We start from the raw sequence: 56,262 nt of genomic DNA on the forward strand, positions 1-56,262 counted from the left end.
TCATCGGACAGTTCATGGCGACGTATCACCCGACCATGATCCACCACACAAGATCAATTGAAGACACGGCCTAGGTCGCCGCGGGGGCCCGGGAGGCCGGCGGGACGGTTCAGCCGGTGGCCCAAGCGTCCTCGATCGGCACGGCACGGCCGAGGACGTCGGAGGCGGCGCGGTGGCCGGAGCGGAGCGCCGCGTTGACCGTCGCCGGGTCGTCCGTCCACGTCGCCTCGCCCGCGAGGTGGAGGACGCCGCCCACGGGGGTGGCGAGGAGGTCGTGGTCCTCGGGCGCCGACCCGACGGTCATGTACGCGTACGACCCGCGCGCGTACGGGTCGTCCTGCCACCTGGTCACGTGGATCCCGGCGGGTTCCTCGACGCGGTCGCCGTAGAGCCGGCGCAGTTCGCGGAGGACCGAGTCGACGATCTTTTCCTCTTCCCAGCCTCGCGTCTCACGGGCGGCGGGTCCGGCGGCGAACGTCAGCAGCGTCGGCACGCCGTGGGCGGAGGTGAGGTCGTACCAGGAGTGCCACCAGAGTCCGTGCGGGCCCTGCTGGCGGATGCCGTACACCCCCTCGTCCCAGAACTTCGAACGGAAGCGGAGGAAGACCTTCTCGAACGCGTTCATCTCGAGGCGGGACAGCGCACCGGCCACCGGTTCGGGCAGCGGGGGCTCGATGCTGAACGCGGCCGACTTCAGCACTCCGACCGGGACGGTCACCACGGCGCGGCGTGCGGTGAACTCGCCCTGGACGGTGGTGACTTCGACACCCTCGCCGGACCAGCGCACCGAGCTGACGACGTGCTCCAGCCGTACGTCGAGTCCCGCCGCGAGGTGGGTCGCGAGAGCGTCGTAGCCGTCGGGGAAGACGACTTCGTCTCCGTCGATGAAGTCGTCGTCGAGGCCGTGCGCGTCGAGATCGTCGATCCAGACGCCGTACTGCTCCTCGCTGCGATGCCGCAGGTACTCGCGAACCCGCTCGGTGCGTTCCGCGTCCCAGCCCTGGGCGGTAAGCGCCGATTCGACGGCCTCCCCGTACGAGCTGCCCGGCGCGCCGGCGGCCACGACGCGGGCGAGCTCGGCGTCCACCGTGTCGACGTCGGCGACGAAGCGGCGCACCTCGTCGTCGGTGAGGCGGACGCCCGCCGGTCCGTAGTACGCCATGGGCCGGCTGTACGGCTGGTATCCGCCGACCGTGAACTCCTCGGTCCTGAGCCCGAAGGCGTCGGCAGCGGCGGCGACGGGGCTGCCGGTGATCCCGTGGATCCAGGACGCGCCGAGGTCGGTGGTGACCCCGCCCTCCCGGACGCTCCACACGCGTCCGCCGACGCGGTCGCGGGCTTCGAGCACGACGACCCGCCGGCCGTTCCGGGAGAGCAGACGTGCCGCGGTCAGGCCCGCGACGCCCGCACCTACGACGATCGTGTCGACACGGTCCATCGGGTCCACCCCCTTCTCGCGCGCTGCGCGCGGCGTATCCGGTCAGCCTAGTGAGCTGCGCGGTCTCCCGGTGAGCAGTGAACCAACCGGCCGGGGCTGCCCGGGCCGGTGCACCGGCCCGGGCAAGCGAAGGGGCCCCACCCCTGAGGGTGGAGCCCCTGGCCGTCAGGCGTACTCGGTCACCTACTCATCGGCGGTGGTGCGGCGGCGCATCCACCACACGAGGGTGCCGCCCACCGCCGCGAGGGCGGCGGCGATACCCGCGATGAGGCCCACGGGCATGCCGGCCCCGGTGTCGGCGAGGTCGCCGTCCGGGTCCTTCGCGGCGGGCGGTGCCGGCTTGCCGTCACCGCTGCCCGGAGCCGACGGGTCCGGAGACGGGGTCGACGGCGGGTCGGACGGCTTGTCCGGGTCCGACGGGGTGGGCGTCGGGGTGGGGTCCTCGCCGCCCGGGTCGTCACCGCCGGGATCACTGCCGCCCTTCGCGGGGCCCGCCCCCAGGTACAGGGTGTCGGTGTCCCGGTACGACGCGTCGTCGGACTTGCGGGAGTTGGCGGTCGTGTTGTCCAGGTCCCGGTTCTGGGTGGCGAACTGGGTGCGGCTGATGTTCCGCTTCGGCTGCTTCGAGAAGTCGACGCCGCCGACCCCCTGGTTGAAGGTCTTGCCGTCGTACTTCAGCTCGAACCACTCGACGCCCTCGCGGGCGGACTTCATGTAGCGGTCGTAGGTGCCCTGCTTGGTCCACTTCTCGTTGGGCGCGCGCAGCGGCCACGCCTTCACGTCGTCACTGTTGATGATCTTGTGGAAGTCGGTGGGCTTCTTCGCGTCCTGCTGCCGGATGTACTCGGCGGCGACCCGGGAGGTGTAGACGCGCCGCAGGTCGGCGTACCTGGGGTGGTTGTTGACGCGTTTGACGACCTCGGGCATCACGTTCTGCCGCAGATTGGTCTCGCTGAAACGCTTCTCGGCCTCGGTCCAGGTGCACTGGTGCGCGCCGGGAGCGGACCAGTCCATGTCCATCCACTCCGTCGACACCTTCAGCGGGGTGTCGAGGATGTAGATGCCGCCCTTCTCCTCACGGACCTTCGCGACCTCCGGCTCGATCCACAGGCGCACGTCCGGGAAGCACGGGATGCCGTCCTCACGGGGCTGGGAGTCCCAGAACCGCTTGGCGCCGGGGAACTTCTCCGGGTTGATCGCCGCGGCGAAGTCGTGCTTCATGTCCAGGTCGGCGTCGAGCAGGATCCTGCCCGCGTCGGTCGACGCGAACTTGCTGTCCATGATCTTGTCGGGCTGGTCCGGGTTCAGGTTCACCCAGAACTTCTCCGGCGTCAGGGCGAGCCACGTGAACAGCGCGTCCGAAGCCAGCTGCATCTTCGCGGCGCCGCCGAAGCCCGGGTCGTCGTCCGGATCGGGCATCTGGTCGGCACGCATCGAGTACGTCATGCCCTTGCCCTTTTCCAGGCCGCCGACGTAGCGGAGCTCCAGGGTGGTGAAGTCGACGCCGCCCGGGCCGCCCCTGGGGAGGGTGCCGCGGGTGTCGAGGCGCCGCGCGTCCGCCTGGTATCGCTTGGCCTCCTCCGGGGTCCGGCCGGAGGACAGCGCGCGCTGGTTGGCCGGGCCCCTCGTGCCGCACGTGCCGGCACCGGCGGCCATCAGCCTCGTGCCGCCCGTCTGGCATCCGGGGGCGAACCAGCGCTGGTGGTCGGAGTATCCGCGGATCGGGGTGGTCCTGGGTACCGGGTTGTACATCCGCTGGTTGCCGCGGACCTGGCCGGCCTTGCCGTTGCGCATGGCCCGTACGTCGCGTTCGAGGCTGTCGATGTGGTTGACCTGGCCCTTGGTGAACTTCTTGGCGCCAGAGAAGCGGAACGTGTGGTCCGGCATCGACTTCGCGACGATCCGGTCCTTCGCGAGCTGCTTCGCCGTCAGCTTCGAGTTCGACTTGAACTCGTTGAACTCTTTGGTCCGCTTGTTGTAGGCGTCGTACCGGCGCTCGCCCACCTTCTCACCGTTGGCGTCGAACAGCTCGACGGTGACCTCGCACAGCCAGTCAGGGCCGATCAGCTTGTAGTCGCGGACGAGTTGGCGCTCGAAGCCCGAACCCTTGTGGTTGTTGACCTGGTTGCGGATGTACCGCTTGTCGAACCAGTGCTTGAAGCCCAGGCCCTCCTTGTTCGCCAGGTAACGGGCGTAGATCTCCATGGCGCGGTCCGCCGGCTTGCCGGAGGCGTCGGCGGCCTTCTTCCAGGCGGCCACGTTCTTCTCCGGGTCGCCGGGGACCTTGGAGAGCGCCTTCGACTTCTCGGCGGCCGTCGGGGCCTTGAGGCCGTCGTACGCCTGCCCCGGGAGGTCGAACTCGAAGTTCTTCGGAAGCGCCCTGTCCTTGTGGATGGTCCCCGTCGGATTGTCGGGGAACCCGGAGTTCGGCGGTGTCCTGGAGGCGGCCGGGAGACCGTTGCGGGTGTCGCATCGCTTTCCCGACTTGGGCTTGAACTTCGCGGTCACCGGCGGGCCCGCCGCGTGCGCGGTCTCGACGGCCGGAAGCCCGGTCACGGTGACAGCGGCGGCAAGGCCGAAGGCAGCCGTGAAACGGGCTGCGAACCGCAACCGGGACGGTATGCGGAATCTTAAATTCAAGAGCTTGTCTTTCCCTCGCATGGGGCCTTGAGGGACGTTGGCGACGCGTAGGCCCCCCGTGACTGTGCGCGCCGCCCATAACTCTAGACGCCGTCAGCCCTGCGGCGACACCGGAATTCCCTACCTTGACGTACGGTCAATCACAGGCCACAGATAACGAGTTCAGACGAAATAGAGCTGCTCCATGTTCCGTACGGCGCTCTCGGAATGCCGCACGCGGAACGCCGTCGTCTGCATCTGCTCCCAGCCCCACGGATCCGAACGCCCCAGCGCCAGACCCGCCAGCCGCGCCCATTCGACTTCGTTCGCCTCCTCGTCCAGGTCGACGCCGGCGTTGTCGAGCATCCAGCTCTTGAGGCCCAGGGAGGCGATCACCGCCCCCGGGTCGCCGGTGACGACGAAGGGGTCTTCCCCGTACCAGCCCGAGGCGTGGAACATCGCACCGTCCGGCAGCCACACGACGTCCTCGGTGTGCTCCATGCCGCCGTGGTAGGCGACCCGGCCCACGATCCGGGCGTCGGGGAACCGCTCGCGCAGCTCACCCGCCGCCGACCTCAGCGGCTCGTCGTTCCCGTCGGTCGCGAACGCCGGGTCCGCGATCGACAGCATGTTCCCCCAGGCCGCGGCGTGTGCCACGTCCAGGTCGGCACGCACGTCCGAGGGCAGCGGCGTCTGCACAGAGCGCGGGCCGAGATCCTCCAGCACTTCCTCGATTCCCTCCAGCGACTCGGCGAAGGCGCGCGCACGCGCCGCGTCCTGCGGGGGGAGGTCGCGGGCGTCGACGGTGAACGGCGGTTCGAACACCGTCAGATGGCACAGTCCCATCGAGCCGCGCAGCATGCGGTCCGGTGCCGAAGTCCAGTACTTGTCGTCGCTCATGCGGGCCACCGTAGCGGCAGCCGGTGACAGGAGAACAAGAGAGAAAACCGGCCGGGGGCCCGTCCGGTGACGTGGCGACAGGGAATCGCACCGCGCTTCCGGAACGCGGGCGACTTCGGTGCGCGCGAGGAAAGAAAACGGGGGCACGCATTCCGGTCGACGGACCGCTGCGTTCCCTGCCGTGTCCCGGTGGTTCCGTTTCCGCTTTCCCGTCAGCCGCCGTACGAAGAAGGAGAAGAGAGCGGAATTCCACTTCGGCGCGGCCCGCCATGCGATGTCCGCGCCGAGGCTGCATTCCCGCCGCGGCTGTGCCGGGCGACCGCGCGACGGTGGGCGCGGCCGGCGGACGCGTACCAGCCGGCGCCGAGGACGACTGCGAGTGCGACCTCGACGAAGTCGCCGCCGTAGTACATCAGTTGCGCCGCTGAGCGCAGATCCTCGGTGGAGACCGTGACGCCCGGCGGTGGCGCCGCGTAAAGCGACTTGGCGAGGCTGGCGTGCGCCCAGCCGGCGGCCAGCAGAGCGATGCCCCTCCATACGGGGCTCCAACGGCGGCGTACCGGATCGAGCTGGCAGACGGCGAAGCTGAACAGCAGCCCCACGGCGAGGACGTGGAGGTGCACGAGCGCGTCGAGCACCGGCTGATGGTGGGCGGCTGCCAGGAGGGGCGTCCGGTACAGCAGCCACATGCCACCGATGTCCAGGCCGGCGGCCACGGGCGGCACGAGCAGCCAGGCAGCAGGCCGGGAGTGGGCCGCGGCGAGCACCCCGCGGCGGACCGGCCCGGCGGGCAGGACCCGCAGGGCGAGAGTCAGGGGGCGGCCGACCGCGAGCAGGAGAGGGGCGGCCATGGCGACGAGGAGGTGCTGGGCCATGTGGACGGTGAAGGGTCCGCCGGGCAGCACGCCGGCGGCCGCGTAGACCAGGGCGGCGCATCCGCCGGAGAAGGAGGCGTCCCGATGGCGGGGCCAGGCGTCCCCGCGCACGCGCATCCGGGCGGCGGCCGGCAGGTAGACGGCAGCGGCCGTCAGCGCCGCCGCGACCGCCGAGGAACCGAGGTATCCGGGGCCGCCGTCGGGTGCGGCAACCTGAGGGATCACGCGGCCGCCTCCCGGCCCCGGTGGCGCCTGCCGGCGCGCACGGTGAGAAGGGCGCCGGTGAGGAACAGGACGAGCCCGGCGATGTTCCACGCCCAGTCGTAGGGAGCGAGGTCGACTCCGTAGCGCACCTGGTGCAGCCGCAGCACCTTGTGGTCGACGATCCCGTCGAACAGCTGGAATCCGCCCATGCCCAGGAGGAGCCCGGCCCGGGCGTGCACGGCCGACAGGGCGCGGCGCCGGCGCAGGTCCGCGAAGAGGAAGAACCCGGCGACCAGGGCGAGGAGTTCGGCCGTGTGCAGCAGCCCGTCGGACAGCAGCCCCACGCCGGGGGTGGAGCGGTCGTAGAAGTGGTGCCAGTGCAGCAGCTGGTGGAAGACGATCTCGTCGACCGCGGCCATGGCCGCCGCCCCGATCACCGCGCAGACGGCAAGCGACCGCCGCGTCTCCTGGCGGTCGTCGCGGGAGGGGGACGGCCGGGCGGCTTCGCTGCTCATGCGGCTGGTCTCCTGACGGGGCAGAGGGGCTGCGGCTGACTCCGTGTACCCGTCCGCGCCGCCGCAAGCCCCGCTCGGGGGGCGGGCGGCGCCCAGCAGTGTGAGTCCGCCCGGGCGGAGCGGTGTGCCCCCCGAGCGGGGGTACCCATGCGGCATGATCAAGCGCGCGCTGTGGCAGGGACTCGTGGCGGGAACGACTGGAGTCGTGGTGATGACGCTCGCCGAGAAGATCGAGCAGCGCGTCACCGGACGGCCCGCTTCCCACGTTCCGGCCCGCACCCTGGAACGTCTGACCGGTATGGCGGAGCGCAGCGGGCGTCAGCCCGTCACGGTGAACTGGGCCATGCACTACGGACAGGGCGCCCTGCTGGGAGTGCTGCGGTCGGTGATGGCGCACTCCGGCCTGCGAGGGCCTTGGGCGTCGGCGAAGTTCGCCGTGGTGCGGGTGACGAACGACCAGATCCTGGAGAACGCCACCGGCGTCGGCGCACCACCGCAGACCTGGCCGCGTGCGGAGCTGGCTCTGGACCTGCTGCACAAGACGGTCTACGCGTTCGCCACCGGACTCCTCGCCGACGCCCTCGCCGCGCGCTCCGGACCGGGTCCGGGCCGGCTGCACGCGGCCGAGCGGCCCGGCCGGCGCCCTGACGTGGGGCCGCCGCCGCGGCGCCTGTCCTACGGACGGTGACGGGGAGCGCGGACTTGCACCTCGGGGGCGGCCCCGGGATGCGAGGTGCCTCGTCCGTCAGCCGCCGCCCAGGGTGCGGTCGAGGAGCGCGAGGAGGCGGTCCCAGTGGCGCTGGAAGGCCGCGAGGTCGAAGGCGTCGGTGTCGGACATGGTGAAGCCGTGGACGGCGCCGGAGTAGACCTCGGTGCTGTAGCGGACGCCCGCGGCGTCCAGCGCCTTGTCGAGTCGGCCGTGCGCCTCGGGCGTCAAGTCGCCCTCGGCGAGGCCGATGTGGACCTCGGCGGTCAAGTCGGGGATGCGGCGGTGGGGGCTGTCGGGCGCGTCGGTGACGAGGAACCCGGGGTGGAAGCCGGCGACGGCCGCCACCCGGCCGGGGTGGGCCGTGGCGGTGCGCATGGCCAGGGCGGCGCCGACGCAGTAGCCGGTCACCGCGACGGGGCCGGCGTCGACCTCGGGCTGTGCGGTGAGGAAGCCGAGGTAGGCGCCCGCGTCGCGCAGCACGCGTTCGGTGGTGAGTTCCTGGACGAGGGGCATGAGCTCGCCGATGATCCCGGGCCGTACCTCTTCCCCGATGTGCGGGGGGAGTTCGACCACGGGCGCCGGGCCGCGCCGGTAGTAGAGGTTGGGGACGAGCACGTAGTAGCCGTGCTCGGCGAGCTCGCGGGCCATGTCCTCCAGCACGGGCCGCACGCCGAACGCGTCCGTGTACAGCAGCACCCCGGGATGGCGTCCGCTCCCCGCGGGGAGAGCGGCGATCGCGTCGGCCTGACCGTCGGGGGTGGGAATCCGCAGCGTCCTGGTGGGCATGGCTGATCATCTTTGTCCGGCTCGGAGCCGCCGTACAAGGGCCAGGAACGATCCTGTCTCAAACGGGCACATGCGGAGCAACCGGGGCCGCTTCGCGGCGGACCGGGCCTGGTTCGATCGAGGAGCAAGACCACCGGGCATCGAGCGCGGCAGGCTTCGCGGCGGCCGCACGCGGCTCGGGTCAGTCGCGGTCCTGCTCGCCCGTCCGCTCTTCGGAGGCCGTGGTGTGGCGCCGGTGCATCCAGAGGCTCGCGAGGATCACCACGCCGATGGCGGCGATCTTGGCCGCCTGGTAGTAGCCGGACGCCGGCTCGTCCGGGACGAGCGGCAGCCAGGTCCTGTCCGTGGCATGGCCGAAGAACGACCACAGGGCCGCGAGGATGCCGAAAACGATCAGTCCCGCGGCGCCCCGCGCGCCCATACCGGCCCACCAGGGCTTCGGCGCGTGACCCGCTGTGTCTGTCTGTTCGGCGTCCTTGCCGTTCATGGCTGCTCCCGCGCGGATGACGATGGTCGGGGGGAGGGACGCGAGGGGGCGTGGTCACGGTTGCGCATGCCCCGGGCCCCTCCCGGACGGACGCACGGCACCGGCGTGTACGGCCCGACTCCGTTGCGGGGAAGGGGAGTTCAGCGCAGGGAGGCGTCCAGGGCGGTCATGAGCTGCCCGACGCGGCTGGGGGAGGCCGGGGCGAGGGGGTACCGGCGCAGGACGCCGACCAGTCCGGGTGTCGCGCGCAGCCGTGCCCGCTCGATCGCCGCGTCCCCGGCCGTGGGGTCGCCGCCCGCGTGGATCTCCGCGATGCGTGCGGCACTCGCGGCGGCCCGCAGGATGTGGCCGACCTGGTGGGACTTCGCGATCGGGTGCAGGTACGGGGCGGACGCGGCGTCGCCCGCGGCTCGCGCGGCGAGACGCGGGGCTTCGCCGGAGGCTTCCTTGGCGGCGCGGTGCGCGTCCAGCGACGTGACGCGCTGCAGCCTGGTCCTTCTCGCGCCGGCGGTGAACTCCCGTGCCGCGTCGAGCGCGGCACGGGGGCGCCGGTCGTCGGGGTGGGCGCTCTCGAAGACGGGGAGGACGTCCTCGGCCGCCCACGCCACGTAACGCGTCACGGCTCGCAACTCGTCCATGGTCAGCTCGAAGTCACCGGATACGGACGCCGTCATGGGACGGAGCATGCCATGCGGGCCGCGCGCCCGGCGCGGCCTCAGCCGGCGGGAGGCGCCTTGCGGTCGGCTTCGTCCTTGACGAGCCACGACAGCAGCGAGGCGACCGTCAGGCCCGACTCGGACGGGTGCCGCAGCACCTTGCCCGGTTCGATCTTGTACGTGTTGGAGCGTCCCTCCCGGGTGTGGGAGAGGTAACCGTCCTGCTCGAGGTCGTAGATGATCTTCTGGACGGCGCGTTCCGTGAGCCTGCAGCGGGCGGCGATGTCGCGGATCCGGGCGCTGTTGTCGTCGGCGATGACCGCCAGCACGCGTGCGTGGTTGGTCAGGAACGTCCATCCGGAGTGGGGCTCGGGCGCGGCTGTCATGGGCGGACTCTAGCGACCAGCCGTTCACGAACTCAATTGCACGTATTAGAATTCGTGTAACTAGGGGCGTGTTAGCCCGTCAGGGGCGGGTCCGGGCCGGGGCGGCAGCCCCCCGGGGAGGGAGAGAGAGTCATGGAGGAGTCCGCGACCTGCGAACCGCCTCCCGGGGAGAACGTTGCCCGGGCAGTCGTTCCGCCGTGCCGGAACGGCTCGTCCTCGTGCGAGGACGCCGCGCTGGATCCGTACGACGGCGCCGCGCTGGATCCGCACGAGGACGCCGCGCTGGATCCGCACGAGGGCGCCGCGCTGGATCCGCACCGTGAACTGGCCCAGCTGCGGCGGGCGATGCGGACCCGGCCCACCATCGACCAGGCGTGCGGCGTGCTGATGGCCACGTTCGGTCTGAACCCCCGCTCGGCCTGGCAGGTGCTCGTCGCGACGTCCCAGAACACCAACACCAAGCTGCACAGCCTGGCCGGCGAGCTGATCGGCACCGCCGGGGGAGGGCCGCTGAGCGCGGACGTACGGCGCCAGTTGGTCGCTGCGGTCGCCAGGGCGAAGGCCGGAACGGCTGTTCCGGAGGCCGCCGCTCCGTAGAGGTGCGGCACGGGCGGGTGCGGTGGCGCTGCGGGGGCTACGCGGGCGGTGCGGCGCCGGGGCGCGCTCGCTGCCGGACGCGCACAGCGGGCGTTCCTGCTCAGGGTTGTTGCCTTTGTGCCAAGTGTGGGGCAGATCGCGTTCCTTCCCGGCGAAAGGACGGCACAATGGGGCCGCTCGCATAGCAGGCTTACGGTGCGCGGCAGACGTTGCGGTCGGCCGTGACGGAGTCTTGCCCAGTTGGTCACGCACATCGTCGACGTGCCGCGCACGTTCTGCTGTGTGCGCGGAGAGGAGGGGCGGATGCGGTTCGCCATGACGTCCGGCCGGGCGGTCGGCACGGTACTGATCGTTATCGCGCTCGTAGCGACGCTCGCCGGTCTCGTACTGCCTTCGGACATGCTGGCGGGGAACCGCGCGAGTGCGATCGCACGAGCCGCATGGCAGGACGACGGCAAGGGGACCTGGAAGACCGAGTACGGTCCGCTGACCGCCATGGACCGGGACTTCCTGCGCAAGGTGCGGGCCGCGGGCCTGTGGGAACTGCCAGCCGGCCGTTCGGCGCAGGAGCGGGGCACGCGGAAGTCGGTGCGCATCGCCGGCAACCATCTCGTCGACGGGCACACGGAGTTGGACAAGCGGGCCGTCACCGCCGGCCGCGCGATGAACGTCTCGCTCCCGACGCAGCCCACGGGCTCCCAGCAGGAGTACCTGGACGACATGGAGAAGGCGCAGGGCGAGGAGTTCGACCAGGTCCTCGTCGACCACCTCCGCAAGCAGCACGGCGTGGTCTTCGGCCTCGTGGGGTTGGTACGCGACCAGACCAAGAACTCGATGATCCGGTCGCTCGCGACGAGGGCGAACGCCATCGTCCTCGACCACATCACCGTCCTGGAGGACACGGGGCTGGTGAACTTCGAGGAGCTCAACGACGTGAAGTGACCGCCGCGGTCACGAACGACGGTTCGCCGTGAGGGGCGTCCGGATCTCCGGGCGCCCCTCACGGCTTCTCGTGCTCACGGCGGCTTCCACTGCTCACGGCAGCGTCTTCGGTCACCGCGTATCCGGCACCCGGAGAGTGCGGTGCCGGAGCGCCGTCAGCCCTCGCGGCCGGCGGGCCACGTCGTGACGGACTCCCAGGCGCCGCAGTCGGAGGTGCCGTCCTCGCCCTCGCAGACGGCGACCCGCCCCGTGGTGGTGGGCATGTACGTCTGCAGCGACGTGGCGACGGACTCGGAGCCCGAGCCGCACTGGCTGCCGACCTTCTGCGGCGGGCCCGTCACGAGGTCGAAGGTCCACTGCACCCAGAGCGAGCTGCAGCCGGTGCCTGTCTTCTCCAGCGTCCCCTCGATCTTCAGGGACGGGAACGGTGTGCCGCTCTCCGTCCACCTGGTGCCGGAAGCCGTGGCGTCCCCGTGGGCGGCGGACCACGCCACCGGTGCGGCCGCCTGCGCCGACGGGCGGGCGGTGGCGAACGCCGGCTGGGCGAAAGCGGACATCGCGGTGGCGGAGGCCGCGACCGCGCAGAGCGCGAGCGAACGTGAACGCCTCATGTACTGCTCCCCGTTTCGTAGTCGTGTGCCGCTCGTGGTCTCGTGGTCATGCGTCCGACGGCTCGGCAGTAGTGCGTGGCCTGCGGCAGGAGTTTGGGACGAACTCTCCGATCCCGCAGGCCCGTTGGGACGCGCCGCCCGGCAGGTTCCGCGCCCGTCCGCAGACGGCCCGCGGCTCCGGCGGCGCTGTGCCGCCCGGCCGTCAGTCCGACTTGGGCTTCCGGACAGCGGCGACGATCGCGGTGCCCACTCCGCCGAGGATCAGGACCAGCCCGCCGATGTTGTCCCACTGGGGGCCGGACTTCGCTTCCCTGATCTTGTCGTAACTCTCGATGGATATCGGGCAGTTCTTCTCCTTGTCGATGAAGCCGGAAGTCCTCGACGGGTCCTTCGCGCACTCGGCCTCCGGCTCCGCGGGCTCCCAGACGAACAGGCCCGCACCGAGCACGATCAACAGGGCGGCGAGCGCGAACAGCTTCAGCTTCATGTTGGGGGTTCCTCTTGCCTATGCGTGATGTGACAGTCGCCCAGCGGAGCGAGGGCACGTCAAAGTACACCGATCCGTGCCGTCAGGCGGCACCGGTGGGAATTCGTGCGGACACCGAGACCTTCCCGCCCGCGCCCCCGCCGCCGCCGGACGCGCGGACGGCGCGTGAACCCCGTCGCGGAGGGCGAGCAGGCCGCAAAGGACCGGTGAGACGGAGCAGCTCCGGCCGGTTTCCCGCGGTCTTGGCGGGCACCCGGCCAGGGTGAGGAGCGGCCGGGCGCCGGCGGGGAGCGTCCGGCCGGAGGAGGCCGCCCGCAGGGCCCGGGCCCGCGGGCCGTCCCGGGAAGGAGCCGGCGCCGTGTTCTTCGTGGACGTCCTGGAAGTGAAGGGACTGGGCAACAGGAGCTACCTGGCCGGCGGTCACGGCTGCGCGGTTGCCGTGGACCCGCCGAGGGACGTCGACCGCGTCGTCGCCGCCGCGGCGAGGCGCGGGGTGCGCATCGCGTACGTCGCCGAGACCCACCTGCACAATGACTACGTGACGGGCGGGCTGGAACTCGCCCGCCTGACCGGCGCCCGGTACCTCGTGCCCGAGCGGGCCTCCGTCTCCTTCGCCCGCACCCCCGTACGGGACGGCGACACGTTCGCCGTCTGCCCCGGACTCGCGCTGCGCGCCGTCGCCACGCCCGGTCACACCCCGCACCACACGGCGTACGTCCTGGAGGAGGACGGACGCGGGGCTGCGGTCTTCACGGGCGGTTCGCTGCTGATGGGCACCGTGGGCAGGCCCGACCTGGTGGAGCCGCGGCTGACGGAGCAGCTCGCCCGGGAGCAGCACGCTTCGGCGCGGCGGCTGGCCGGGGCCCTGCACGACGAGGTCGAGGTGCTCCCCACGCACGGCTTCGGGAGCTTCTGCTCCTCCGTCCCCGCGGACGGCGAGTCCTCCACCATCGGCGACGAGCGGCAGCGGAACGACGCGCTCGTCAAGGACGTGGAGACCTTCGTCGCGGAGACGCTCGCCGGCCTCGACGACGTGCCCGCGTACTACGCGCACATGGGACCGGTGAACGCCGCCGGGCCCGCGCCGGTCGACCTCACACCGCCGCGGGAGGCCGGTGCCGACGAGATCCGCCGGCGTCTCGCGGACGGCGAGTGGATCGTGGACCTGCGGAACCGGGCCGCGTTCGCCGAGGGGCACGTCCCGGGCACGTACAACTTCGAGTGCGACGGGAAGATCGCGACCTATCTGGCGTGGCTGATCCCGTGGGGCAAGCCGGTGACGCTGCTGGGCGAGAGCGCCGGGCAGGTCGCGGAGGCGCAGCGCGAACTCGTCCGCGTGGGCGTCGACCGCCCCGCGGCCGCCGCCGGGGGCGGGCCGTACGACTGGTTGCGGGAGGGCGAGAAGCCCGGGTCGTACGAGCGGGGCAGCTTCGCGGACCTCGCCGCCGTACGGGCCGAGGCCGGCGCCGGAGCCGGTGCCGACGCCGGCGCCGCGTCCGGCACGGGAGCGGGGCCGGGCGATCGGGCCGTGGTGCTGGACGTGCGCCGCGGAAAGGAACGCGCGAAGGGCTTCGTCGAGGGTTCGGTGCACATCCCGATCCACGAGCTGCACGGCCGGACCGGCGAGGTGCCGCCCGGCGTCGTGTGGGTGCACTGCGCGACGGGGATGCGCGCGGCGATCGGCGCCTCGCTGCTCGCGGCCGCCGGACGCACCGTCGTCCTGGTGGACGACCGCCTCGACGCCGCCGCCGACGCGGGCCTGGCCATGACCCGGCCCGGCAGCGGCGGAGGCTGAGCGGCCACCGCGCCTGCTGGTCCCCGAACCCGCACACCGAGCCGGAGCCGCACGCCCGCGCCCGGGCCCGTACGCTCGCGCCAGCTCAGCCGGTCCCGTCGGCGGACGGCTGTCCCTGCGCGAAGTAGGACGTCAACTCCGCGGGGAGCGCCGGGACTTGTACCGGCGCTCCGCCGTCGCGCAGCGAGCGCGTAGCGGCGTGGCCCGCGGCGACGGCCTCCCGGGCCGCGACCGGTGAGGTCTCCGTCGGGCCGCCGTTCGCGGCGAACTCGAGGAACTCCTCGACGAGCCGGCGGTCCGCGCCGCCGTGCGCGTCGGCGTGCCCGTCCCGCGGCCGGGGTATCGCCACGGTCTCGTCCGCGTCCTCGCGGTAGCCGGAGCGGCGGGAGTTCCAGACCTTGACGACGGCGCCGTCGAGGTCGCCGAAGTTCTCGAGCCGGCCGTGGTCGCCGATGACGGTGTAGTTGCGCCAGTAGTCCGGCGTGAAGTGGCACTGCTGGTAGCTGACGAGGACGCCGTTGTCCGTACGGCCGTTGAGCATGCTGATGTCCTCGACGTCCACGACGGGATTGAGCCCGGTGAGCGCCGTGGGCGGCCAGTTCGCCTCCGGATCGTGCCATTCGCTCATGCGCTCGCCGCCGCGGTCGCGCCGGTCGGTGATGTCCCCGTAGACGGCGAGGTCGCCCAGTGCGCTCACCTCGCGGGTGCTGCCGCCCGCCAGCCAGTGGATGACGTCGAGGTCGTGGGCGCCCTTCTGGAGGAGCAGGCTCGTGGTGTGGCGCCGTTCGGCGTGCCAGTCCTTGAAGTAGAAGTCGCCGCCGTGGCCGACGAAGTGCCTGCACCACACCGCCCGCACGCGGCCGACGGCTCCTTCGAGGACGAGCCGCCGCATCTCCCGCACGACAGGCGCGTGCCGCAGGTTGTGCCCCACGTAGAGCCGCGTCCCGGTGGCCTGGGCGGTGCGCAGGACGAGGTCGCAGTCCTCCGTGGTGACGGCGAGGGGCTTCTCGACGAAGACGGCGACGCCGGCGTGCAGCGCGTCGAGTACCGCTTTCGCGTGCAGGTGGTCGGGGGTGAGGACCATGACCGCGTCGAGGCCGGCCTCCAGCAGCGGCCGGTGGTCGCCGTGCACCGCGACGCCGGGCCCGAACAGCTCCCGCGCCGCCTGTACTCCGCGGGGGTGCGGGTCGGCGCACGCCACCACCCGCGATCCGGCGCCGGGGCGGTGGGCGTGCAGGGCCAGGCTCGCCCGCTCGCCCACGCCCACGACACCGATGCGCAGATCCTCACTCGCCATCGTCTGTCCCCCGTCCGCAGCCGGATATCGAAGAGTCCTTCATAAGTTCCGGAATGAAGCCTTCACGCCTGGCTTGATTTATGCAACAGTCCTCAATCAGAAAATCCGACCGGCAGGAGGTGTTCGGCGTGCGAGGCCACGATCTGGCTGCTCTGCGGCGGCTGAACACCATCGCCGTGCTGCGCTTCCTGCGCTCGCAGGGACCGCGACGACCGCAGAGTCTCAGTCAACTGGCCGCCGCCACGGGCCTTTCCCGGCCCACCGTCGACCAGGTCGTCGAGGAGCTCACCGCGCAGGGCTGGCTGGCCGAGGCACCCGACGCCTCGGGGCGCTCGGGCCGTCCGGCACGGCGCTTCCGCTTCCGCGGGGAGTCGGGCCGCGTCGTCGGCGTCGACATCGGCCTGCACAAGGTCGTGCTGCTGCTGTCGGACCTGGCCGGCGAGGTGCAGGCGTCCGAACGCGAGGACGTGGACCCGCGGATGTCGGGCGCGGAGCGGCTGGCGTATCTGCGCGGCCGCATCGAGCGGTTCCTCGGCGACCACAAGGTGCGGGCCGACGAACTGTGGGCGCTGTCGGTGGGCGTCCCCGGGATCGTGGACGCGTCCGGACGCCTCACCTCGGTGATCGTCCCGGAGTGGTCCGACTTCGAGCTGGCGCGGAGGCTCGCGGACGCCTTCCCCTGCCCGATACTCGTCGAGAACGACGTCAACCTGGCGACGATGGCCGAGCACTGGCGCGGTGCCGCGCAGCTCGTGGACGACGTCGCGTGCCTGCTCATCGGCCACCGCACCTCCTGCGGCATCCTGCTCGGCGGCCGCCTGCACCGCGGACACCGGGGCGTGGCGGGGGAGTTGGGCCTCCACCGGGGGCTGAGCCTGTCGCGCGCCCACGAGGCGCTCGTCTGGCGCGGAGAACGCGCCGACGGGGAGTCGGAGGTGGCCGCGCTCGCGCGGGCGTCCGCAGCCGGAGACCCGGCGGCCTTAGAAGTCCTCGACCGCTACGCGACCTTCCTCGCCCCCGGGATCGGCGCGCTGCTGCTCGCCGTGGACCCCGAACTGATCGTCCTCTCCGGTGGGATGACCCCCGTCGGTCAGGCGCTGGTCCCGCTGCTCACCAGGCATCTGCGGGAAGTCCCCGTGGACGTCGACATGCACGTGCCCCGCATCGCCGTCAGCACGCTGGGCGAGCAGGGCGTCGCGCTCGGCGCCGTCCGCAAGGCGCTCGACACCGTCGAGGCCGTGCTGTCCGACGCCACCGTCCCGCTGCCGTCCGTCGCCCGCTGAGGGCAGCGGCCGACCGGCACCTGTCCCCGGGTCCCGGTCCCCGAGTCCCTACCCCCGTCCCTCGCCCCTCGCCCCTTCGGAGGCGCGCATGCACAGGAGAACTCTGCTCGCCGGAGCGCTGACGGCACCCGCCGCCGCAGCCGTCACGGGCTGTACGAACGGCGGTTCCGCGGCGGACGGTTCGCGCGGCGGCCGTACGACCATCACCTACGCGCTCTGGGACCAGCTGCAGGTCGCCGGCACGAAGAAGGTCATCGAGGCGTTCGAGGCGGAGCACCCGGACATCGCCGTCGAGATCCACGTGACGCCGTTCTCCTCGTACTGGACGACGCTGAAGACCGCAATGCGCGGCGGTTCGGCGCCGGACGTCTTCTGGATGAACGCGGTGAACCTCCAGCTCTACGCGGCGGGCGGCGTGCTGCAGCCGCTGGACGAGTTCATCGAACGCGACGGCTTCGACATGGGCGTCCACCCCGACGAACTGCTGCGGATGTACACCTATAAGGGCACGCGGTACGCGATGCCGAAGGACTTCGACACGATCGGCCTCTGGTACAACAAGGAGCTCTTCGACAAGAAGGGCATCGAGTACCCGGACGAGAGCTGGACCTGGGACACCGTCCGGGACGCGGCGGCCGAGCTGACCGACCGGCGCCGCGGGGTGCACGGCATCGCCGCCGAGATGAGCAAGCAGTACACGTACTACAACACCATCGCGCAGGCCGGCGGTTACGTGATCCGCGACGGCAGGTCCGGATTCGGCGATCCGCGCACGATCGAGGGCCTGCGCTTCTGGACGGACCTCATCGACAAGGGCCACTCGCCCTCGCAGAGCGCGATGACCGACACCAGGGGACGCCAGCTCTACCTGTCGGAGAAGGTCGCCATGAACTACGACCTCTCCTCGATGGCGTCCCAGATGTACGCCGCCCCCGCCATCAAGGACCACGGCAGCGTCGCCGTCCTCCCCAAGGGCCGCGAGCGCGCCACCACGATCCACGGTCTGGCCGCGGCGATCTCCGGCAAGAGCCGCAACACCGAGGCCGCGTGGAAGTTCGCCCGGTTCCTCGGCTCCCGGAAGGCCGCCCTCATCCAGGCGGAGGCGGGCGTGACGATCTCCTCGTACCGCGGCACGCAGGACGCGTGGGTGAAGTCCATGCCGGAGTTCGACCTCCAGGTCTTCATCGACATGCTCGACTACGCCGTCCCGTACCCCTCCTCCAAGCGCACAGCAGTGTGGGAGAACCTCCAGCCTCAGCTGCTGGGACGCCCGTTCTCCGGCAAGGGCGGCATCGAGGACGCGTCCCGGACGCTGGCCCGCCAGATGGACCTCGCCCTGGAACAGGAGAAGTGACGACATGGCTGTCTTCCCCTCCACGGCCGCGAAGGCCCACGCGGACCGCCGGCCGAGCAGCGCGCGGCAGCGCGAGGGCAGCTCACGGCCGAAGCGGCGTTCGCAGCGGTCGGCCTACCTGTTCATCGCCCCCATCGCGCTCGGCTTCCTCGTCTTCTACATCTGGCCGCTGCTCCAGACGTTCTGGTTCAGCTTCACCTCCTTCGGCGTCTTCGGAGGCAGCAGCTGGGTCGGGGGTGAGAACTACTCGCGCGTGGTGAGCGACGTGACCGTCGGCCAGGCCCTCGGGAACACGCTGCTTTACATGGGGATGGGTCTTCTGACGCTGCCCGTCGCGATCGTCCTCGCCGAACTCATGAACAGGAAGGGCCTGCGGGGCGTCCCCGTATACAGGGCGCTGTACTTCCTGCCGTTCATCACGATGCCCGCGGCCGTCGGACTCGTCTGGAACTGGCTCTACAACGGCGACTTCGGAATGGTGAACCAGGCGCTGTCCTGGATCGGCATCGACGGGCGCTACTGGGTCTCCGACCCCTCGACCGCCGTGTACGCGATCGGCGCCGTGATGATCTGGTCGCACGTCGGCTACTACCTGATCATTTTCACCGCGGGCATCAAGGCCATCCCGAGGGACTACTACGAGGCCGCGCAGATCGACGGTGCCGGGCCGGTACGGCGCTTCTTCCGCATCACGCTGCCGCTGCTGAGCCCCAGCATCTTCTTCGCGTCGGTCATCTGCGTGATCAACTCGCTCCAGCAGTTCGACCTGATCTTCGTGATGATGAGCCCCGAGAACCCCGCGCTGGGCGAGACACAGTCGATCGTCACGCTCTTCTTCAAGTGGGCGTTCGACGAGAACGCCCAGGGCCCGGCCGCCGCGCTGGCCTTCCTCCTCATGCTGCTGATCGCCGCACTGACGTACCTGCAGTTCCGCTTCCAGAAGAGGTGGGTGCACTATGCCTGAGCCCGCGACGACCACTCCCGCCGCGCCCGGGACGCGGCCGGCGGCCCGGACCGGGGGGACGGGCCCCGGCGCGCGCCGGGGACGCCTCGACCTCGGCGGCCTCGCCACCCACGCGCTGCTCTCCCTGGGAGCCGTGGCGATGGTCTTCCCGTTCGTGTGGCAGCTCCTCACCGCCTTCAAGACGATGCCGGAGTCCGTGCGGGTACCGCCGACCATCCTGCCCTCCGAGTGGAACTGGGACGCGTTCCAGCAGGTGTTCAGCGCGGTGCCGTTCACGGAGATGCTGACCAACAGCCTCATGAACACCGTCGGCCGCACCCTCGGACAGCTCGTGTTCTGCTCGCTGGCGGCCTACGCGTTCGCGAGGCTCCAGTTCCGCGGCAAGAACGTGCTGTTCGCGGTCTTCCTCTCCGTGCTGATGGTGCCCTCGCAGCTGCTCGTGCTGCCTCAGCACGAGATCATCCAGCGGCTGGGGCTGCTCAACAGCATCCCCGCGCTGTTCCTGCCGGGCATGTTCAGCGCGTTCGGCACCTTCCTCCTGCGGCAGTTCTTCATGGCGCTGCCCAGGGAGCTGGAGGAGGCCGCGCGCATCGACGGCGCCGGGCCGTTCCGCATCTTCTGGAGCATCATGCTGCCGTTGGTACGGCCTGCGCTGGCGGCGCTCGCAGTGATCACGGCGATGTGGTCCTGGAACGACCTGCTGTGGCCCCTCGTGGTCAACACCGATCCGTCGAAGGTGCCCATCAGCGCGGGACTGATCTCCCTGGAGGGGCAGTTCCTGACCAACTATCCGATCCTGATGGCCGGTTCGGTCATCGCCAGCCTTCCGATGCTGATCCTCTACGTCCTGCTGCAGCGCCACTTCGTGCAGGGCATCGCGCTCAGCGGATCGAAGGGCTGAGACCAGGGCCGTGGAGCGCCGGGACCGCCGGACGCTCCACAGCTCGCCCGAAACACGGGAAAGCTCCGACAGACACGAAGCCCCGACCGACAGGAAGGCAGCGGTATCCACATGCCGGAACTCGCAGTGGGGCTGATAGGCGCAGGCGGCATCGCCCGCGCCCATCTGCCCGCATGGCTGGAGCTGGGAGCCCGAGTCACCGTCTTCACGCACGACGACAGCGGCGCGCGGCTCGCCGCGGAGCACGCGGACGGCCGGGTCCGGGTCGCCCGCACGATGGAGGAGCTGCTGGAGGGCAGCGAAGCCGTCGACGTGTGCACGCCCACCCACACCCACCGGGAGGTCGCGCTCGCCGCGCTGCGCGCCGGACGCCACGTCGCCTGCGAGAAGCCTCTCGCCCTCACCCCCGGGGACGTCGAGGAGATGATCGGCGAAGCCGACCGCGCGGGCGTCCTGCTCTTCCCCGCCCACGTGGTGCGGTACTTCCCCGAGTACGCCGCCATGGCCGACGCCGTCGCCCGCGGTGCCGTGGGCCGGCCCGCGGTGCTCCGCTTCACCCGCACGGGCACCTATCCGGTCTGGTCGCCGTGGTTCGCCGACCCCACGCTCTCCGGCGGCATCCTCGTCGACCAGATGATCCACGACTTCGACTTCGCCAGGCTCCTCGCCGGCGACGTCGTACGCGTGCACGCACACGTGCGCGGCCACCAGGAGGCACCCGCCCCGGCTGGTTGCGTGGCCGCGGCGACGGCCGTCCTCACACACGCTTCCGGTGCGATCAGCCACGTGCACGGCGTGTGGGGACTGCCGGACGCGCAGTTCCGCACGACGTTCCGCGTCGCCGGACGGGACGGCGTGCTGCAGCACGACTCCGCTCAGACGAAGGCGTTCAGGGTGATCTCCCAGGGCGGCCGCGCGGACGGCGAGGGCATCCCGGCGACGAACCTGACCGAGAGCCCCTTCCTCACCGAACTGCGGGAGTTCGCGTCGGCCGTGACCGGCGGCCCCGCGCCGCGGGTGACGGCGCGCGACGGTCTGGAGGCGGTGCGGATCGCCGTCGCCGCGGCCGAGTCGGCGCGCACGGGGGTCTCGGTGGAGACCGGCGCCCCCGGCGCACACCCGGGTGGCGCCCCCGGCCCGCAGGCACGCAACGAATCGCAGGAGGTGGCCCGTTGAAGGTCGGAGTGCTGTCGTTCGCCCACGTACACGCGGCCGGCTACGCGCGGCTGCTCCGCGACATGCCGGGCGTCGAACTGCTCACCAGCGATCCCGACGCCGTCGCGGCGCCTCCCGGCGAAGTACGCGGCCAGGCGTTCGCGGAGCAGCTCGGCGTCGACCACGTCCCCACCTACCAGGCCCTGTTCGACTGGGGGCCGGACGCCGTCATCGTCGCGTCCGAGAACTCCCGGCACCGCGCGCTCGTCGAACTCGCCGCCAAGCACGGCGTGGACGTGCTGTGCGAGAAGCCGCTCGCCACCACAGTCGAGGACGGTGAGGCGATGGTGGCCGCCTGCCGTGAGGCGGGCGTGCGGCTGGGGGTCGCCTACCCCGTCCGCTTCAGCCCGGCGTACACGGCGCTGCGCGAGGCGGTGCGCAGCGGAGGCACCGGCCGGGTGCTCACCGTGGCCGGAGCCAACAACGGCGGCCTGCCCGCGGGCGCCCGAGCCTGGTTCGTCGACCCCGAGCTGGCCGGCGGCGGCGCCATGATGGACCACACCGTCCACATCGCCGACCTGCTCGACGAGCTGTTCGCGGGCGCGCGCGCCGTCGAGGTGTACGCGCAGAGCAACAACCTCATGTACGAGGGCGAGGTGGAGGTGGACACCGCCGGGCTCGTGACCGTCCGCTACGACAACGGCGCCGTCGCCACCATCGACTGCAGCTGGAGCCACCCGGACCACCACCCCACATGGGGCGGTCTGGAACTGCAGCTCGTGGGCGAGAAGGCCACGGTGGAGATGGACGCCTTCGGCCAGGTCGTCTCCGGCTTCGACGAGCGCAACCGCAGCGGCGTGCTGCTGCCGTGGGGCACGGACCTGGACGGGTCGATGGTGCGGACGTTCCTCTACGGCGCCGCGGACGGCGGGGTCCAGGTCGCCGACGGCGAGGCCGGGCTGCGCTCGCTGCGCGTCGCGCTGGCCGGTTACGAGTCCGCGCGGCAGGGCCGGCCGGTGCCCCTGGACTGACGGGGCCCGCCCCGGCGAAGGGCTAGAAGGAAGGGCGGAGGGCCGTTACCGGGGCGGCTCTCCCGCCTGCTCCGCGACGACCCCGGCCGCCTCGCCGGGGCCGAGGTGCGTCGTGTCGACGATCGACGCCTCCTCGCGCAGCCACGCCAGCGCCTCGCGGTACTCGTCCAGATGCTCAAGGCGCCAGTCGCGGTTCTCCAGGGCGTCACCGCGGATCCTCCCGGCGAGGACGGCCGGGTCGCTGTGGAGCACGAAGTGGCGCACGGGCACGCCCGCCCGCTCCAGGCCGTCGCGGATCTCCTCCCAGTACTGCCGCACGAGCACGGTCTGCGTGACGACGAGCGTGCCTCCCACGTACCGCAGGAGCTGGGACGCCGTCTCGACGACGAGGTGCCGCCACGGCGGCCAGTGCTGGAAGTCCCCCAGCTCGGGGAGGCCTTCGACGTGCCCGAGCATGTAGCCGACCTGCTCCGCGTCGAAGAGGCGGGCTCCGGGGAGCAGCGGGACGAGCTCCCCGGCGGTGGTGGTCTTGCCCGCCCCGTAGGCGCCGTTCAGCCAGATGATCACGTCGCTGCCTCCGCTTTCACTCGCCTGGTGCCGAACGGGGCCGGTTCGTCTGCGACTTGTCGCGGTGGTTCTTCACGAGCCACCAGCCGATCAGCGCCATCGTGCCCAGGTGCAGGTACTCGAACAGCGAGGGGTCGTCCCAGTCGGTGTTCAGGACGCCGAGAGCGAAGAGGACGAAGCACGCCGCGATCTGCATCCACCTGACGGCCTTCCGGGTGGGGCGCCGTGCGCCGCCCTCCTCGACGAGGCTGAGGGCGTACCGCTCGACATCGCCGAACTCCTCCTGCGGCCGGGTCCCGGTGGCGTCCTTCATCTCCTGAGGCCCTTCTCGGCGGTTGTGCTCAGCAAGTCGTCCATGCGCTCGGCGAACCGGCCCCATCGGGCGCTCTGGGCCGCCAGCCAGTCGGTTCCGGCCGGGGTGAGGGAGTAGACCTTCCGTCCCGGTCCGCTCTCTCCCGCCGTCCAGGTGGAGCAGAGGACGCCGTCGGACTCGAGCCGCGCCAGCACGGGATAGAGGACCCCGCCCTTCACCCGGGCGAACCCTGCCTCGGCGAGGCGCTGCGCCACCGCGTAACCGTGGTTGTCGCCTTCCGCGAGGACGGCCACGGCCGCCAGTTCGATCACTCCGCGCAGCCATGCCGCGGGTTCCTCGTCAACTGCCCTGGTCGTCACGGATTCAAAGTAGTCTGAATGTCAAGCTAGTCAGCATTCTGACTAGTGCAGGGCCTGCCGGTCCTCCCTTCGTGCTCCGCCTCGCGCCGTACCGCCATCCGGTCGCGGGCCCGACGACGTACCGGCGCGACGGCGCGAGAATCACAACGGAGAAAAGGAGGGCACCGCATGACAGAGCTGACATATCCCCCGCCCCGTTACCTCGGCGAAGGCGGCGAGGTGAACGCCGCGTTCAGATCCGCCGACACGGAGCCGGAGCTGTCGTCCGGGACGGGGAACAAGACCCACTATCTGGCGACCGGCGAGAGCACCGGAGGCGAATTCGGCCTGTACAAGGTGGAGTTGGGGCCGCGTTCACCGGGCCCGAGCACGCACTTCCACCGCGCGATCTCCGAGTCCTTCTACATCCTCTCCGGTGAGATGCAGCTCTTCGACGGCGAGCGGTGGATCACCGGCAGGCAGGGCGACTTCCTGTACGTGCCGGTGGGCGGCCTGCACGCGTTCAAGAACACCTCGGACGACCCCGTCTCCATGCTGCTGCTCTTCTCCCCCGGGGCGCCCCGCGAGGACTACTTCGAGCGCGTCGCCGAGATGACGCGCCGGGGCGGGCAGGAGCTGGAGGAGTTCCGCGTGCGGCACGACAGCTTCTTCGTCGACGAGTAACCGGCCCCGCCGCCCCCGGCCCGCGGCACAACCCGCGATTCCCGCGTCCCGCGGCCGCTTCTCCGCCGCCCCGGGGCCGCCGCGCACGACGGCACGGCAGACCGTCGGGGAGGTTGATCCCCTCCGGCCTGCCGTGCCGTCAGTGCTCCTCGCGCACGGCCCGCAGCGGCGCTACGGGCCGCGCGGCCGGGTCAGCCCTGGCGCAGCCACACCGTGGTCTCGCCGGGCAGCCCGCCGTCGACGGGCGAGCTGCTCAGCAGCAGCTCGCCCTCCGGCAGCGGCTTCGTCTCCGTGCCGAAGTTGGTGATGCAGTGCCAGCCGTCGGGGCGCACGAAGTGCAGCACGTCCTCGTCCGCGGTCTCCGGGTCGCCGGCCCACTGCATCGACTCGTCCGAGCCGACGAGCTTGTGCCGCAGCCGCAGCGCCTCCCGGTACAGCTCCAGCGTGGAGCCCTCCTGGCCCTCCTGCGCCTCGACCGACAGCTCGCCGAAGTACGGCGGCTGGGGCAGCCACGGCCTGCCGCCGAACCCGAACGAGTCGCCCTCGCGCTTCCACGGCAGCGGTACGCGGCAGCCGTCGCGGCCCTTGCGGGTGTGGGAGCTGCGCTCCCACACGGGGTCCTGGAGGTCCCCCTCCGCGATGTCGGCTACCTCGGGCAGGCCGAGCTCCTCGCCCTGGTACATGTAGGCGGAGCCCGGCAGCGCCAGCTCCAGCAGGGTCGCGGCCCTCGCGCGGCGCAGCCCGCGTTCGCGGTCCAGCGGGGGCTCGGTGCCGCCGCTGAGCAGCCACTCCTCGTGGTCGGCGCCCTCGGGTATCGCGAGACGCGACGCGTGCCGGATCACGTCGTGGTTGGAGAGCACCCACGTCGCGGAAGCGCCCGCCTCCTGCGCGGTGTGCAGCGAGGTGTCGATGACGGAGCGCAGCTCGGCGGCGTTCCAGCCGGTCTTCAGGTAGTCGAAGTTGAACGCCTGGCCCAGGCCCTCGGGGCTGGCGTAGAGCACCATGCGTTCCCTCTTCACCCACGCCTCGGCGACGCCGACGCGGGGCGGGTCGTACTCGTTGAAGACCTTGCGCCACTCGCGGTAGATCTCGTGCACCCCGTCGCGGTCCAGGAACGGGTGCTGGCCGTCCTCGACGACCTCCATCTGCTGGTCGATCGAGGTCTCGCCGACGTCGCGGAGCGGCTCGGAGAGGTCCTTGACGAGCGCGTTCGCGACGTCGATGCGGTAGCCGTCCACGCCGCGGTCCGACCAGAAGCGCAGCGTCCTGATGAAGTCGGCGCGCACCTCGGGGTTGTCCCAGTTCAGGTCGGGCTGCTCCGGGGCGAACAGGTGCAGGTACCACCATCCGTCGGGCAGCCGCGTCCAGGCGGGCCCGCCGAAGTTGGACTGCCAGTCGGAGGGCGGCAGTTCGCCGTTCTCTCCCTTGCCCTGGCGGAAGACGTAGCGGTCCCGCTCGGGCGAACCGGGTCCCGCCTCCAGCGCAGCCTTGAACCACTCGTGGTCGTTGGAGGTGTGGTTCGGGACGATGTCGATGATCACCTTGATGCCGAAGCGGTGGGCCTCGGCGACCATCTCGTCGAAGTCGTCCAGCGTGCCCAGGCGCGGGTCGACGTTGCGGTAGTCGGCGACGTCGTAACCGCCGTCGGCGAGCGCCGACGGGTAGAAGGGGCTCAGCCACACGGCGTCGACGCCCAGTTCGGCGAGGTAGGGCACCCGGGAGGTGACGCCGCGGATGTCGCCCAGGCCGTCGCCGTCGGAGTCGGCGAAGCTGCGGGGGTATATCTGGTAGACGGCGGCCTGCCGCCACCAGTCGGGGCCGTCCTGGCGGTGTGGTGCGGTGCTGTCGGTCACTGTGTGTCCTCGCAGTGCGGTGCGGTGGATTCTGTCCGGTATCTGGTCGTCTCGTTATTCGGTTGTCCGGGCCGCCGCGTGCCGCACGGTGCGTGACGTGCCGCGTTCAGGCGGTCCGGGGCTCGGGGGCCGGGCGCGGCTGGGCGCCCGTCGGCGGACGGGGTTTTCCTGGCCGCGGCGCTGCGGCGTGGGGCGGGCGTGGGTCCGGGTTCGGGCCGGGCTGTGTCTGCGGGCAGGGCGGTGTGTCGGGTCTGGGCTCTGCGGAGTCAGGGGCGGCGGGGTGCGGCGGCGGACCGGTGTCGTGCGCGGGCTCGGGGTATCGGGTTGTGCCTGCCCCGGATTCGCCGGAACGCACCCTTCGGCCGGCGGTCTCCGTGACCGGTCCCGCGGTACGTCCGCGGCCGGACGCGGCGGGGCGGCTGCGGCCGGTGCGCGGTGCCGGGGGCCGGCGTCGCGGTGCGGCCGGGGTCATCGCGGCGGTGCGATGGAGCCCCTGCGGTGGACGGGCATGGGAATCCGGTGGATCGTCGGCGTCAGGTCGTCCGACAACAGTAACGACACCGCTGCCCGTCCCAGTTCGCGGTGGGGGATGGCGACGGAGGTGAGCCCCGGCCGCAGCCAGGACGCCAGTTCGGAGTCGTCGAAGGAGATCACGGAGACGTCCTCCGGGACACGCAGGCCGCTCTCCGCCAGGGCCTGGTACGCGCCGAACGCCAACCGGTCGTTGCAGCAGACGAGGGCCTTCGGCGCCGCCGTCCCGCCGAGCAGCGTGCGCACGGCGCGATAGCCGCCCTCGGGCGTCGACCAGTCGCATTCGGCGACGCCCGCGAGCCGTACCCCGGCCGCGGCCGCGGCACGTGCGATGCCGCGCATCCGTTCGCGTCCGGCGTGCACGCCGTCCGGTGCCGCCTCCGTGCGGTGGTGTCCGCCGACGACGTGGACGCCCTCCCGGTGACCGGCCTCCAGGAGCATGCCGAGGGCCTCCGCGCCCGCTTTCTCCTCATCCGGTACGACGCAGGCCAACTCGCCCGATTGGTCGAGGTGGTTGAGCAGCACCGTGGGGTGTTCCGGCGAGTGGTGGGCGGGCCGGCGGCCCCGGGTCGACATCGACGCGTGGATCATCCCGTCGACCTGGCGGTCGATCATGCCGCGGAGGAGCCGCTGCTCGACCTCGGGGACGTCGCCCGTCTCCGCGACGTACAGCAGGTGATCCCGCTCGAGGGCCGCTTCGAGGGCGCCCTGGATGAGTCCGCCCGCGTAGTTGCCGCTCGCCACGACGTCTGACACGAGCCCGATGGTGAACGTCTTGCGGGTGCGCAGGCTCTGCGCCGTGAGGTTCGGGCGGTATCCCAGTTCCTCCGCCGCGCCGAGGATCCGCTGCCGCGCTTCGACGGAGATGCGGATGTCCTCGCGGCCCGAGAGCACGAACGAGACCGTCGTGCGTGAGACGCCCGCGTGGCGTGCCACATCGGCCTGGGTGACGCGCGACGACGGCATGGACCCCCTCCAGGTAACTCGTGCTAGCTGAGCATCACCTGGTGTTACTCGAGGTGTCAACGACTTTTCGAGCGGGCTGCGCGCACGCCTCGTCCCGGATCCTGAGCGAGGCCTTGACACGGACGCGCCAGGGGCAACATCCTCCTGCTCACTCGATTTAACGTCGCTGTTTCCCAACCGCCGGGGACCGGACGGCTGTCCCGGCCGCCGGGGCGGCATCGCGGAGCACAGCGAATCACAACAGCCCGGACCAGGCCACAGGCAAGAGGAGATCATGTGAGTGCCATACCGCGACGACTGCTGCCGAGCACTGCCGTCCTTGCCGCACTCACCCTCGTCAGCGGCTGCGGTCTCGGTGCGAAGAAGGTCGAGAGCGGTGCCGACGCGACGGAACGGGGCCCGATCACGTACGCGGCGGGCAAGGACGTCTCAGGGGTCGTGCCGAAGCTGATCAAGCGCTGGAACGAGACGCACCCCGACGAGAAGGCGACCTTCATCGAGCTGCCCGAGGACGCCAACGCGCAGCGCCAGCAGATGATCCAGAACGCCCAGCTCAAGTCGGACACCTTCACGGTGCTCTCCCTCGACGCCGTGTGGACCGCCGAGTTCGCCGCGAACCGCTGGATCGACGAGATCCCGCGGAAGTCGTTCCCGTACGACAAGACGCTGGACCCCATCAACGGCACCGTGAGGTACCGCGGCAAGTACTTCGCCATGCCGTACGCCTCCGACGGGGCCCTGCTCTACTACCGCAAGGACCTGCTGGACAAGGCGGGCATCGACGAGCCGCCGGAGACCTGGAGCGAGATGCAGGAGGTCTGCCGCAAGGTCCTGAAGGGCCAGTCGAAGATGTCGTGCTACGCGGGCCAGTTCGAGAAGTACGAGGGTCTGACGGTCAACTTCTCCGAGGCGGTGCACTCCGCGGGCGGCCGCATCACCGACGACAAGGGGAACCCCACGGTGAACACCCCCGAGGCCAAGCGGGGGCTGGACAGCCTGGTCGAGGGGTTCCGCGACGGCACGATGTCCAAGGAAGCGATCACGTACATGGAGGAGCCGGGCCGGCGGGCCTTCGAGAAGGGCAAGACGCTCTTCATCCGCCAGTGGCCCTCGATGTACGGAGTGTCGAGCAACAAGGGCAAGAACAACGAGGTGGCGGGGAAGTTCGGCGTCGCCCCCATACCCGGGCAGGACGGCCCCGGCGTCTCGTCCCTCGGCGGTCACAACCTGGCGCTGTCCTCCTCGGCGCGCAACAAGGCCACAGCGCTGGACTTCATGCGCTACATGACCTCCAAGCAGAACTCGCGGCGGAACCTCAACGACGGCTCCCTGGCCCCCGTCTACACCGACCTCTACGACGACCCGGAGATGCGGCGCAAGTTCCCCTGGCTGCCGGTGCTGAAGAAGTCGATTCTGCACGCCGAGCCGCGGCCCCGCGTGGTGCAGTACGGCGACGCCACCACCGCCATCCAGGACGCCGCCTACGCCGCGCTGACCGGAAAGAAGAGCTCGTCGGAGGCGCTCCGCAGCCTGCAGAAGAAGCTCCGCGCCCTGACCCCGTGACCCGACCGAACTGCGCTACCGCCGCCGGACGGACCTGCCCCCAGTGACCGGCCCGGCTGCCTGCGGACCTCCGGGCACGGCAGCCCGCACCGGTATCGCGCCGCCGCGCCGAGCGGCTTCCGCGTCGCAGACGCCGGCCGAGAAAGGAAGACACCACCAATGTCGATAGCTCTGAGGCGCGGGAGTACCGGGCCCGCGACCGCGCGGTCGCAACAGCAAGCGGAGGGGCGGATGGCCACGCTCCTCATCTCGCCGACGCTGATCGTGCTCGGGCTGGTCATCGTCTATCCCGTGCTGGCGGCGGTCTACTCGTCCATGTTCACCGTCCCGGGCGTCGACCCCAGGACGGGCTTCGTCGAGGGCGGCGAGCCGTTCGTCGGGCTGGACAACTTCGCGTCGATCTTCACCGGCGCGGGCGGCCGCTTCTGGAACGCCTTCTGGAACACCTCGTTCCTGACCGTCACTTCGGTGCTCCTGGAGACGGTCATCGGCCTGGCGATGGCGTTGATCATGCATCAGGCGATGCGCGGACGGGCTTGGGTGCGCGCGAGCATCCTGGTGCCGTGGGCCATTCCCACGGCGATCTCCGCACTGCTGTGGCGCTGGATCTTCGACAGCGAGGGCATCGCCAACACCATGCTCGGCACCAAGGTGCTGTGGACGACGGAAGGCTTCCAGTCACAGGCGGCGGTCATCATCGCGGAGGTCTGGAAGACGGCGCCGTTCGTGGGACTGCTGGTGCTGGCGGGGCTCCAGATCATCTCCCAGGAGGTGTACGAGGCGGCGCGCGTCGACGGGGCCGGCCCCGTCCGGCGGTTCTGGAACATCACGCTGCCGCTGGTCAAGCCGGCGCTGCTGGTCGCCGTGCTCTTCCGGCTGCTGGACGCGCTGCGGATGTTCGACCTGCCGTACATCCTGATCGGCGCGGGCAAGGAGTCCGTCGAGACGCTGTCGATGCTGGCGCAGGACGAGGCGTCCAACGTCCGGTTCGGGCCGGCGTCCGCGTACTCGGTGCTGCTCTTCCTGTACGTGTTCCTCATCGCATTCACATTCATCAAGCTCCTCGGCGCGGACCTGCTCGGCGGCCGGGACGAGCCGGGCGGAAAGAAGGGCGGACGCAAGTCCCCGCGCCGTCAGGCCGGCGGCGGCCGGAGCCGTCAGAAGGAGGCGACGGCATGACAAGCACGACCCCCACCGGAACGACGGAAGCCCCGGCCACCGAGGCGGAGCCGGTCTCCGCACCGCCGCCGGGCCGCACCGCCCCGGCGAAGACCGCCGGCAGCCCGTGGCTCACAGCGCTTCGGACCTCCGGCGTGCTCGCCGTCGCCGCGTGGTGCCTCGCCCCGTTCTACTGGATGATCGCCTCCAGCCTGCGGGCCCCGGAGGACATCTTCGAGACCACCCTGTGGCCGTCCGACCCGTCGTTCACCAACTACGCCGGTGTGCTGGACCCTTCGCAGGGATTCCTGCGGTCTTTGGCGAACAGCTTCATCGTCGCGGGCACGACCACGGTGCTGGCGCTGATCGTGGGCATCGCCACGGCCTACGCCCTGGCACGTCTCGAATTCCGCTTCAAGCGGCTGGTGCTGACCGGCATCATCGCCACCTCGATGTTCCCGGTCGTCTCGATCACGATCCCGCTGCTGAAGCTCTTCGTCGGCATGGGATGGATCAACACCTACCAGGCCATGGTCGTCCCGAGCATGTCCTTCGCGCTGCCACTGGCGGTGTGGAACCTCACGGCCTTCTTCCGGCAGATGCCCACGCAGCTCGAGGAGTCGGCGAGGGTCGACGGCTGCACCCGCGGCCAGGCGTTCCGCAAGGTGATCCTTCCGTTGGCGGCGCCGGGCCTCTTCACCACGGCGATCCTCACGTTCGTGATGGCCTGGAACGAGTTCCTGATCGCGGTGTCGATGACCAACAAGCAGTCCATGCAGACAGCTCCGGTCGCCGTCTCGAAGTTCACCGGCGCCGCCCAGTTCGTGGAGCCGCACGGCAGCCAGATGGCCGCGGGCGTACTGGTGACCATTCCGCTGGTGATCCTGGTGCTGTTCTTCCAGCGCCGCATCGTCGCCGGACTGACGGCGGGCGCGGTGAAGTAGCAGCCGCGGACGAACGCAGGCGCAGCACAGCGCCGCGCAGCACACGAAGGGGCGCCGGTCGAGGACCGGCGCCCCTTCCGCGTCACGGCGCGGCGACCGTCCGCGGCCCGTGTCCGTCCCGGGCCGCGGGGACGGCGGGGAGGCTCAGTCGTCCTCGTTGCTGAAGGACAGGCCGCGCCAGTCGGTGACGCAGTCGCGGTCCATGAAGACCCACCCGAGGTTGGTGTCCCGCACGACCATGGCCGGGTTCGAACCCCTCGTCGTGAAGCGGTAGCTGACTTCGCCCGACGGAGTACCGGCGGGGTCGCGCAGCGCACCGTCGCTGTAGTCGCTCTTGTTGTAGTAGTTGTAGTACGCCCCGCCCGCGCAGGCCGGGTCGACGGAGATCGGACTCCCGTCGGTGGCGTCGTGGGCCCCGGCGTTGAAGTCGAGCCCGAAGGACTTGCGGTGGCTGATCCGCTCACGCGTCTCCGCGCCGCACGACGGGTCGGCGGAGCCGGAGGGGGAGCCGCTGAGGGCGGCGGGCGGGATCCAGGCGCAGAGGTTGTTGGCGCCGTAGTTGCGCCCGTAGTGGTAGTCGCTGGGCGTGGTCTCGTGCACGTCGAAGGCGGAGCCGGCCATCGCTGTGCCGATGAAGTAGCCGCACGGCTTGTTCTGCAGCCAGGTGCCGGCGGGAATGGTGCCGTGGTTGTCGCATGCCGCCGGCTTGGGCGAGTCGGGCTGGATCTGGTAGCGGTTCACCGCGGCCTGCGCCGACTGGGGCAGCAGGGTCAGCGCCGTGGCCAGCGCGGTGAGCACGGCAGCCGAGACGGCGAGGGGCAGCTTCCTTTGCACGGTCGTCTCTCCTTCTTCCGGGGGATCGCGTACCGCGGACGCGGTCGCGTCTGACTGGTGGAGCGCTCCCGTACGGGCCGGGGCTTTCGGCCCCTCCGGCTGCTCGCCGCGTGAGAGCATGCCTCCGGATCCCGGGGACGCACCGAGGTGCGTGATGCGGCCAAGTGCCCGGGCTGCGCTTCGAGTTGATTCTTCGGTCCCGTTCTCGCGGTTGCCAGGGCCTTCGCCCGGTGAGGGACGTCCCTCCCGCGCTCCGCCCTCCGACCAGCGGAGAGGGAGAGGAGAAAGGGACTTAGGGAGAGTGAGGGACGTGTCCGCGCGAGGCAGACGTCCGTTGAAACCGCTGTCGCCCGAACTGCCCGAGCCGGTCGCGCAGTTCACGGAAGCGCTCCGCCAGGTGTATCTGGAGCGGACGGAGCTGAACCAGCGTGAGCTCGCGGCGGCGCTGCATCTGACGAAGTCGCCCGTCTCCCGCTACCTGAACGGCCAGGAGGTCGTCCCCGCGGGCACCTTCGCCGAGCTGTGCGGCATCGCGGGCGTCCCGGAGCAGCAGCGGCAGCACCTCTTCCGCCTGCGGGAGCGTGCGGAGGCCGCGTCGCGGGCGGGCGGCGCAGCGGACGAGGCCCTCCGGAACGCCGGCACGGCTGAGGCGCCCCACCCGGACACCGCCCCGGAGCCCGCGGAGACGGACGGCGGACGGGACGGCAGCGGACGAGACGGCAGCGGAGGGGACGACGACCCGCGCGCCCGGTCCCGTGCCGCGTTCCGCAGGTCGGCCCCGGCCGCGGGCGCCGCGGTACTGCTCGTGGCGGCGGCGGTGCTCGGCGTCCAGGCGCTCGCGCCGGACGGAGACGGCGAGCCGCGTCCTGGCGACCGCTCGCGCGCAGGAGCCCCCGGGACGGCCTCCGCCCCGAGCGGCGGCTCCTGCCGTCCGACGCGCGTCTACCGCGTCCTCGAGGACGGCGACATCCTCGACGGCGAGCACAACGACATCGGCGACGTACGGGCCGACGACCTCTTCGGCCTCGACGACCCCCCGGCGTCCTCCCCGTACCGCTACCGCGACTACGGCCATGTCGCCGGGAGCAAGGTCGTCGGCTACGTCGACCAGGCCAAACTCAAGCCCCTGGGCCGCCGCTGTCTGCAGCCGGACCCTCGCTGAGACCCCCTCCACCTGGCCCGCCTCTCGCCTGGACTCGTGCCGGGGTGCGGGCGTGGCCGGAGCACGTCCCGGTCCCGATCGCCATATCAACGGACCAGACGGTTGAAACAGCATCAGGACATGGCGAGCCTCGACGGACCGGCCGTGCGCAGCGCTTTCACTCACCTTCATGTGGCACACGAAGCGCTTCTCCCGCACAGTCCTCGTTACGTTCGCGGCCTTCGCCGCGCTCCTCGGAGCGGACCTCGCTCCGGCGGTGGCCGACGGCCGTTCCGCCGGGCCGTCTTCGGGCAGCAGCCGGCACCTCACCGGCGGCGACCCCCGCGCGCAGGGCGCGAAGATCTTCCGGGGCCAGGCCTTCGACACGTGCCGCACACCGTCGTCAGCCGTGATGCGCGCCTGGTACGGGGCCTCCCCGTTCAAGGCCGTGGGCGTCTACATCGGCGGACGGGCCCGCGCCTGCACCAACCAGCCCCACCTCGACGCCGGCTGGGTGCGCAGAGCCGACGCGACCGGCTGGAAGCTGCTGCCCCTCTATGTCGGCTCCCAGTCGTACTGCGTCCGCGCGAGCAACAAGCGGGCGTTCACCATGTCGCGGCGGAACCCCGTCGCGCAGGGCGGCAGCGAGGGACGCGACGCCGTACGCCAGGCCAGGAAGCTCGGGATGGGCAAGCGCAGCGCGATCTACCTCGACATGGAGGCCTACGACAACTCCAACACCGCCTGCGCGCTCACGACGCTCCGCTTCATCCAGGGCTGGAACAGGGCCGTGCGCAAGGCGGGTTACTTCCCCGGCTTCTACAGCAGCAGCAACTCAGGCATCGAGCACATGGAGGGCGCGCGCAAGGCGGGCAGGAAGAACCTGCCGGAGATGCTGTGGTTCGCGCGGTGGCGGGTCCAGCCGTCCCTGAACAACGACAGGTACATCGCCAGGCACGCGTGGAAGCCGCACAGGCGCATCCACCAGTACGACGGGAACGTGTCGCGGACGTACGGCGGTTACCGGCTGAACATCGACCGCAACCTCGTCGACGCCCCGGTGGCCGTCGTGAAGTGAGGCCGCGGCCGGGCACAGGCGGCCCCGCCACCGGCCCGGCAGCCACTCGCGTCCCGTACGCCCCCGGCGGACGCCGGGCCCGTACACGCGCCCCTGAGTCACCCTTAGTCCTGCGGAGGACCGTGTCCACCCTACGGAGGTGTGGCCGTCCGCACCTCTCCGCCCATAGGGGGAGGTACCTTCGCGACCTCCGGTCGATCCGTGCGCGGCCGTCCGCTCCTAGCGTTGAGCCATGACCTCGCCTGGGACTGTCCGGCCTGCCGGGAACGCCTCTTCGACGGGAACGCCGCTGACGTTCACGTCGTACGTGCGGGCGCGCGGTCCGGTGCTGCTGCGCACCGCCCGCTCGCTCACCGCCAATCCGTGCGACGCGGAAGACCTGCTGCAGACGGCCCTCACGAAGACCTATCTCGCCTGGGAGCGCATCGAGGACCACCGCGCGCTCGACGGCTACGTGCGGAGGGCGCTCCTCAACACCCGCACGTCGCAGTGGCGCAAGCGCCGGGTCGACGAGTTCGCCTGCGACGAGCTTCCGGAGCCGGCGCCGGACGAGGGGCCCGACCCCGCCGAGGCCCAGGCCGTGCGGGACGCGATGTGGAAGGCCGTCCTCAGGCTGCCCGCCCGGCAGCGCGCCATGGTCGTGCTGCGGTACTACGAGGACCTGAGCGAGGTGCGGACCGCGGAGGTCCTCGGGGTCTCCGTCGGCACGGTCAAGAGCGCGGTCTCGCGGGCCCTGGTGAAACTCCGGGAGGACCCGCAGCTCGCGGCCGACGTGCTCGGCGGGCCCGGGGACGGGGACGCTCCGCTGCCCGGCGACGGTACGGCGTCCGGGGCGGGGACGCTGGCCGTGGCCGGAACCGCGGGCCGGGACGGCGAACTCGCCGCGGCCTGACGAGGAGCCCGCCGCCTCGCCCGTCGGTCTCTCCCGCCGGGCCGCCCGCGCCCGCCCCAGGAGCCGAAAATGTGGACGCGGTAGTGACATACCAGTCGGTACGCACGCACAATCAGCGCCACGATTACCCATGCGTAACGGCCCTACGGGAGGCTCCCCCGATGCTGAGCACCATGCAGGACGTACCACTGCTCGTTTCGCGCATCCTGCGTCACGGTTCCACCGTCCACGCGGCGTCCCGGATCACCACGTGGACGGGCGAGGGCGAGCCGCGCCGGCAGACCTTCGGGGAGACCGGCGAACGCGCCGCCCAGCTCGCGCACGCCCTGCGGGACGAGCTCGGGGTCGTCGAGGACGACCGGGTCGCGACCCTCATGTGGAACAACGCCGAGCATGTCGAGGCGTACTTCGCCATACCCTCCATGGGGTCCGTGCTGCACACCCTCAACCTGCGGCTGCCCAGCGACCAGCTCGTCTGGATCGTGGGCCACGCGGCGGACCGGGTGATCCTCGTCGACGGTTCGCTCCTGCCGCTGCTCGCCCCGCTGCTGCCGAGGCTGGAGACGGTGGAGCACGTCGTGGTCGTCGGCGCCGGCGACACGTCCGTCCTGGAGGGCTGCCGCCCCGCCGTGCACGACTACGAGTCGCTGCTGCGGGGTCGTCCCACCGTCTACGACTGGCCCGAGCTGGACGAACGCCGGGCCGCCGCCATGTGCTACACGTCCGGGACGACCGGCGACCCCAAGGGCGTGCTCTTCTCCCACCGCTCGATGTACCTGCACAGCATGCAGGTCAACATGGCCCAGTCCATGGGGCTGACCGACGCGGACACCACGCTGCCCGTCGTCCCGATGTTCCACGTCAACGCCTGGGGGCTGCCGCACGCGACCTTCATGACCGGCGTGAACATGCTGCTGCCCGACCGCTTCCTGCAGCCGGGGCCGCTCGCCGAGATGATCGACGCCGAGCGTCCCACGCACGCGGCGGCGGTCCCCACCATCTGGCAGGGGCTGCTGGCCGAACTCGCGGAGAAGCCGCGCGACATATCGTGTCTGCGCTCCGTGACCATCGGCGGCTCCGCCTGCCCGCCCGCCATGATGCGCGCGTTCGAAGAGGAGCACGGCGTCCGCGTCTGCCACGCCTGGGGCATGACGGAGACCTCGCCGCTGGGCAGCTTCGCCCACCCGCCCGCCGGGCTCAGCCCCGAGGAGGAGTGGCCGTACCGCATCAGTCAGGGCCGCTTCCCCGCCTCCGTGGAGGCCCGGCTCGCGGCGCCGGACGGCACCTTCGCTCCGTGGGACGGGGAGTCGCCGGGTGAACTCGAGGTACGGGGCCCGTGGATCGCCGCCGCGTACTACGGCGGAGCGACGGAGGAGCCGCTGAAGCCGGAGGACAAGTTCAGCCCGGACGGCTGGCTGCGCACGGGGGACGTCGGAGTGATCACCCCCGACGGGTACCTGACGCTCACGGACCGCGCCAAGGACGTCATCAAGTCCGGCGGCGAGTGGATCTCCTCGGTCGAGCTGGAGAACGCGCTGATGGCGCACGAAGCGGTCGCCGAGGCCGCCGTGGTCGCGGTGCCGGACGAGAAGTGGGGCGAGCGCCCGCTGGCGACGGTCGTCCTCAAGGAGGACGCGGGCGACGTCGGCTACGACGAGCTGCGGGCCTTCCTGGCCGAGCGCATCGCGCGCTGGCAGGTCCCCGAGCGGTGGACCATCATCCCGGCGGTGCCCAAGACCAGCGTCGGGAAGTTCGACAAGAAGGTGCTTCGCGGGCAGTACGCCGCGGGAGAGCTGGACGTCACCAGGCTCTGACGCGTCCCGCCGGTTCCCGTCGCGGGGCCGGCTCGCGGGTGGGGCACGACGGGGGAGGGGCCGGACGCGCAGGCGTCCGGCCCCTCTTCGGGTCCTCGGGGACCGGCACACGCGCCCGCCCCGGAGGCGCGTACGTCCGGTCGGGTGCTGCCCGGACTGGCGGGACGCCGCGCGTCGTACGCCTGGTGACGGCGGGTCAACGCGCGGAGACCGGCGGTCAGCCGGCCGTGCTCAGCGAGTGCCGATCTGCGACAGCAGGTCGACGATCCGGGTCTGGACCTGGTCGCTCGTCGCACGCTCGGCGAGGAAGAGCACCGTCTCCCCCGTCGCCAGTCGCGGCAGCTCGGCCGGGTGCATGCCGGCCGACGTGTAGACGACGAACGGCGTGCGGCTGAGCAGCCCGTTGGACCGGAGCCAGTCGATGAGACCGGCACGCCGCTGATGCACCTGCATCAGGTCCGTCACGACCAGGTTGGGCCGCACCTGCCCGGCGATGCCCACCGCGTCCGTGTCCGTCGAGGCATGGGCGACCTGGATGCCGCGCCGCTCCAGGGACGACGCGAGAGCACCCGCGACGGCGGGCCGCTCCTCGATCAGCATCACCCGCGGCGGATGCTGCTCGCTGTCGCGCGGGGCGAGCGCCTTCAGCAGCACCGCGGGGTCGGCGCCGTACGCGGCCTCCCGCGTCGCCTGCCCGAGCCCCGCCGTGACGAGCACCGGCACCTCGGCGGCCACCGCAGCGGTACGGAGGGACTGCAGAGCCGTACGCGTGATCGGCCCGGTGAGCGGGTCGACGAACAGCGCGGCCGGATAGGACGAGATCTGCGCGTCCACCTCCTCGCGCGAGTGCACGAGAACGGGACGGTAGCCGCGCCCGGACAGCGCCTGCTGGGTCGACGGGTCCGGTTCGGGCCACACCAGCAGACGGCGCGGATTGTCCAGCGGCTCCGGCGGCAGCTCGTCGTCGGCGGGCTGCGGCGGAACGGGCACGCCCCGGCCGTCGCTCATCTCCACGGGACTGTTCGGGCCGTCCAGCGGTTCGGGCCCCTCGGCCGCGCCCGCGGCAGGCGCCTCGATCGTGAACTCGCGGGCAGGAGGCGGCGCGGCGGGAGCCGCCTGGGCCTGCATCCCTGCCCGGCCCTGCGCCGCGGGCCGTCCAGCCGGCTGCTGCGCACCGGGCTGACCGCCCGGCTGCGGTGCGTTCGGCTGCGGCGCCCCCGGCTGCGGTGCGTTCGGCGGTGACGCGCCCGGCTGCTGCGGTGCTCCCTGCTGCGGTGCTCCCGGCTGCGGGGGAGCGGCGAGCTTGCGGCGCCTGCCGGACCCGGGAGTCGACGGGGTGGTCGGTATGGCAGTCGGCGGCGCCGACGTCGCCGTCGGAGCGGGACCAGTCGGACCGAAGGAATAAGCGCCCGTGTGGTCGCCGCCGCCGTAGGTGAAGGGCACGCCCTGCCCGAGCGTCCGCACCTGGTGGTGGCCCGTCTCGTACGGCGACTGCCCGCCGTCGGGGAAGCCGGCCGCACCGGGCATCGGCGGGCCCTGCGGCTGCGGCGGCTCCGGCGGCAGCGGGCCGCCCCCGAGGATCGGGCTGGCCGCGACCACCGAGAGGTCCATGGGTTGCGGCTCGGGCTCCGGCTCCGGCTCCGGCGCCTGCTCCTCCTGCACCGGCTGGGGCTGCTGCATGCCGTTCGCGGCGGCGGGGGCGGCACCGTTGGCTCCGGCGGCCGCGTTCGGCGCCGCGCCGTTCGCTCCCGCCGGGTCCGGAACCTGGGCGTTCGGTGCGGGGGGCGGCGTCTGCCCCTGGTCCGCACTCTGCGCGTAACCGGGCTGCGGCTGCCCCGGAGGCGCGGCGAACTGCACGCCCTGCGGGGCCGCTTCACCCTCCGTCTGCGCGGGCTGCTGCCCGTTCTGCACGACGGCCACGTCCTGGCCCTGCGCGCCCGCTTCCGCACCTGCCTGGCCGCGCCCCTGCGCCTGGGCACGCGCGAGCCGCCGCGCTCTCCGGCCGCCGGAAGTCCCCCCGGAACCGGCCGGTTTCGCACCGCCGTCCGCGGCTTCGGCACCGGCCTGGGCGGGGGCGGCGTCCGGCTGCTGCCCGGGCGGAACCTGCACCGGACGGCGGGCACGCCGTCCCGTACCCGGCTGAGCCTGGGCCTCCGGCTGCGCGACCTGCGCACCGGGCTGGAGGGGCTGCCCCTCCGCGGGGACGGGCTGTACGCCCGCACCGTCCGTAGCGCCGCCCGCGGGAGCCGCGAGCGCACGCCGCGGCCGTGCCGCACCGCCCTGCTGGGCCGGAACGGCTCCGGCTTCCGGACCCGTGTCGCCTTGCGGCTGCTCCTGCTGCGCCGCCTCGGCCGGGCTCGGACGTCCGCGCCGCCTGCCTGTGGGCGGCTGCCCGTTCTGCCCCTGCGACTCCTCCTGCGCCTGCTGCGCCTGGAACTGGCTGGGGATTCCGGCAGCGGGTGCGCTGCCGGAGACGTCCCCCGTCCCCGTCCAGGCACCTGCCGCGGGGGCCTGCGCCCCCGCCGTCGCGCCCTCGGAACCGCGCACGGGCTGCGCGGGCACCGGCATCACGGTCGTCTCGTTCTCCCGCCCCTCGCGGGACCGGGAGCCGGCGCCGTTGGTGCTGCCCTCCCCGGAACCGGCGGCGGCGTCCTGGCCCGTGCCGCTCTCCGCGGAGACCGGCACCTCCAGCACGTACGCGTTGCCTCCCGAGCCCGGCACCTCATGCGTCTGCAGCACGCCGCCGTGCCGCCGCACGATCCCCCGCACGATCGGCTCGTGCACGGGATTGCCGCCGCTGTACGGGCCGCGCACCTCGATCCGGACGACGTCTCCGCGCTGCGCCGCCGCGACCACGATGGTCGAGTCCATGCCCGCCGTCGCCGCCGGGGCGTTGCCGGTCGCGTCGACGCCCGCCACGTCGGCGATCAGGTGGGCCAGCGCCGTCGCGAGCTGCCCGCCGTCGACTTCGGCCTCTATCGGCGGGGCGTGGACGGCGAACTGCGCGCGTCCCGGGCCGATCAGCTCGACCGCGCCCTCGACGCCGTTCGCCACCACCCCGTCCAGCGAGATCGTCTCGCGGTGCAGCTTCTCCTGCCCCGCGTCGAGACGCTGGTAGGCGAGCACGTTGTCCACGAGCGTCGTCATACGCGCGTAGCCCGCCGCCAGGTGGTGCAGGATCTGGTTCGCCTCCGGCCAGAGCTGCCCCGCGGGATCGGCGGCCAGCCCCGTCAGCTCGTCCCGGAGCTGGTCGAGCGGCTTGCGCAGCGACTCCTGCAGGACGGCCAGCAGCTGGTCGTGGCGTCCGGCCAGCGACTCGACGGCCCGGCGGTCGCTGAAGGTCACGACCGCGCCGACCAGCTGCTCCCCGTCGCGCACGGGGGCCGTCGTGATGTCGACGGGCACGGCCTGGCCGTTCTTCGCCCACATCACCTGCCCGGCCCGCACCCTGTGCTTGCGGCCGGACCTGAGCGTGTCGTGGAGAGTCGTCTCCTCGTACGGGAGCGGATTGCCGTCCGGACGCGAGTGCAGCACCAGCGGATGGAGCTCCTTCCCGCCGAGGTCGCCGGCCCGGTAGCCCAGGATCTGCGCCGCCGCCGGGTTGACCAGGACGATCCGCCCCTCGGTGTCCACGCCCACGACACCCTCGGACGCGGCGCGCAGGATCATCTCCGTCTGGCGCTGCTGACGGGCGAGTTCGGCCTCGGTGTCGAGGGTGCCGGTGAGATCGCGGACGACGAGCATCAGCAGCTCGTCCCCGGTGTAGGAGTTGCCGGAACCCGGCCCGTGGTCGGCGAACGCGGCCTCGAACGCGGAGGCGTACGGCGTGCGGCCGTCCTCGAGGTTGGCGCTCGTGACCTCGACGGGGAACTCGGTGCCGTCGGTGCGCCTGGCCACCATGCGGGTGGGACGCTGGCGCTCCTGCAGCTCGGCTGCGGCCTCGTCCGGCCTGCGCATCGAACCCGGGATCCGCTTCGAATCGAACTCGGGCAGCAGATCGAGCAGCCCTCGCCCCACCAGTGCGGTGCCGGGGGTCTCGAAGGCTTCCAGCGCGATGGTGTTCGCGTTCACCACCGTGCCGTTGCAGTTGACCAGCAGCAACGCATCGGGCAGCGCATCGAGTATGGCGGCGAGACGAGCAGCGCCTCGGGATGGCCTGCTGCTCACGACGACGTTCCCTTCTGATAACCACGGTGCCGACGACCAGCCGCACGATCCCGTCCGGTCCGGTCACGGCTGCCAGTGTGCCGCTGATCCCGGCCGTATCACTAGGGGGGAGTCTACGGGCAGGAGCCCCCGTGAGGCGGGGGAAGCGGAGGAGTCAGGTCCCCGGAACCCCCGGAATATGGGGGCTCCGGTCCCCTCCTGAGGGGTTTCCGGGCATATCTGCGAGGCCGCTGTGGACCTGTGTACGCCCCTTGACCGCCAGGGGTGAGATGACCCACCCCGCGCCCCCCGAGGGCCACCGCCGCGCCCGCCACCCGGCCGCTCGCTCGTCCGGCCGCTCGCTCGGGACGACGCGACCGGGCACCGGCTCTCGCGGCGGGGCGGCACTACGGGGCTCCGGGAGGCCGGGCGGGCCGGCGGGCGGAGCCGGCCTGGCGGGACCGCCTGGGCTCCGGAGGGCGGGGAGTGCCGGGTTGGTCTCCGCGCGGGGGCGCACGCGCAGGGGCGGATGCCGTCATTGCCGTCATGGGGCTGTGGGTGCGGGACTTGGGCGCGGTGCGGTTCGCGGGCGTGCGGTGCGGGACCCGTCGTCCTCCGCCGCACCGGACGGCCAACGGGCGGATCGTTCCCGGTCATCGACGGGACGGTGTCGCCAATCGCTTTGCCCGGCGGCCCCGGAACCGAGTACGGTGGGGGCCGATTGGAGACAGCCCACCGGGCTGTGCCATCATCTGCACACACCGCTCACGTCTGTCGGGCGGGTGTCGGGAGGCTTCGCCTAGTCTGGTCTATGGCGCCGCACTGCTAATGCGGTTTGGGGATAACCCCCCATCGAGGGTTCAAATCCCTCAGCCTCCGCTTCCGATCTCCAAGATCGCCGAAACCCCGGCTCTCACAGCCGGGGTTTCCGTGTGTTTCGGTGGGGTGCCCGGAACGGGCTTCTCGCAGGTCAGAGGGGGTGCAGGGAACTGATTTCACCTCTGGGCAGCGGTCATGTAATGTTGTTCCCGCAACGCCGCCCCGGTTGATCAACAGCCGGAAGGCCAAGCGCTCGTAGCTTAACGGATAGAGCATCTGACTACGGATCAGAAGGTTGCAGGTTCGAATCCTGCCGAGCGCGCAGCAGGTAAGAGGCCCCTCGGATTATCCGAGGGGCCTCTTCTTGTGCCGTTGACATCAGCGGTGACCTCAGTGGCTGACGCCCCCCGGGGGCCCAGCCGGCGGCGTACCTCCGAGGTGTCGCGCACCCGTCCTGATGCTTGTCGCCCATGCCGGGCGTCGGCCCACAGCGCGGGAGTTCTCCGCGTCGCGTCTGGCAGAGGCTGCGCAGCTCTGCCGCTGTGACTGCCTGGTTTACTTGCCGGTATGACCGAACCGCCCAACCCCCCTGAGTCCACTGGCAAGTGGAACACCCCGTACCTTCCGCAGGTTCCGGGTGTGGTGCAGGCGGCAGCGATCCTGCTGTACGTCGGAGGTGCACTCGCCATACTGTCCGGGCTCTGGCGCCTGTTCCCCGGCGGGATGGTCGGCGCTGTGGGCGGTCTGGCCGCCATATTGGGCGGGGCGCTCTCTCTCGGGCTCGGACGGGCTCTTCAGCTAGGCCGACGATGGGCCTGGAAGACCGTTCTGGTGCTGTGCGCGGTCGGGATCGCGCTGGCTGTGGTCCGCGTCTTCTTCGAACCTCTCCTCTCCGGCGCCTCCGACATCACGTGGCCGGTCGTGTTCGCGATCCTGCTCGGCACCCGGACCGCGCGAGAGTGGTTCGCCGAAGCCCCGTAACCGCGCACCGCGCACCTCGCAACCGCGGCAGCGCCGTGCGTCCGGTAAGTCATGTCTCCGGCGGCCGAGTTGAGCCTCGGGGCCGAGTGGGGCCGTCGGCAGCCGAGTTGCCCCCCGTCGGGCTATCGCCTGCCGTGGGTGTGGCGGAGGGCGAGGAGGTCGGCGACGGCTTCGAGCCAGCGGGCGCAGGTCTCCTCGGCGTCCGGGCCGCCGGCGACGTCCGAGGCGGACCGCAGCCAGGACCGGACCTGGGCGGCTGCCTCCTCGCCGGGGACCGGTTCCGTCAGGTCCCCCGCGTACCGGACGCCCCCGCCGCGGACGATCTTCGCGACGAACGCGACGGCCCGCGGCTGGACGCCGAGCCGGTCGAGGCGGACGGCGGCGCAGACGGCCCCGTCGCCGAAGAGCGCCGTGCGGTGGGCCCCGGTGAAGGAGAGGCCGTAGCGCAGCATGGCTGCCGGGTCGAGTGCGGCGAGTTCGTCGTCGGTGCGGTCCGGGGGCGTCGGGGTGGTGCTCATGGATGCCTCAACTGGGATAGCACGGAGGTCACTTCACGGTGACCTTGTAGGTGTGGTAGCGGCCGCGTCCGTCCGCGTCGGGGGTGGGGCTGCCGCTGGGCACGGGCGAGGGGGAGATCTCGCCGCCGGCGTCGCCTCCTCCGGCGCAGCCCAGCGAGGGGCATTCGAGGAGCCGGATCTCGGTGGTGCCCTTGCCCACTGCCTTGAAGTCGAAGTAGTGGGTGGCGCTGTGCCCGCCGTCGCTGTCGCTCCCGTCGGTCTCCTCGCGGTCGCCGGTGCTGCGTACGACGGCCTTGTCGGGGGCGGGGGAAGCGAGGTACCAGTCCTCCCCCATGGCCGCTTCGACGGGGACGGAGAGCGTGAACTCCTCGCCGTCGTCCACCTGGAGGTTCTTCTCGTCCTGCCCGTAGGTGTCCTGGCCGCACCCGGTCAGGAGCGCGGTCAGCACGAGGGGCAGTGCGGGCAGGGCGAGTCGCTTGGTCACGGTGCGCATGGCGGTCGTCGATTCAGTCGGCGGGGAGGTGGACGGCGTAGGCGTCGGGCAGGTCCTGGTCCGAGGCCTTGCCCATGCGCCCGTTGACGAAGTCGTCCTCGCTGACCCAGGTCGTGGTGCCCCACGGGTTGTAGATCTGCAGCTTGTCGCCCTCCTGGCCGATCACCATCATTCCGTGGCCGCTCCGTTCGCCGTTCGAGTACCCCTCGACGCCGATGGGGACGGGCTTGCCCTCGGCGACGGCCTTCTCGATGTCCGGCAGTACGTCGCGCCGCGCGTCGGCGCTGCGGGTCTCCTGGAAGTCGTACTCGCTGCCGGTGTGGGGGCTGATCTCCTTGTTGACGACCTCGGTCTTGCCGTCGTTGTCCATGCCCGAGGGGGTGTCGGAGAAGAAGCCCTCGTAGTTTCCGTCGCCCTCTTCGTGGACGCGCATCTGCTCGTCGCCGAGGCGTTCGCGGAAGGCGGCCGGGTCGTCCTCCTGGCCGGAGGGGCCGCCGGTCAGCTCCAGGGCGTAGACGGGGTCGACCATGGCGCGGGCGGTGACGGTGGAGGACGGCACGCAGGTGTTGCCGTCCTGCGACCACCGCTCCGTACCGAACCGCTGCTCGTCGGTGTTGCGGTTCGAGCCGTCGGCGTTGAGTCCCTCGTCGGCCTTGCTGTCGCTCGCGGTGGTGACCGGAGTGAGGTGCTGCTGGAGCCAGGCGGGGTCCTTGCCGTGGATCTTGTCGCGGAATTCGGAGACCTCGCCCAGGCTGTACCCGGCGGCGAGGGCCTTGACGAGGTAGGCGCGTTCCTGGGGGGTCTTGGCGTCGGCGAGCATCCGCTCGTACTTCGCCTGGTCGGCGTCGCTCATCTTCTCCAGGCGACGGCCCGAGCGTTCGAGGTCGTTGGCCGAGAGCAGCTCGTTCTGCTCCTGCGGCCGGCCGTCCGTGGCGATGTCGGCGAGGACGAGACGGTCCGCCGCGGAGATCTCGTCGGTCTTCATCCGGCCCGCGCGGGCCTCCGACGCGTACTTGTTGAGCTCGCGCGCGGCGGTGCGGGCGGCGTCGTCGGCCTGCGAGGCCGCCTTGTGCATGGCGCGTACGCCGTGCCCGGCCGCCTCCTGGGCGCGTTTGCGCTCCCGCTCCTCGGCGTCCTTCTCCACCATGTCGTCGAAGAAGCCGTCCTCGCCGCCGAGCATGGAGCGGGCCTCGCGGAGCTGGCGGCGTCCGGAGGAGTCCGCCGCCTGAGCCGCGGTGACGGCGTCGGCGAGGTCGAAGAGCGCCTTGGACGCCTTGCGGAACGCGACGTCCATCTGCTCGGCGGAACGGCCCGCGGCTCCGACCACTTCGGACGCCTTGGCGCCGGTGCTGCCCACCCAGACCGACGGCAGGCCCGACTTGGCGGACTTCTCCACGCGCTCCTGCACGTCGCGGGCGTCGTCGGCCTGCCCCTTGTACCGCTTGGCGATGCTCTCGATGGTGCTGGGCGAGCCGACGGGCGGGGAGACCCCCAGGGCGTCGTCGATCGCTTCGATGAGGGAGTTCTTGTCGTCCGCTCCCGCTATGGACTTCACGTGTCCGGCGAGTTTCTCGCGGCGGTCCGTGGTGGATTCCTCGGCCATGCTTCGTTGCCCCGTGACGTGTTCGGTGTGGACGGCGGTGACGCGGGCCGCGCGGCGCCGCGCGGCTGGGTGGACGTGCGGCCGCATGCCGCGTCCGCGTGCTGTGCGCTGCTGCGGTGCCGGACTGCGGTACCGGGCTGTCGCTGCCCGACTGGTGTGCCGCGGCTCGTCGGGCGGCCGCGGTCAGCCGAAGTCGGCCAGGCCCGGCGGCGGTTCGCCCGGCGTGGGGCCGGTGGTGATCCCGGGGTGGTAGGCCGCCGGTGCCGGCATGGTGGTCACTCCGCCTGCCGCGGGGGCGGGCGCCGCAGGTGTGCCTCCGTCCGCCGCGGAGCGCAGGCCCAGGACGGCTGCGTCGTCGGCGCCCCTGTAGTTCTGCTTGGAGACGCGGACCTTGCCCGCGAGTTCGTGCAGTGCGGCTTCGAGGGTGCGGGCCTCGGCCTGCCAGGCGTCCGCGAAGTCGTCGTACGCCGGGCCCGAGTCGGATCCGCCGAGGGCGTCGGGCGTGTAGCACATCTGGTCCTCGACGGCCTTGCGGATGCGGCCGACGTCGTCGCCCGCGCGGTCGAGCTTCCCGGCCTCCGCCGACATGCCGCTCTCGCGCACCTCGTACCCGGACATCGTCCGCCCCCCTTGCCCCCGGCCGGGTGCGGGTGACGCCCGGCTCCTCGGGCGGGGAGTCTACTCGCACGCGGTGCGGAGTCCGAGGTCAGGGCCCTGCAACTCTGTCCCGCAACTCCTTTGCGGCGCCCGGGTGTTGCCTTTGTGTGGACTCCTCGGGGGCGGGCAGGCGGAGGGTGCGGGATCAGGCCGGCGGAGCCGGATGCGGATTCCGTACGTCCAACCGCTCGCAGCCGCACCGCAGTTCGTCCACAGAGTGAGACGGCGGAAACTTTCAGTGGTCGCACCACGGAAGGTACTGCCCGGTATCGCGCGGGTGTTCACGATTCGCTCCCTGAAAATCCTTCACCTGAGCAAGAAAGTGACACTTGTTGCACGAACGGGGTTGTCGCGTACATGGCTGGCTGCTTCTACTGGCGGACGCACGGAATTCGTCTTCATCCGTGGAAGGAATCCCGATGTCCCGTCTCCCCCACAGCAGACGCGTCAAGCGCGGTCTGATCGCGCTCGCAGCCGTCGCCGGCTGCGCGCTGACCACCCTGGTCGCCGTCCCCGCGAGCGCGGCCGCGACCGGCGGCGAGAAGGCCGCGGATCCGGCGTCGTGCCCCGTCGCCGCCGAGATCAGCCAGGGGTACCACGACGGTCACGACGGCGTCGACCTCGCTGCGCCCCTCGGTACGCCGATGTACGCGGCGGGCCCCGGGACCGTCACCGAGTCGGGTCCCGCCAGCGGCTACGGCCAGTGGATCCGCATCAAGCACTCCGACGGCGCCGTCACCGAGTACGGGCACATGAGTGAGCGCTTCGTGAACGTCGGCGACACCGTCACGGGCGGGCAGCACATCGCCAACGTCGGCAACGAAGGCCAGTCGACCGGCCCGCACCTCCACTTCGAGGTCCACCGCGACGGCGGCATGGGCTTCGGCGACGACCCGCTGGTCTACATGTCGGAGCGCGGCGTCAACCTGCCCTGCACGCCCTGACCGGCTGACCGTACGGGGCCCCCGCGGTCCTCGGCGCCCGGTTCCGCTCCCGGGCGCTCCTCGCGGGGGAAGGGACGTGGAGCCGCCGCCTCCCGGGCGGCTCCACGTCCCGGAACCTCCGGCCCGACGGTGCCTCACGGGGCACCGCGAGCCAGTCCGCACTACCCCGCACCAAGCACGGCCCCGGCGGAGCCCCACCCGCCGGATCGCCGCCGTCCGGGGCGTACCACCCCGCACGACCCTGGCACCGGCCGAGATCCGGTGCGCCGGCCGGTGCCAGGCGCTCGATCCCCCCACTACGTGCCGGACATGCAGAGAGGCAGCCAGACCCGATGAACTCACGCAAGAGACTCCTCGCCGTCACCGTCGGCGGCGCGCTCGCCGCCACGATGGCCGTCGTCGGCCAGAGCGCCACCGCCGCGCCCGCCGACGGCGAGCCGAGCATGGGCAAGGCCTTCAGCGACGCGGCCAAGGAGTTCGACGTGCCGCGCGACCTCCTCGTGTCGGTCGGCTACGCGGAGACCCACCTGGACGGGCACAAGGGCGAGCCCAGCCAGGACAACGGCTTCGGCGTCATGCACCTCGTCGACAACCCCGAGCGCCAGACGCTCGACCAGGCCGCGAAGCTCACCGACGAGTCGGTCGCGGACCTGAAGAAGAACGACGCCGCCAACATCCGCGGCGGTGCCGCCGTCCTGCGCGCCTTCGCCGACAAGGCCGGGCTCAAGGCGGCCGACCGCGAGCGCATCGAGGCCTGGTACCCGGCGGTCGCCGCCTACGGCGGTGCCGACAGCGCCTCCCTCAAGCGCCTCTACGCGGACGCCGCGTACGACTTCGTGAAGAAGGGCCTCCCCGCGAAGGCGAAGGTCGAGATGTCCGGGCAGAAGGTCGCGCCCGAGCGCGGCAAGCTCGCCGACGCGAAGGCCCCCGGCGTCGGCACCAAGAGCGAGGACTACCCGCCGGCCATCTGGAACCCCGCCAACGCGGCCAACTACAACACCGGCCGTGACGCGGCGATCTCCCAGGTCGTCGTCCACGTCACCCAGGGCGCCTACGCGGGCACCATCAGCTGGTTCCAGAACCCCGAGGCCCAGGTCAGCGCCCACTACGTGGTGCGTTCGTCCGACGGCGAGATCACGCAGATGGTGCGCGACGCCGACACGGCGTGGCACGCGCGGGGCGGCAACGCCTCCGCCATCGGCATCGAGCACGAGGGCTTCGTCGACGACCCGTCGTGGTTCACCGACGCCATGTACCGCGCGTCGGGCGCCCTGACGAAGCACCTGTGCGACAAGCACGGCATCCCGAAGGACCGGGCCCACGTCGTCGGGCACAACGAGGTCCCCGGCAACGACCACACCGACCCGGGTCCGAACTGGAACTGGGACACGTACATGGGGTACGTCAACGGCTGACGCAGACGGGGTGATGCCGAAGAACGGAGTCACAGACGAACGGGAGTGAGAACACGGTGGCCCGGTCCTGGAGCGGACCGGGCCACCGTGCGTTCGTTCCGGGGGAGTTCCGCCCGCCCCGGCGCCGCGCACACGGCGCCGGCGCCCGGGCGGGGAGCGGTGCTCACCCCAGGTCGGGCAGGTCCTCGCCCTGCACGGCCTGGACGTCCAGCTCGATCCTGAGCGTGGTGCCGATGGCGGCGATGCCCGCGGCGAGGATCTGGTTGTAGTTCATCGCGAAGTCCTCGCGCTGGAGTTCGGCCGTCGCGCGGAAAGCGGCACGGATGCCGCCCCACGGGTCGGGCCCGTATCCCAGGTACGTCAGGTCCAGAGCCACGTCCCGTACGACCCCGTGCATGGCCAGCCAGCCCTGCACCGTCCACCGGTCGGTGCCGGAGGGCTCGACGGCGTGGCTGCGGTACGTGAGCTGGGGGTGCTTCTCGACGTTCAGGAAGTCCTCGGAACGCAGGTGTGCGTCGCGTATGCGGTTGCCCGTCTCGATGCTGTCGCCCTCGATGACGGCCTCGACGTAGGACTTCTCCGGGTCCTCGTCGATCTCGACCCGTCCGCTGAACTTCGTGAACCTGCCGTGGACGCTGGAGATGCCCAGGTGCTGCGCGGTCGCTCCGATCGTGGAGTGCACGGGGTCGATCGTCCACGGGCCGGGCGGCGGCAGTTCGGTGCCGCCCTGCCGTACCAGCGTCAGCGTCCCCAGCTCGGCCCGTCCCGACGCGGTGACCAGGGCGGTGGCGGCGGCCGGCGCGTAGCCGAGCGCGGTCGCGATCACCGTGTAGGGGCCCGGGGGGAGCGGTTCTTCGCTCTGGGCGACGCCGTCCGTGTCCGCTTCCGCGCGGAGCACCTGCACACCTGTCATGTCGGTCACGGTCAGCACGGCGTGCTGCACCGGCCACCCCTCGCGGGTCTGGATCTGCGCCCGTACGCCTGCGCCTGCCATCTTCCGATTCGCTCCTTCTCGCTCAGGCCCGGTCTTGCGGCCCATGACAGGCCCCCGGCACCGGGGACGGCACGCCGTCCCCCGCCCGCCGCCCAGTCTTCCTGCTGCCCGTGGGTAACGGGAGGTGCGGTGCCGGGCTTCTTCGTGCAGGTCGCCGCGTGATCCGCGTTCGCCGCGCGGCGGCCCGCATGCGTCATTCGTCGGGGTGGTGCAGCTCGATGTCGTAGTCGTCGGCACCCTGGCCGTGGACGTTCAGAGCGGTCGCCACCGGCGGGTAGCCGCTGGCGATGACCGAGTAGTCCCCGGCGTCCAGGTCGGTGAAGCCGTACGCGCCGTCCTCCGCCGTCGTGGCGGTGGCGACGACGTTGCCCGCCGCGTCGATGAGCGTGACCCGCGCGTCGGGCAACGGGCGCCGGTCGCTCCCGGCCCTGATGACGCCCTGCACGCGGGCGCCGGCGGCCAGTTCGAGGTCGATCCTGGTCACGCCCTGGGTCTCGACCTCGACGGGGCGCGCGATCGGCCGGTAGCCGGGCGCGTTGACGGCGATCGTGAAGGTTCCCGGCACGAGTTCGTCGAAGTTGAACTCGCCCCGCTCGCCCGTACGTCCGGTCGCCAGCACCTCGCCCCTGGCGTCGGTGACGACCACCATCGCGTTCCGCACGGGCTGCCCGTCGCCGGTGCTGCGGACGCGTCCGGCGAGCCCGCTGGTCGACGCCAGCAGGATGTCGTGCCGCAGGGGCTCCTCGCCCACGGTCACCGTCGACGCCTGCGGAGTGTGGCCCTCGGCGGCCGCGATCAGCACGTAGCTGCCGGGACCGGGGGTGTCCACCCCGTACCTGCCGTCCATCCGCGCCACGGCCCGCCCGAGCTGACTGCCGCTCAGCGAGATCAGCGTCACGGCGGCCCTGGAGACGCCGGAACCGTCCACGTTGCGGATGGTGCCGCGGACCGAGTGCTGCGAGTTGCCCGACAGCTCGCTCTCCGGGGCCTCCTGAGCGGACGGCGGAGCCTGCAGGTCCTGGGCCCGCTGGACGCCCGCCTGCTGCAGGGCGTGATGCGCGGCGGTGTCGGTGGCGGACGGTCCTGCCGGTTCGGACAGGACGCCGTCGGCGCCCTGCTGCTCCAGGCCGGAGGTCGTCTTCAGCGGCACCTCCTTGATGAGCAGCACCAGGAAGAGGCTCACCAGCGCGACGGGCGCGGCGTAGAGGTAGATGTCGCCGATGGCGTGGCCGTAGGCGCTCTCGATCACCTCACGTATCGGACGGGGGAGTTCGGCGAGGTCGGGGATCTCGCTGCCGGCGCCGCCGGTGGGCCCGCCGTGCTCGATGCCGAGCTTGTCCAGGCCCTCGTTCACGTGGTCCGTGATGCGGTGGGACAGCACCGCGCCCAGCACGGAGACGCCCACCGCACCGCCGAGCGAGCGGAAGAAGTTGACCGCCGAGCTGGCGGCGCCGAGGTCCGCCGTGTCCACCTGGTTCTGGGTGGCGAGGACCAGGTTCTGCATCATCATGCCGACGCCGATGCCGAGCATGCCCATGAAGCAGGCCATGTGCCAGTAGACGGTGTCGTGCCGCAGGGTGCCCAGCAGCCCGAGGCCCGCGGTCAGCAGCACGCCGCCGGAGCAGAGCCACAGCTTCCACTTGCCGGTGCGGGTGATGACCTGCCCGGAGACGGTCGTCGAGAGGAACATGCCGACGATCATGGGGATCGTCATGACACCGGCCATCGTCGGCGACTCGCCACGTGCGAGCTGGAAGTACTGGCTGAGGAAGACCGTCGCGCCGAACATCGAGATGCCGACGAACATCGAGGCCGCCGAGCTCAGCGCGATCGTCCGGTTCTTCAGCAGCCGCAGCGGGATGATCGGCTCGGAGGCCTTCGCCTCGACGAGCAGGAACAGCAGCGCCAGTGCGACGGAGCCGCCGACCATGCTGTAGCTCTGCCACGACAGCCAGTCGTACTTGTCGCCGGCGAAGGTCACCCATATCAGCAGCAGCGAGGCGGCGGCCGCGACGAAGAAGGCACCGAGCCAGTCGATCTTCACCTGGCGCTTGACCGTGGGCAGCCGCAGCGTGGCCTGGAGCACCACCAGCGCGATCACGGCGAAGGGTATGCCGACGTAGAAGCACCAGCGCCAGCCGAGCCAGCTCGTGTCCGTGATGACGCCGCCGAGCAGCGGGCCGCTGACCATCGCGACGGCGAAGGTCGCACCGATGTAGCCGGTGTAGCGGCCGCGTTCCCGCGGCGAGATCATCGCGGCGATCACGGTCTGCACGAGAGCCGTGATGCCGCCCATGCCTATGCCCTGTACGGCGCGCGCGGCGATCAGCAGATTGGTGTCCTGCGAGAAGCCGGCGGTGGCGGAGGCCAGTACGAAGATGACGATGGCGGTCTGCAGCAGGGCCTTCTTGCTGAACAGGTCCGCGAGCTTGCCCCACAGAGGCGTCGTCGCGGTCATCGTCAGCAGGGACGCCGTCACCACCCAGGTGTAGGCGCTCTGTCCGCCGCCCAGCTCCGCGACGATCTTCGGCAGGGCGTTGGCGACGATCGTCGACGACAGGATGGCGACGAACATGCCGAGCAGCAGCCCGGACAGCGCCTCCATGATCTGCCGGTGCGTCATGGGTGCGGCACCACCGGAGGCGTGCGCGGGCGCCGGCGACGCGTGACCGGCTCCGCCTCCGGCGCCGGCTCCGTGCACACCGGAAGGTGTGGTCGTGGCCATTCGTTTCCTTACTTCGTGCTCGGTGCGGTGCGGTGGTCTATGGAGTGTCCTCGGGGGCGGGGCGCGATGCACGGCTGTCGCCGAAGCTTTGGCGAAGACGCTCAAGCATTCCGTTGAGTCCCGCGATCTCCTCGTCGGTCCAGTCGGAGAGGAAGGTCTCCAGCGTCTCCGTGGTGGCCTCGGCCAGGACGTCCAGCTGCCGGCGGCCCGGTCCGGTGAGGCGCAGCAGGCGCGATCTGCCGTCCAGGGGGTCGGGGTGGCGTTCGACCCAGCCCCGTTCCTCGATGTGTGAGACGTGGCGGCTTGTCACCGACATGTCGACGGCCATGAGTTCGGAAAGGCGGCCTATCCGCATCTCTCCGTACTTATGGAGAAGGGTCAGGGCCGCAGCGGAGGCCGGCGGGCAGTCCGGCGGCAATCCTCGCGCCATCTCTCGCCTCACGGCGCCTATGCCGCTAAGGTGCCGGGCCAGTTCCTCGTAGCTACTGCGTGCAGCTCGCGCAGCCATCTCACCCCCTCCTTATTGTTGCTCAGGGCAACCATAGTCCATTAGTTGCTGTACGCAAATTAAATGAGCGAAACGGAAGCAAAGAATCGGCAAAGCGCCGGTGCCGGTGGGGGCGAGGAGAGTGGATCTTCAAGGTGGGGCGGGGGCTGACGGCCCTTCCCGGCTTCGCTAAGGTCCTGCCTCATGGCACACAACCCGCATGCACCGCAGGGCCCGGAGAACGCACAGGATCCGGCCGGCAGCACGCAGATGTTCCGCGCCTTCGTCGAGGAGGAGGGCGGCCCCGGAGGAGCGCGGCGGTCCGCCCCGCAGGCGGCGTCGTCCGGCTCACGGACGGGCCTCGTCCTCGGCATCGTCGCCGCGGTAGTGGTCATCGGTGCCGCGATCTGGCTCGCCATGGCCTGACGGTCCGAAGGGCCGCACTTCACCGGCGCCCCTGCCGGGGCGCTGCCACCGGCGCTCAGCCGTCACCGGGTCGCGCGCGACCGTCCCGCCGTCCGGCGGGCCGCTCTTCACCGGGGCGCTCTCGACGATGCCCCGGTCCGACGGGCCGGTCCGGCTGCGGACCGGCCGCGTGTGTGCGCCCCGGCCCGCGTCCCGCCGGTGACTCTTCCGCTCACTCCGGCGCGTACGCGGGCCGCCCGGAGGTCTCCGCGCGCCGTGGCCGGCACGACCGCGGAGATCCGAGGGGCACGCCCGGGGTCACTCCTCGGCGATCAGACCCTCGCGCAGCTGCGCGAGGGTGCGCGTCAGCAGCCGGGAGACGTGCATCTGCGAGATGCCGACCTCCTCGCCGATCTGGGACTGCGTCATGTTGGCGAAGAAGCGCAGCATGATGATCTGGCGTTCGCGCGACGGCAGTTTGGCCAGCAGCGGCTTCAGCGACTCCCGGTACTCGACGCCCTCCAGCGCCGCGTCCTCGTAGCCCAGCCGGTCCGCGAGGGAGCCCTCGCCGCCGTCCTCCTCCGTGGAGGGGGAGTCCAGCGAGGAGGCCGTGTAGGCGTTCCCCACGGCCAGCCCGTCGACGACGTCCTCCTCGGAAACCCCGAGGGCCTGGGCGAGTTCGGGCACCGTCGGCGAGCGGTCCAGGGTCTGCGACAGCTCGTCGCTCGCCCTGGTGAGCGCCAGCCGCAGCTCCTGGAGGCGGCGGGGTACGCGCACCGACCAGGAGGTGTCGCGGAAGAAGCGCTTGATCTCGCCGACGACCGTCGGCATCGCGAACGTCGGGAACTCCACGCCGCGCTCGGCGTCGAACCGGTCGATGGCCTTGATGAGGCCGATCGTGCCGACCTGGACGATGTCCTCCATCGGCTCGTTGCGGCTGCGGAAGCGCGCGGCGGCGTACCGCACGAGCGGCAGGTTGAGCTCGATGAGGGTGTCCCGCACGTAGGTCCGCTCCGCGCTGTCCTTGCCGAGCGTGGCCAGCCGCAGGAAGAGGGCGCGGGAGAGGGTGCGCGTGTCGAGGGCGGTGTCCTCTGCGGGCGCCTCGAGGGCTCCCATGGCGTCGACGTCGCCGGTCGCGGTCGTGTTCTCGGTGAGCACCTTCGAGCTGCCCAGTTCTACGGACATGCCACCCCCTTGAGGTCGCGGACGGGTCGCAGCGGCACCCTCGTTCGAGGGAGGCACCTCCCCCTGCATACCGGAAGCGCCGTTGCGGCAAACGCAGCTCTTGCAGAATGTCACAAGTAGGCAACGCGACGTAGCCTCATGTCGATAAAACTGCACAGCGAAGGCAGTTGAGTCCTCGTTACGTACGTCTCTGCCCGGTTATGCCTCGATACGGTTCGCCGCGCGAAGCCGCGCGAAGCTCCGGGACAGAAGCCGCGAGACGTGCATCTGGGACACACCCAGCTCGGCGCTGATCTGTGACTGCGTCAGGTTCCGGTAGTAGCGCAGCAGCAGGATCCGCTGCTCGCGCTCGGGGAGTTGGACGAGCAGGTGCCGGACGAGATCGCGGTGCTCGACCCCGTCCAGCTCCGGGTCCTCGTATCCGAGCCGGTCCAGCAGCCCCGGCAGGCCGTCCTCGCGTTCCTGCGCCGCCTCCAACGACGTTGCGCGGTACGAGCGTCCCGCCTCGATGCACGCCAGGACGTCCTCCTCGGCGAGCTTCAGCCGCTCCGCGATCTCGGCCGTGGTGGGCGAGCGCCCGAAAGCGGTGGTCAGGTCCTCCGTCGCGCTGCTGACCTGCACCCACATCTCGTGCAGCCGCCTGGGGACGTGCACGGTGCGGACGTTGTCGCGGAAGTAGCGCCGGATCTCACCGATGATCGTCGGCATGGCGAAGGTCGGGAACTGCACTCCCCGCTCGGAGTCGAAGCGGTCGATGGCGTTGATGAGGCCGATGGTGCCGACCTGGACGACGTCCTCCATCGGCTCGTTGCGGCTGCGGAAGCGGGCTGCCACGTACCGCACCAGCGGCAGGTTCGCCTCGATGAGCGCGGTGCGCACCCGCTCATGGCCGGCGGTGCCGGGCTTCTGCCCGGCCAGCTGCTCGAAGAGCTCCTGGGTCAGCGCCCGGGCCTCCGCGCTGCGGCTCTCGCGGGTCTGGGTCGCCGCCACTCAGCCACCACCTATTCAAGGTCCGGGTCTGTTGCTCGATGCATCGGCCAAAAGCGGTCATAGCATCACAAGACATGTGCAACGTGTGCAAGCACCGTAAATGGCCGTGTTGATGGTGAGTTGAGAAGCGCGAGAGGCCTCCGGCTGCTGGTGGCGGAGGCTGTGCGGAGGGCCGCGGCAGTGGCCGCGGACGGCGTTCGGCCCCCGCACCGGTGAAGCGCGAGGGCCGACTGCCGAGTACGCCGGCGCTCTCGCGGAACCTCGCGGGAGGGCGGCGAGAACCGAACTAGTTGACGAGTTCCGTCATGAAGTGGCCCACGCCCTGCGCGGCGCTCGATATGCCCTCGAAGCCGATCTGGACGAGGTCGGCGGCCCGGGCTGGAGACGTGATGATCGTATAGAGCGCGAAGACCACCACCACGTAGAGCATGATCTTCTTCGCCTGCACCATCCTGTGCCTCCTGCGGCTGCCTGACGTCCCCGATCGCAGTCGGGTGAGTCTAACCACCGGCACCGCCTGCATGATCCGTGCGAACGGCCCCAAATGGGCCGCAACCAGGGCTCTTTGACGAGGTTCGCCACCACTTTTGCCCCTCCCCCTCACCGTGTGGTTCCCGCCGCGCACACACGCACCGGCAGGGCCGGCGCAGTGCGCCGCGGCGCCCGGCGGACAGCACGCCCGGCCCCGGAACCGGCCTCGGAACCGGCCTCCGAAACGACTTGGTTTGACGGGCGGAAGCCAGGACAAACGGGAGGCCAGTGCTTCGGAAAGCAGGCACAGCGCGGGAGTCGGCAGCCCTTCACCGGCTGGCTTCCACGGCTGCGTCGACACCCGCGCCATCCGACTGGCTGTGCAATCGCGGGAGGTAAGCACCCTCATGAGCGCCGTTCGACTCCAAGGGCGTAGCAGGCACCCCCATCACGACGCTCCGGAGACCGCCGGCGACTTCGAGCGCCTGGCCCGTCTCGGTCCGGGACCGGAAGCCGACGAACTGCGCGAGCGCCTCGTCGCGGCGTGGCTGCCGATGGCGCACCGCCTCGCCCGGAAGTTCCGCAACCGGGGCGAGTCGCTGGAGGACCTGGAGCAGGTGGCCGCGCTGGGCCTCTTCAAGGCGGTCGACCGGTACGACCCCGCGGCGGGCTCCGCCTTCGAAAGCTTCGCGATCCCGACCATCACGGGCGAGCTCAAGCGGCACTTCCGCGACCACACCTGGGACGTCCACGTCCCCCGC

General features: G+C 71.4%; 51 protein-coding genes, 2 tRNA genes and 1 pseudogene (1 of these 54 only partly in view). 25 read left to right on the top strand and 29 right to left on the bottom strand.

Translation table 11 applies throughout. The features are described from left to right. Positions 1-109: 109 nt before the first annotated feature. The 5 genes from IEY56_RS26875 to IEY56_RS26895 form a co-directional block, all read right to left on the bottom strand. A complete protein-coding gene (locus IEY56_RS26875) occupies positions 110-1,438 on the bottom strand; it encodes a flavin monoamine oxidase family protein (RefSeq protein ID WP_189039883.1) in 1,329 nt (442 codons plus the stop codon). A 183-nt stretch (positions 1,439-1,621) separates the two neighbouring features. Continuing rightward, complete coding sequence (locus IEY56_RS26880; protein ID WP_189039884.1) at positions 1,622-3,994, bottom strand: hypothetical protein; 2,373 nt, start codon at positions 3,992-3,994, stop codon at positions 1,622-1,624. A 246-nt stretch (positions 3,995-4,240) separates the two neighbouring features. Next, positions 4,241-4,957, bottom strand: coding sequence for a DUF6333 family protein (locus IEY56_RS26885; RefSeq protein WP_229712237.1), 717 nt, complete (start codon positions 4,955-4,957; stop codon positions 4,241-4,243). 212 nt (positions 4,958-5,169) lie between these two features. Continuing rightward, a complete protein-coding gene (locus tag IEY56_RS26890; RefSeq protein ID WP_229712238.1) occupies positions 5,170-6,057 on the bottom strand; it encodes a cytochrome c oxidase assembly protein in 888 nt (295 codons plus the stop codon). Next, on the bottom strand, positions 6,054-6,551 hold the full coding sequence (locus IEY56_RS26895; RefSeq protein WP_189039886.1) for a DUF2243 domain-containing protein: 498 nt from the start codon (positions 6,549-6,551) through the stop codon (positions 6,054-6,056). The genes IEY56_RS26890 and IEY56_RS26895 overlap by 4 nt, the downstream gene beginning before the upstream one ends. A gap of 154 nt (positions 6,552-6,705) precedes the next feature. On the opposite strand from IEY56_RS26895, the gene IEY56_RS26900 reads away from it, so the two are divergent. Next, a complete protein-coding gene (locus IEY56_RS26900) occupies positions 6,706-7,239 on the top strand; it encodes a hypothetical protein (RefSeq protein ID WP_189039887.1) in 534 nt (177 codons plus the stop codon). A 57-nt stretch (positions 7,240-7,296) separates the two neighbouring features. Here IEY56_RS26900 and IEY56_RS26905 read toward each other — a convergent pair whose 3' ends face one another. From IEY56_RS26905 to IEY56_RS26920, 4 genes are all read right to left on the bottom strand, one after another. Next, the gene (locus tag IEY56_RS26905) at positions 7,297-8,046 is read right to left on the bottom strand and encodes a dienelactone hydrolase family protein (RefSeq protein ID WP_189039888.1); all 750 of its coding nucleotides are present in this window, start codon (positions 8,044-8,046) and stop codon (positions 7,297-7,299) included. Positions 8,047-8,227: 181 nt separating this feature from the next. After that, positions 8,228-8,533, bottom strand: a complete 306-nt coding sequence (locus IEY56_RS26910; protein ID WP_189039889.1) for a hypothetical protein — start codon at positions 8,531-8,533, stop codon at positions 8,228-8,230. A 140-nt stretch (positions 8,534-8,673) separates the two neighbouring features. Further along, a complete protein-coding gene (locus IEY56_RS26915) occupies positions 8,674-9,207 on the bottom strand; it encodes a putative immunity protein (protein WP_189039890.1) in 534 nt (177 codons plus the stop codon). Between the two features lie 41 nt (positions 9,208-9,248). Further along, positions 9,249-9,575, bottom strand: a complete 327-nt coding sequence (locus IEY56_RS26920; protein ID WP_189039891.1) for a helix-turn-helix transcriptional regulator — start codon at positions 9,573-9,575, stop codon at positions 9,249-9,251. A 132-nt stretch (positions 9,576-9,707) separates the two neighbouring features. On the opposite strand from IEY56_RS26920, the gene IEY56_RS26925 reads away from it, so the two are divergent. Both IEY56_RS26925 and IEY56_RS26930 read left to right on the top strand, forming a co-directional pair. Further along, positions 9,708-10,172: an ANTAR domain-containing protein gene (locus tag IEY56_RS26925; protein ID WP_189039892.1), complete on the top strand. Its 465-nt coding sequence runs from the start codon at positions 9,708-9,710 to the stop codon at positions 10,170-10,172. 240 nt (positions 10,173-10,412) lie between these two features. Next, positions 10,413-11,114: a DUF4142 domain-containing protein gene (locus tag IEY56_RS26930; RefSeq protein WP_229712239.1), complete on the top strand. Its 702-nt coding sequence runs from the start codon at positions 10,413-10,415 to the stop codon at positions 11,112-11,114. A 155-nt stretch (positions 11,115-11,269) separates the two neighbouring features. On the opposite strand, the gene IEY56_RS26935 is transcribed toward IEY56_RS26930, so the two are convergent. Beyond that, positions 11,270-11,725, bottom strand: coding sequence for a hypothetical protein (locus tag IEY56_RS26935; RefSeq protein ID WP_189039893.1), 456 nt, complete (start codon positions 11,723-11,725; stop codon positions 11,270-11,272). A 202-nt stretch (positions 11,726-11,927) separates the two neighbouring features. Beyond that, a complete protein-coding gene (locus tag IEY56_RS26940; protein ID WP_189039894.1) occupies positions 11,928-12,212 on the bottom strand; it encodes a hypothetical protein in 285 nt (94 codons plus the stop codon). A gap of 358 nt (positions 12,213-12,570) precedes the next feature. On the opposite strand from IEY56_RS26940, the gene IEY56_RS26945 reads away from it, so the two are divergent. After that, positions 12,571-14,007, top strand: a complete 1,437-nt coding sequence (locus IEY56_RS26945) for an MBL fold metallo-hydrolase (protein ID WP_189039895.1) — start codon at positions 12,571-12,573, stop codon at positions 14,005-14,007. A gap of 85 nt (positions 14,008-14,092) precedes the next feature. Here the strand turns inward: IEY56_RS26945 and IEY56_RS26950 are convergent, their stop codons facing one another. After that, positions 14,093-15,304, bottom strand: coding sequence for a Gfo/Idh/MocA family protein (locus IEY56_RS26950; RefSeq protein ID WP_189039896.1), 1,212 nt, complete (start codon positions 15,302-15,304; stop codon positions 14,093-14,095). A gap of 128 nt (positions 15,305-15,432) precedes the next feature. Between IEY56_RS26950 and IEY56_RS26955 the strand changes: the two genes are divergently transcribed. The 6 genes from IEY56_RS26955 (at position 15,433) to IEY56_RS26980 (ending at position 21,992) form a co-directional block, all read left to right on the top strand. Continuing rightward, the gene (locus IEY56_RS26955) at positions 15,433-16,587 is read left to right on the top strand and encodes an ROK family transcriptional regulator (protein WP_229712240.1); all 1,155 of its coding nucleotides are present in this window, start codon (positions 15,433-15,435) and stop codon (positions 16,585-16,587) included. An 88-nt stretch (positions 16,588-16,675) separates the two neighbouring features. Then, positions 16,676-17,941: an ABC transporter substrate-binding protein gene (locus IEY56_RS26960; RefSeq protein ID WP_189039898.1), complete on the top strand. Its 1,266-nt coding sequence runs from the start codon at positions 16,676-16,678 to the stop codon at positions 17,939-17,941. Between the two features lie 4 nt (positions 17,942-17,945). Beyond that, positions 17,946-18,905, top strand: coding sequence for a carbohydrate ABC transporter permease (locus IEY56_RS26965; RefSeq protein ID WP_189039899.1), 960 nt, complete (start codon positions 17,946-17,948; stop codon positions 18,903-18,905). Then, positions 18,898-19,806 carry a carbohydrate ABC transporter permease gene (locus tag IEY56_RS26970; protein WP_189039900.1) on the top strand — a complete coding sequence of 303 codons (909 nt, stop codon included), beginning with the start codon at positions 18,898-18,900 and terminating at the stop codon, positions 19,804-19,806. Before IEY56_RS26965 ends, IEY56_RS26970 begins: the two co-directional genes overlap by 8 nt. Before the next feature lie 111 nt (positions 19,807-19,917). Beyond that, on the top strand, positions 19,918-20,982 hold the full coding sequence (locus IEY56_RS26975) for a Gfo/Idh/MocA family protein (protein WP_189039901.1): 1,065 nt from the start codon (positions 19,918-19,920) through the stop codon (positions 20,980-20,982). Then, a complete protein-coding gene (locus IEY56_RS26980) occupies positions 20,979-21,992 on the top strand; it encodes a Gfo/Idh/MocA family protein (protein WP_229712241.1) in 1,014 nt (337 codons plus the stop codon). The genes IEY56_RS26975 and IEY56_RS26980 overlap by 4 nt, the downstream gene beginning before the upstream one ends. Positions 21,993-22,037: 45 nt before the next feature. On the opposite strand, the gene IEY56_RS26985 is transcribed toward IEY56_RS26980, so the two are convergent. From IEY56_RS26985 to IEY56_RS26995, 3 genes are read right to left on the bottom strand one after another with little or no spacing between them, the layout of a single operon-like run. After that, complete coding sequence (locus tag IEY56_RS26985; RefSeq protein ID WP_189039902.1) at positions 22,038-22,559, bottom strand: P-loop nucleotide/nucleoside kinase family protein; 522 nt, start codon at positions 22,557-22,559, stop codon at positions 22,038-22,040. A gap of 16 nt (positions 22,560-22,575) precedes the next feature. Then, complete coding sequence (locus tag IEY56_RS26990; protein WP_189039903.1) at positions 22,576-22,872, bottom strand: hypothetical protein; 297 nt, start codon at positions 22,870-22,872, stop codon at positions 22,576-22,578. Continuing rightward, on the bottom strand, positions 22,869-23,231 hold the full coding sequence (locus IEY56_RS26995) for a PadR family transcriptional regulator (protein ID WP_189039904.1): 363 nt from the start codon (positions 23,229-23,231) through the stop codon (positions 22,869-22,871). Before IEY56_RS26995 ends, IEY56_RS26990 begins: the two co-directional genes overlap by 4 nt. Positions 23,232-23,399: 168 nt before the next feature. Between IEY56_RS26995 and IEY56_RS27000 the strand changes: the two genes are divergently transcribed. Beyond that, on the top strand, positions 23,400-23,894 hold the full coding sequence (locus tag IEY56_RS27000; RefSeq protein WP_189039905.1) for a cupin domain-containing protein: 495 nt from the start codon (positions 23,400-23,402) through the stop codon (positions 23,892-23,894). A gap of 191 nt (positions 23,895-24,085) precedes the next feature. On the opposite strand, the gene IEY56_RS27005 is transcribed toward IEY56_RS27000, so the two are convergent. Together IEY56_RS27005 and IEY56_RS27010 are read right to left on the bottom strand one after the other, a co-directional pair. Then, on the bottom strand, positions 24,086-25,747 hold the full coding sequence (locus IEY56_RS27005; protein WP_189039906.1) for a glycoside hydrolase family 13 protein: 1,662 nt from the start codon (positions 25,745-25,747) through the stop codon (positions 24,086-24,088). A 468-nt stretch (positions 25,748-26,215) separates the two neighbouring features. Then, entirely contained in the window at positions 26,216-27,244 is a 1,029-nt protein-coding gene (locus tag IEY56_RS27010; protein ID WP_189039907.1) for a LacI family DNA-binding transcriptional regulator, read from the bottom strand. Positions 27,245-27,520: 276 nt separating this feature from the next. Between IEY56_RS27010 and IEY56_RS27015 the strand changes: the two genes are divergently transcribed. The 3 genes from IEY56_RS27015 (at position 27,521) to IEY56_RS27025 (ending at position 30,909) form a co-directional block, all read left to right on the top strand. Continuing rightward, positions 27,521-28,807 carry an ABC transporter substrate-binding protein gene (locus tag IEY56_RS27015; RefSeq protein WP_229712242.1) on the top strand — a complete coding sequence of 429 codons (1,287 nt, stop codon included), beginning with the start codon at positions 27,521-27,523 and terminating at the stop codon, positions 28,805-28,807. 231 nt (positions 28,808-29,038) lie between these two features. Then, positions 29,039-29,986 carry a carbohydrate ABC transporter permease gene (locus tag IEY56_RS27020; protein ID WP_229712243.1) on the top strand — a complete coding sequence of 316 codons (948 nt, stop codon included), beginning with the start codon at positions 29,039-29,041 and terminating at the stop codon, positions 29,984-29,986. Beyond that, positions 29,983-30,909 (top strand): carbohydrate ABC transporter permease, encoded by a 927-nt coding sequence (locus tag IEY56_RS27025; protein ID WP_189039909.1) that lies wholly within the window; start codon positions 29,983-29,985, stop codon positions 30,907-30,909. The genes IEY56_RS27020 and IEY56_RS27025 overlap by 4 nt, the downstream gene beginning before the upstream one ends. Positions 30,910-31,053: 144 nt before the next feature. On the opposite strand, the gene IEY56_RS27030 is transcribed toward IEY56_RS27025, so the two are convergent. Continuing rightward, complete coding sequence (locus tag IEY56_RS27030; RefSeq protein ID WP_189039910.1) at positions 31,054-31,743, bottom strand: hypothetical protein; 690 nt, start codon at positions 31,741-31,743, stop codon at positions 31,054-31,056. A 310-nt stretch (positions 31,744-32,053) separates the two neighbouring features. On the opposite strand from IEY56_RS27030, the gene IEY56_RS27035 reads away from it, so the two are divergent. From IEY56_RS27035 to IEY56_RS27050, 4 genes and pseudogenes are all read left to right on the top strand, one after another. Then, complete coding sequence (locus IEY56_RS27035) at positions 32,054-32,905, top strand: helix-turn-helix domain-containing protein (RefSeq protein ID WP_189039911.1); 852 nt, start codon at positions 32,054-32,056, stop codon at positions 32,903-32,905. Positions 32,906-33,074: 169 nt separating this feature from the next. Further along, positions 33,075-33,962, top strand: coding sequence for a DUF1906 domain-containing protein (locus tag IEY56_RS27040; protein WP_189039912.1), 888 nt, complete (start codon positions 33,075-33,077; stop codon positions 33,960-33,962). A gap of 232 nt (positions 33,963-34,194) precedes the next feature. After that, positions 34,195-34,731 (top strand): annotated as a pseudogene (locus IEY56_RS27045) (SigE family RNA polymerase sigma factor); the annotation flags it as partial. 284 nt (positions 34,732-35,015) lie between these two features. After that, positions 35,016-36,668 (top strand): long-chain fatty acid--CoA ligase, encoded by a 1,653-nt coding sequence (locus IEY56_RS27050; protein ID WP_189039914.1) that lies wholly within the window; start codon positions 35,016-35,018, stop codon positions 36,666-36,668. Between the two features lie 231 nt (positions 36,669-36,899). On the opposite strand, the gene IEY56_RS27055 is transcribed toward IEY56_RS27050, so the two are convergent. Then, positions 36,900-40,835 carry a PAS domain-containing protein gene (locus IEY56_RS27055; RefSeq protein ID WP_189039915.1) on the bottom strand — a complete coding sequence of 1,312 codons (3,936 nt, stop codon included), beginning with the start codon at positions 40,833-40,835 and terminating at the stop codon, positions 36,900-36,902. A gap of 767 nt (positions 40,836-41,602) precedes the next feature. On the opposite strand from IEY56_RS27055, the gene IEY56_RS27060 reads away from it, so the two are divergent. The 3 genes from IEY56_RS27060 to IEY56_RS27070 all read left to right on the top strand — a co-directional run bounded on the left by IEY56_RS27060 (position 41,603) and on the right by IEY56_RS27070 (position 42,614). Continuing rightward, positions 41,603-41,693, top strand: a tRNA-Ser gene (locus IEY56_RS27060). A gap of 189 nt (positions 41,694-41,882) precedes the next feature. Next, a tRNA-Arg gene (locus IEY56_RS27065) sits at positions 41,883-41,955 on the top strand. 245 nt (positions 41,956-42,200) lie between these two features. Next, positions 42,201-42,614, top strand: a complete 414-nt coding sequence (locus IEY56_RS27070) for a hypothetical protein (protein ID WP_189039916.1) — start codon at positions 42,201-42,203, stop codon at positions 42,612-42,614. Between the two features lie 122 nt (positions 42,615-42,736). Here the strand turns inward: IEY56_RS27070 and IEY56_RS27075 are convergent, their stop codons facing one another. From IEY56_RS27075 to IEY56_RS27090, 4 genes are all read right to left on the bottom strand, one after another. Beyond that, positions 42,737-43,132, bottom strand: a complete 396-nt coding sequence (locus IEY56_RS27075) for a hypothetical protein (protein WP_189039917.1) — start codon at positions 43,130-43,132, stop codon at positions 42,737-42,739. Between the two features lie 28 nt (positions 43,133-43,160). Continuing rightward, on the bottom strand, positions 43,161-43,616 hold the full coding sequence (locus tag IEY56_RS27080) for a protease inhibitor I42 family protein (RefSeq protein ID WP_189039918.1): 456 nt from the start codon (positions 43,614-43,616) through the stop codon (positions 43,161-43,163). A gap of 22 nt (positions 43,617-43,638) precedes the next feature. Next, positions 43,639-45,228, bottom strand: coding sequence for a cysteine peptidase family C39 domain-containing protein (locus IEY56_RS27085; protein ID WP_189039919.1), 1,590 nt, complete (start codon positions 45,226-45,228; stop codon positions 43,639-43,641). 183 nt (positions 45,229-45,411) lie between these two features. Continuing rightward, complete coding sequence (locus tag IEY56_RS27090) at positions 45,412-45,846, bottom strand: WXG100 family type VII secretion target (protein WP_189039920.1); 435 nt, start codon at positions 45,844-45,846, stop codon at positions 45,412-45,414. A gap of 458 nt (positions 45,847-46,304) precedes the next feature. Here IEY56_RS27090 and IEY56_RS27095 point away from each other — a divergent pair, with 458 nt between their 5' ends. After that, complete coding sequence (locus tag IEY56_RS27095; protein WP_189039921.1) at positions 46,305-46,829, top strand: M23 family metallopeptidase; 525 nt, start codon at positions 46,305-46,307, stop codon at positions 46,827-46,829. Between the two features lie 332 nt (positions 46,830-47,161). After that, entirely contained in the window at positions 47,162-48,244 is a 1,083-nt protein-coding gene (locus IEY56_RS27100; RefSeq protein ID WP_189039922.1) for an N-acetylmuramoyl-L-alanine amidase, read from the top strand. Between the two features lie 163 nt (positions 48,245-48,407). Here IEY56_RS27100 and IEY56_RS27105 read toward each other — a convergent pair whose 3' ends face one another. The 3 genes from IEY56_RS27105 to IEY56_RS27115 all read right to left on the bottom strand — a co-directional run bounded on the left by IEY56_RS27105 (position 48,408) and on the right by IEY56_RS27115 (position 52,471). Continuing rightward, positions 48,408-49,238, bottom strand: coding sequence for a YceI family protein (locus IEY56_RS27105; protein WP_189039923.1), 831 nt, complete (start codon positions 49,236-49,238; stop codon positions 48,408-48,410). A 193-nt stretch (positions 49,239-49,431) separates the two neighbouring features. Beyond that, positions 49,432-51,861, bottom strand: coding sequence for an MFS transporter (locus IEY56_RS27110; protein ID WP_506004843.1), 2,430 nt, complete (start codon positions 51,859-51,861; stop codon positions 49,432-49,434). Positions 51,862-52,000: 139 nt separating this feature from the next. Further along, positions 52,001-52,471 carry a MarR family winged helix-turn-helix transcriptional regulator gene (locus IEY56_RS27115; protein WP_189039925.1) on the bottom strand — a complete coding sequence of 157 codons (471 nt, stop codon included), beginning with the start codon at positions 52,469-52,471 and terminating at the stop codon, positions 52,001-52,003. Between the two features lie 183 nt (positions 52,472-52,654). Here IEY56_RS27115 and IEY56_RS27120 point away from each other — a divergent pair, with 183 nt between their 5' ends. After that, on the top strand, positions 52,655-52,876 hold the full coding sequence (locus tag IEY56_RS27120) for a hypothetical protein (RefSeq protein ID WP_189039926.1): 222 nt from the start codon (positions 52,655-52,657) through the stop codon (positions 52,874-52,876). Positions 52,877-53,173: 297 nt separating this feature from the next. Here the strand turns inward: IEY56_RS27120 and IEY56_RS27125 are convergent, their stop codons facing one another. The 3 genes from IEY56_RS27125 to IEY56_RS27135 form a co-directional block, all read right to left on the bottom strand. Further along, on the bottom strand, positions 53,174-54,040 hold the full coding sequence (locus tag IEY56_RS27125; RefSeq protein WP_189039927.1) for an RNA polymerase sigma factor SigF: 867 nt from the start codon (positions 54,038-54,040) through the stop codon (positions 53,174-53,176). Between the two features lie 198 nt (positions 54,041-54,238). Then, complete coding sequence (locus tag IEY56_RS27130; RefSeq protein WP_045866024.1) at positions 54,239-55,030, bottom strand: RNA polymerase sigma factor SigF; 792 nt, start codon at positions 55,028-55,030, stop codon at positions 54,239-54,241. A gap of 286 nt (positions 55,031-55,316) precedes the next feature. Beyond that, positions 55,317-55,481, bottom strand: coding sequence for a hypothetical protein (locus IEY56_RS27135; protein ID WP_175439808.1), 165 nt, complete (start codon positions 55,479-55,481; stop codon positions 55,317-55,319). Between the two features lie 427 nt (positions 55,482-55,908). Here IEY56_RS27135 and IEY56_RS27140 point away from each other — a divergent pair, with 427 nt between their 5' ends. Continuing rightward, positions 55,909-56,262, top strand: partial view of an RNA polymerase sigma factor SigF gene (locus IEY56_RS27140; RefSeq protein ID WP_189039928.1) — the beginning only. The gene runs 468 nt beyond the window's last position; the window shows 354 of its 822 coding nt (coding positions 1-354); the start codon lies at positions 55,909-55,911; its stop codon lies beyond the right edge, outside the window.

It is taken from the genome of Streptomyces daqingensis (assembly GCF_014645895.1).
In the GTDB taxonomy this organism is placed as follows: domain Bacteria; phylum Actinomycetota; class Actinomycetes; order Streptomycetales; family Streptomycetaceae; genus Streptomyces; species Streptomyces daqingensis.

Bases quoted from the DNA above. Each gene is read 5' to 3' on its own strand.
- IEY56_RS26940 (WP_189039894.1), bottom strand. From the start codon at position 12,212: ATGAAGCTGAAGCTGTTCGCGCTCGCCGCCCTGTTGATCGTGCTCGGT.
- IEY56_RS27010 (WP_189039907.1), bottom strand. From the start codon at position 27,244: ATGCCGTCGTCGCGCGTCACCCAGGCCGATGTGGCACGCCACGCGGGC.
- IEY56_RS27090 (WP_189039920.1), bottom strand. From the start codon at position 45,846: ATGTCCGGGTACGAGGTGCGCGAGAGCGGCATGTCGGCGGAGGCCGGG.
- IEY56_RS27105 (WP_189039923.1), bottom strand. From the start codon at position 49,238: ATGGCAGGCGCAGGCGTACGGGCGCAGATCCAGACCCGCGAGGGGTGG.
- IEY56_RS26875 (WP_189039883.1), bottom strand. From the start codon at position 1,438: ATGGACCGTGTCGACACGATCGTCGTAGGTGCGGGCGTCGCGGGCCTG.
- IEY56_RS27115 (WP_189039925.1), bottom strand. From the start codon at position 52,471: ATGGCTGCGCGAGCTGCACGCAGTAGCTACGAGGAACTGGCCCGGCAC.
- IEY56_RS26905 (WP_189039888.1), bottom strand. From the start codon at position 8,046: ATGCCCACCAGGACGCTGCGGATTCCCACCCCCGACGGTCAGGCCGAC.
- IEY56_RS26925 (WP_189039892.1), top strand. From the start codon at position 9,708: ATGGAGGAGTCCGCGACCTGCGAACCGCCTCCCGGGGAGAACGTTGCC.
- IEY56_RS26960 (WP_189039898.1), top strand. From the start codon at position 16,676: ATGCACAGGAGAACTCTGCTCGCCGGAGCGCTGACGGCACCCGCCGCC.
- IEY56_RS26970 (WP_189039900.1), top strand. From the start codon at position 18,898: ATGCCTGAGCCCGCGACGACCACTCCCGCCGCGCCCGGGACGCGGCCG.
- IEY56_RS27025 (WP_189039909.1), top strand. From the start codon at position 29,983: ATGACAAGCACGACCCCCACCGGAACGACGGAAGCCCCGGCCACCGAG.
- IEY56_RS27070 (WP_189039916.1), top strand. From the start codon at position 42,201: ATGACCGAACCGCCCAACCCCCCTGAGTCCACTGGCAAGTGGAACACC.
- IEY56_RS26965 (WP_189039899.1), top strand. From the start codon at position 17,946: ATGGCTGTCTTCCCCTCCACGGCCGCGAAGGCCCACGCGGACCGCCGG.
- IEY56_RS27040 (WP_189039912.1), top strand. From the start codon at position 33,075: ATGTGGCACACGAAGCGCTTCTCCCGCACAGTCCTCGTTACGTTCGCG.
- IEY56_RS27120 (WP_189039926.1), top strand. From the start codon at position 52,655: ATGGCACACAACCCGCATGCACCGCAGGGCCCGGAGAACGCACAGGAT.
- IEY56_RS27125 (WP_189039927.1), bottom strand. From the start codon at position 54,040: ATGTCCGTAGAACTGGGCAGCTCGAAGGTGCTCACCGAGAACACGACC.
- IEY56_RS27050 (WP_189039914.1), top strand. From the start codon at position 35,016: ATGCTGAGCACCATGCAGGACGTACCACTGCTCGTTTCGCGCATCCTG.
- IEY56_RS26990 (WP_189039903.1), bottom strand. From the start codon at position 22,872: ATGAAGGACGCCACCGGGACCCGGCCGCAGGAGGAGTTCGGCGATGTC.
- IEY56_RS27095 (WP_189039921.1), top strand. From the start codon at position 46,305: ATGTCCCGTCTCCCCCACAGCAGACGCGTCAAGCGCGGTCTGATCGCG.
- IEY56_RS26900 (WP_189039887.1), top strand. From the start codon at position 6,706: ATGATCAAGCGCGCGCTGTGGCAGGGACTCGTGGCGGGAACGACTGGA.
- IEY56_RS26975 (WP_189039901.1), top strand. From the start codon at position 19,918: ATGCCGGAACTCGCAGTGGGGCTGATAGGCGCAGGCGGCATCGCCCGC.
- IEY56_RS27100 (WP_189039922.1), top strand. From the start codon at position 47,162: ATGAACTCACGCAAGAGACTCCTCGCCGTCACCGTCGGCGGCGCGCTC.
- IEY56_RS27020 (WP_229712243.1), top strand. From the start codon at position 29,039: ATGGCCACGCTCCTCATCTCGCCGACGCTGATCGTGCTCGGGCTGGTC.
- IEY56_RS27000 (WP_189039905.1), top strand. From the start codon at position 23,400: ATGACAGAGCTGACATATCCCCCGCCCCGTTACCTCGGCGAAGGCGGC.
- IEY56_RS26920 (WP_189039891.1), bottom strand. From the start codon at position 9,575: ATGACAGCCGCGCCCGAGCCCCACTCCGGATGGACGTTCCTGACCAAC.
- IEY56_RS26885 (WP_229712237.1), bottom strand. From the start codon at position 4,957: ATGAGCGACGACAAGTACTGGACTTCGGCACCGGACCGCATGCTGCGC.
- IEY56_RS26895 (WP_189039886.1), bottom strand. From the start codon at position 6,551: ATGAGCAGCGAAGCCGCCCGGCCGTCCCCCTCCCGCGACGACCGCCAG.
- IEY56_RS26910 (WP_189039889.1), bottom strand. From the start codon at position 8,533: ATGAACGGCAAGGACGCCGAACAGACAGACACAGCGGGTCACGCGCCG.
- IEY56_RS27075 (WP_189039917.1), bottom strand. From the start codon at position 43,132: ATGAGCACCACCCCGACGCCCCCGGACCGCACCGACGACGAACTCGCC.
- IEY56_RS26935 (WP_189039893.1), bottom strand. From the start codon at position 11,725: ATGAGGCGTTCACGTTCGCTCGCGCTCTGCGCGGTCGCGGCCTCCGCC.
- IEY56_RS27135 (WP_175439808.1), bottom strand. From the start codon at position 55,481: ATGGTGCAGGCGAAGAAGATCATGCTCTACGTGGTGGTGGTCTTCGCG.
- IEY56_RS26915 (WP_189039890.1), bottom strand. From the start codon at position 9,207: ATGACGGCGTCCGTATCCGGTGACTTCGAGCTGACCATGGACGAGTTG.
- IEY56_RS26950 (WP_189039896.1), bottom strand. From the start codon at position 15,304: ATGGCGAGTGAGGATCTGCGCATCGGTGTCGTGGGCGTGGGCGAGCGG.
- IEY56_RS27110 (WP_506004843.1), bottom strand. From the start codon at position 51,861: ATGACGCACCGGCAGATCATGGAGGCGCTGTCCGGGCTGCTGCTCGGC.
- IEY56_RS27085 (WP_189039919.1), bottom strand. From the start codon at position 45,228: ATGGCCGAGGAATCCACCACGGACCGCCGCGAGAAACTCGCCGGACAC.